Here is a 56091-nt window from a genome sequence, read left to right as displayed (position 1 = left end):
GAGGGCCTGGCGGAGGAGCGGCTGGCCGAGCACGGCTCGGCGATCGCCCTGCGGGCGCTGTACCCCTCGCTCCACCTCAACCTCGCCGCCGACTACGTCAAACTCCAGCGGCCCGACGCCGCGCGGGTCCACCTGGACCGGGCCCGCGCCGCCTCGGACCACCTGGACGACGACGGCTACGGGAACGGGGTGCGGGCCGCGATCGAGCGCCTGGAGCTACGGCTCCGGGGGGAGTGACCGGGGGGGAGTCAGGGGACGGGCCGCAGCGCCTTAGCGGCCGTACGTGCCGTGGCAGATCCTGGACTGGTCGCTGCCGGGCGCCCAGCCGCCGTACCGCTCGCCGAGCTCGCAGACGTCCGCCCGGGACACCGGCGGGTCCTTCGGGAGCTCGCCCAGTTCCGGCAGGCGCGGAAGGGTTGGGCGGGTCACCGGGGCGGGCCGTTCACGCTGTGGCGGTACGGCCTCCGGGCGCGGCGCCGCCGGACGGGCCGGGGCCGCCCTCCGGTGCGGCTCGGCCGGAGGCGCCGCGCGGGGCGGAGCGGACGACGGGGGAGCGGGCAGCGCCGCTTCGAGGGCTTCGAGGGCCGGGCCCTCGACGATCAGCGGGGCCACGTCCCGGCCGGGGCTCACGGTCTCCGCGGCGGGGGCGGGCCCGGGCGCCGTCGGCGGGGTGTCCACCGAGACGCAGCCCGCGAGGGCGGCCACGGCCGCTCCGACCAGGATCTTCGCTGTGGTTCGGGTTCCATGCACCCGCGTCACTCTGCTGGCCCGGCGTGGATCTTCGCGCCGCTACCGGCGGGGAATGCCCCGTAGGGGTGAGCCGGGGATGGGGCCTTGACCCGGGGCCGGGCCTTGGCCCGAGGGCGGGCCTCGACCCGAGGGCGGGGCCGACCTTGACCGGAGAAGTGCGGCGACCGGTCCCCTCGATCCCGTCGACCCCCCTCGGACCGGTCGGTGGCGGGCCCGTCGTGGGCCCGCCGTTCCGTCCGTGGCCGGCCGGGGGCCGTCAGTAGCCGGTCGCGCCGTCGACCCGCTCCCGGATGAGGTCCGCGTGGCCGTTGTGGCGGGCGTACTCCTCGATCATGTGGAGGTAGATCCAGCGGAGGTTGTACGTCTTCCCGCCGCGGTGCTTACCGACGCCGATGTCGTCGAGGCCGTGGCCGGCGGCCAGCGCGTTCGCGTGGGCGATCTCCGCCTGCCAGGTGGCGTACGCCTCCTCGTAGGTGTCCTCGTCCGTGACGTGGATGTCCCGGTCGTTGTCCTCGTCGGTCGCGTAGATCCAGGCCGCCTTCTCGCCGGCCAGGACGTTGCGGAACCAGCCGCGCTCGACCTCGGCCATGTGCCGGACGAGCCCCAGCAGGTTGAGGTCCGAGGGCGCGGCGGAGAGGGTGCGCAGCTGGGCGTCGTCCAGCCCCTCGCACTTCCTCGCCAGGGTCGCACGGTGCCAGTCGAGCCACTGCTCGAGCGCCTCGCGCTCGCCGGAGGTGGTGGAGGGGTCGACGCGGGGGATGGATTCAGTACGTTCGGTGGTCATGCGCGGCATCGTGCCCCATGGTCATCCGCGGCGCCACCGTATTCCGGGCGGGCCGGGCCGTCACCGGCTCCCGAGCATGCCCCGCAGCAACTCCTCGAAGCCGGTCCGCAGTTCGGCGCGGCTCGGTACGGCCGCGTGGAAGGAGCCGGCGGCGCAGGAGAACATCAGCCCCTCGCACCAGGCGACGAGGGAGAGCGCGTGCCGCTCGGGCTCCGGTGATCCGGCCGCCGTCGTCATCGCGACCAGCGGGTCGCGGAAGGCGGAACCGGCGGCGTCGAAGAAGGTGCGGAGTTCGGGGCGGCGGGTTGCCTCCAGGGCCAGTTCGTAGCGCGAGACGAGCAGTGCGCGGTGGTCGGTGAGGTAGCGGTGCAGGGCGAGGGAGAGGGCGTCCGCGAGGGCTGCGGTGCGGAGGCGCGGGTCGGCTTGGTCGGTGGCGGCCTCGGTGTCGGCGGTGGCCTTGGCCTCCGAGTCGGCGGTGGCCCCGGCCCCGGCACCGGTGGCGGCGCCGGCGGTGGCCTCGCCCTCGCCCTCGTCGTCGGTGGTCGGGCCGGTCCGGGCGCCCGGCAGTTCGTCCGGGGCCAGCACCCGCGCCTCCAGCTGGACCTGGCGCCGTACGGCCGTCTCCAGGAGGGCCTGACGGGTGCGGGCGTGGTTCGACGTCGACCCCTGCGGCAGCCCCGCCCGCTCGTCCACCGCGCGATGCGTCAGGCCCCGCATGCCGCGCTCCACGAGGAGGTCGAGGGCCGCGTCGCCGATCCGGTCCGCCCGTGAGGCAGGGGAGTGGGGGGAGTCCGGGGAGCCGGGGGCACGGGAGGCGGCGGCCGAGGCGGCCAAGGCGGTCGGTGGGGTCGATGCGGTCATGGGGACAACCTACTACCCAACCGACTACAGCTGTAGTACCGTCGCTCACGTCGGACGCACTACACCTGTAGTTACCTGATCCGGGGAGCCAGTCATGGAACAGCACCACGCCGTCGTCGTCGGAGCCGGTATCGGCGGCCTCACCGCCGCCGTCGCCCTCCACCGGAGCGGCCGCCGGGTCACCGTCCTGGAGCGGGCCGCCGACCTCGCCCCCGTCGGCGCGGGCATCGCCCTCGCCCCCAACGCCCAGCGGGCCCTGGACGTGATCGGCCTCGGCGACCGCGTCCGGGACCTCGCCGCCTGGCAGGGCGACGGCGGAATGCGCACCCCCGGGGGCCGTTGGCTCGCCCGCACCGATGCCGGGGCCGCCGCCGCCCGTTTCGGCGGGCCCCTCGTGCTCCTCCACCGGGCGACCCTCGTCGAGATCCTCACCTCCGCCCTCCCCGAGGGAACCGTACGCACCGGCGCGGCCGCCACGCTCGTCGACCCCGGCGACGACCATCGTCCGGCCCGGCTCGGCACTCCCGACGGCGAGATCGAGGCGGAACTCGTCGTCGCCGCCGACGGCGTCCGCTCCGCCACCCGGCACGCCCTCTTCCCCGGGCACCCCGGCCCCCGCTACTCGGGCTGCACCACCTGGCGGGTCGTCGTCCCCGCCCCCGAGCGCCCCTTCGCCCCGCACGAGACCTGGGGCGCCGGACGCCTGTGGGGCACCCAACCCCTCAAGGACGGCCGGATCTACGCCTACGCCATGGCCACCGCCCCCGCCGGCGGGCGCGCCCCCGACGACGAGAAGGCCGAACTCCTGCGGCGCTTCGGCGACTGGCACCATCCCGTCCCCGAGATCCTCGCCGCCGTCGACCCGGGCCAGGTCCTGCGCCACGACGTCCACCACCTGCCCGACCCGCTCCCGGCCTTCCACCGGGGCCGGGTCGCCCTCGTCGGCGACGCCGCGCACGCGATGATGCCCAGCCTCGGTCAGGGCGGCAACCAGGCCATCGAGGACGCCGTCGTCCTCGCCCATCACGCGGGATCCGCGCCCGACTTCGTGCCCGGCCGCGCGCTCGCCGCGTACACCGCCGACCGGCTGCCCCGTACCACCGCCATCGTCCGCAAGGCGGCCAGGACCGGCGCCCTCACCATGCTCTCCGCCCGGCCCGCCGTCGCCCTGCGCGCCACCCTCGTCGGCGCCGTCTCCCGTCTCGGCCCGGGCTTCGTCCTGCGCGGCTTCGACGGCATCGCCGACTGGCGCCCGCCGGTGGCCCCGAACCGGTCCGCGTAAGCTGACCAGCGCGAACGGCCCGACCGCAGGGGGCCGGTGAACACGACAAGGGAGACACCCCGTGAAGGTTGGCTGCATCGGACTCGGCGACATCGCGCAGAAGGCCTACCTCCCGGTCCTCGCCACCCTCCCCGGGATCGAACTCCACCTGCAGACCCGCACCCGCGCCACGCTCGACCGGGTCGCCGACACCCTCCACCTGCCCGCCGCGCAGCGTCACGCCGACCTCGACTCGCTGCTCGCCGCCGGGCTCGACGCGGCCTTCGTCCACGCGTCGACCGCCGCCCACGCCGAGATCGCCGGCCGGCTCCTCGACGCAGGCGTCCCCACGTACGTCGACAAGCCCCTCGCGTACGAGTACGCCGACTCCGAGCGGATCGTGGAGCTGGCCGAGAAGCGCTCCGTCAGCCTCGCCGTCGGCTTCAACCGCCGCCTCGCGCCCAGTTACGCCCAGTGCGCCGAGCACCCGCGCGAACTGATCCTGCTCCAGAAGAACCGCGTCGGGCTGCCCGAGGACCCCCGCACGTTCGTCCTCGACGACTTCATCCACGTCGTCGACACCCTGCGGTTCCTGCTCCCCGGCGATATCGAGCACGTCGACGTCCGCGCCCGGATCCGCGAGGGCCTCATGCACCACGTCGTGCTCCAGCTCTCGGGCGACGGATTCACCGCCATCGGCATGATGAACCGGATGAACGGCTCCACCGAGGAGATCCTCGAAGTCTCCGGCCAGGACACCAAGCGCCAGGTCCTCAACCTCTCCGACGTCGTCGACCACAAGGGCCAGCCGACCCTGCGCCGACGGGGCGACTGGGTGCCGGTGGCCCGGCAGCGCGGGATCGAGCAGGCCGTACTCGGCTTCCTCGACGCCGTACGCGACGGGCGGGTGCTCAGCGCGCGGGACGCCCTGCTGACCCACGAGCTGTGCGAGCGGGTCGTGCGCGAGGCGCTGACCCAGGCCTCCTGAGCGCCCCGGCGCCTTCGGCGGCGCACACCGCGCCGACCACGGCGAGCGCCCCGTACAGCGGCCAGTCGCCCCAGCGGACGTAGCCCGTCGTGGACGCCGAGAGCGGCAGCTCGCGGACGGCGACGGCGCTCGCGTCGGTGCCGAGCACGGGGCCGATCCGGCGGCCGTCGGGGCCGTACACCACGCTCACCCCGGTGAGCGTCGCGTGGACGACGGGCCGCCCCGTCTCCGCCGCCCGCAGCGCCGCGAGGGAGGCGTGCTGGGCGGGCGCCCAGCTCTCCTGGAACGTGCTGGTCGATGACTGGACGACCAGCAGCCCGGCGCCGCCCCGGACCAGATGCCGACTCATGTCGGGGAAGGCGGACTCGAAGCAGATCAGCGGGCCGACGAGCGGCGGCCCGGCGGGACCGCTGCCGGATCCGGCCTCCGGGGAGGGCAGGGTCATGACCACCGGTGAGGTACCCCGCCGCCGGTCCTCGTCGGCCGCCTTGCCGAACGACGTCACCCACCCCAGCACCCCGCGCGCCGGGACGTACTCGCCGAACGGCACGAGCCGCATCTTGTCGTAGCGCTGATCCGTGAGCCCCGCAGGACCGACCAGGACGGCGCTCTTGAAGATCCCCGGACGGTCGGCGCGGCGAGCGTCCACGTTCACCAGGACCGGGGCGTCGACCGCGCGGGCCAGGGCGGTGAGCCGGGCGGCGAGTTCGGGACGGCCCGCCGGATCGGCGCCCACTCCGCTCTCGCCCCAGACCACCAGGTCGACATGGCGTCCGACGAGCGTCCGGGTCAGTTCCTCGGCGCGGGCGAGCCGCCGCTCGGCCCCGTCCGGTCCGCCGAACACCCCGGGCTGTACGAGGGCCACCCGCACCGAGCCGTTCTCGCGCGGCGCCCCGACGCCCCAGGCGGCGGTGCCCGCGACGAGCGCGCAGGCCGCGAGACCGGCGAGCCCGGCGGCCCGCAGCCCCGGCGCGGCCACCAGCAGCACCACGGCCGTGTTCGCCGCCACCACGAGCAGGCTCACCAGCCAGACCCCGCCCACCGAGGCGAGCCGCAGCGCCGCCGGAACCTCCCACTGGCTCGCCCCCAGCAGCCCCCAGGGCCCGCCCAGGCCCTCCCAGGAGCGCACCAGTTCGATCATCAGCCAGCCCGAGGGCACCGCGAGCAGCGCGGCACCGGCCCGCAGCGGTGACGGCGCCCCGCCGAGCAGCGACCGGACGAGCCACCCCCAGGGCAGCCACAGCAGGCCGAGCAGCACCGCCAGCGGCAGGAGGAAGACGTGCAGGCTGGGCAGCAGCCAGTGGTGCACCGCGAGCACGAATCCGGTGCCGCCCAGCCAGCCGTCGAGCGCGGCCCGGCGCGCCCCCGGGGCCGTACGCAGCAGGAGCAGCCAGGGCACGAGCGTCAGGTAGGCCCACCACCAGAGGCCGGGGGCGGGGAAGGCGAGCGCCGGGAGCGCGCCGCAGCCGAGGGCGAGGAGGGAGCGGCCGAGGGCGTGCCGCCGGGCGGTGCTCCGGGCCGTACGGGAGCCGGGGCCCGGGGTGCCGTCCCGGTCCCGCTCCCCCCGCCGGTGGGTGAACGGATGGCGCATGGCAGTCTCCGCCCTTTGCCTACAGTGTCGGGCGTGCCGGTACCCGGCGCGCCCGGGCCCGGCGGTGGCCGTGCGGCGGCCGGGCCGGGACCCGGCGCTCAGTTGTGCCGGCGCCAGCGTTCGTCGACGACGACCGAGCGAAGCCGCCAGCCGTCGGCGGTCCGCAGGGCGGAGAACGCGTAACGGCCCCCGCAGATGAAGTCCTCGCCGGAGGAGAAGCGCATCGGGTTGACGTAGTCGGCGCGGATGTCCGCCGCGTCGCCGGTCTCCTGGTAGCCGGCCGGTTCCCGGAAGACGACCCGTCGGTTCACGATGAGGTGCTGGCGTACGGGGAAGAGCGTCATCGTCTCGGCGAGCCAGTCGGCCACGTCGGGCGCCGGGCCCTCGATGCCGCCCGAACCCCGGTAGTCGGCGCGGCCGTCCCGGGTGAACAGCGCCCGGTAGGCAGGCCAGTCGGCGTCGTCCACGGCCGCCGCGTACCCGGTGATCAGGTCGTCGACGGCGAGTCGGTCCATCACGGTCGCGAGGTCCACGCGCTGCGTCATCGGATCAGTGTCGGGCAGCCCGACGCCGGGGCCAAGGGGCGTGCGGGCCGAGTTCCGGGGCCCGGTCATAATGTCGGACATGCGCGTGAACTTCGACCCCGAACTGACCGACGGCACCTCCTTCTACCGGTTGCTCACCGCGACCGTCGTGCCGAGGCCGATCGCCTGGGTCTCCACCTCATCGGCCGACGGCACGGACAACCTTGCCCCGCACTCCTTCTTCACCATCGCCTCGGTCGTGCCGCCCGTCGTCCAGTTCACGTCGGTCGGCCGCAAGGACTCCCTGCGTAACGTGGAGGAGACCGGGGAGTTCGTGGTCAACCTCGCCCCCGAGGGGCTCTTCGAGCAGATCAACGCGACGGCGACGGACTTCCCGCGCGGGGTCAGTGAGTTCGACGCCTGCGGCGTCGAGCGCGAGCCGAGCCTGCGGGTGAAGCCGCCGCGCGTGGCCGGTTCCCCGGTGGCGCTGGAGTGCGAGCTGCACAGCACCCTGCGGATCGGCGATTCGACGGTCGTCTTCGGCCGGGTCGTGCACGCGGCGGTCGACGAGTCGGTCCTCGTCGACGGTCACCCCGAGATGACCCTGATGCGTCCGCTGACCAGGCTCGGCAAGAACGAGTGGGGCACCCTGGGCGGCATCCGGGAGATCGCCCGCGTGCCCTACCAGGGCTAGGGGACCGACGGATGAGCCCCCGGCGCCGGTCGGCGTCAGGGGCTCAGCGGTCCGTTGGGGTGTCTCCGGTCAGCCGGCGGACTCGCCCGCGTGCGGGCTCAGGACGTCCGTGCCGACCAGGATGAAGAGCAGGATGCCGAGCAGGATGCGGTAGATCACGAACGGCATGAACGACTTCGTGGTGATGAACTTCATGAACCAGGCGATCACCGCGTAACCGACGGCGAAGGCGATGACCGTGGCGAAGATCGTCGGGCCCCAGGAGACGTGGCCCTCGCCCGCGTCCTTCAGTTCGTACGCGCCCGAGGCGAGGACCGCCGGGATCGCGAGGAGGAACGAGTAACGGGCGGCGGCCTCGCGGGTGTAGCCCATGAGGAGGCCGCCGGAGATCGTCGCGCCCGAGCGGGAGACGCCCGGGATCAGGGCCATCGCCTGGCAGACGCCGAAGATGAGGCCGTCCTTCACGCCGAGGTCCTTGAGCGTCTTGCGCTCGCGGATCGCGCGGTGGCGGCCGCCGATCTCGTCGCGGGCGGCGAGCCGGTCCGCGACGCCGAGGACGACGCCCATGACGATCAGCGTGGTGGCGATGAGCCGCAGGTCGCGGAAGGGGCCCTCGATCTGGTCCTTGAGCGTGATGCCGAGGACACCGATCGGGATCGAGCCGACGATCACCAGCCAGCCCATCTGGGCGTCGTGGTCGGAGCGCATCGACTTGTCGGTGAGGGAGCGGAACCAGGCCGAGACGATCCGGGCGATGTCCTTGCGGAAGTAGATCAGTACCGCGGTCTCCGTGCCGATCTGGGTGATGGCGGTGAAGGCCGCACCCGGGTCGTGCCAGCCGGCGAACGCCGCGGTGAGGCGGAGGTGCGCGCTGGAGGAGATGGGAAGGAACTCCGTCAGCCCCTGGACGAGTCCGAGGATGAACGATTCGAACCAACTCATGGGGCTAGGGCCGTCCCGTTATGTACGCGTGCGGTCAGAAGGTCGTGCGCAGCGTACCGTCCCCAGGTGAAGGGCCCGCCCTCAGGCTTCCTGAGGGCCTGTCGTCGTCCAGCCGGGTGCCCGGACGTGGGCGCGGAGGCTCTCGCGGTCGGCCTCGTCCCCGCAGTGGGCGCAGACGACCCGGGGGCTGAGGACCTCGCCGCAGCGGTGTTCGAGGACGATCGGGCGGTCGTCGGCGTTGAGGTGGCGGTCCCCCCAGGCCATCAAGGTCACCAGGACCGGCTGGAGTTCCTCGCCGGCGGCCGTGGCCTGGTACTCGTAGCGCGGCGGTCGCTCGCTGTACCGCACCTTCTCCAGGATCCCGGCCTCGACGAGCCGCTTGAGCCGGGCCGTGAGGATGTCGCGGGGCGCGCCCGTGTTGCGGGCGATCCGGTCGAAGCGGCGCACGCCGAGGGAGATCTCGCGGAGCACGAGCAGCGAGTACTTCTCGCCCACGAGCGCGAGGGTGTCGGCGATCGAGCAGGGGCGGGGGGCGGCCTTCATGGGTCAAGCGTAGGACAGGACCCGACGGGATGGTTTGAAAATCAAACTCAGTGGGTTATGTTACTCGTGAGTGTTGGTCCACTTATCCAACTCAGGAGCCTGTCATGCGCGACGCCGTCATCGTCGAAGCCGTCCGGACCCCGATAGGAAAGGGCAAGGCGGGCGGAGCCCTCTCCCACGTCCACCCCGTCGCCCTCCTCTCCCACACCCTGCGCGCCCTGATCGAACGCAGCGGCATCGACCCCGCCCTCGTCGACGACGTCATCGGCGGCACCGTCGACCAGGTCGGCGAGCAGGCCATGAACACCACGCGGTACGCCTGGCTCGGCGCCGGGTTCCCCGAGTCCGTGCCCGCCACCACCGTCGACCGGCAGTGCGGCTCCTCCCAGCAGGCCGTCCACTTCGCCGCCCAGGGCGTGCTCTCCGGGGCGTACGACATCGCCGTCGCCTGCGGCGTCGAGTCCATGAGCCGGGTCCCCATGTGGTCGAACGTGCCGCCCGGCGCCGACCCCTTCGGCCCCGGCGTCGCCGCGCGCTACCCCGAGGGGCTCGTCCCACAGGGCATCAGCGCCGAACTCATCGCCGCGAAGTGGTCGATCGACCGCGCCGCCATGGACGCCTTCGCTACCGCCTCGCACACCAAGGCCGCCCGCGCCTGGGCCGCCGGACTCTTCGACGCCGAGGTCGCCCCGTACGAGGAGGTCCGGCGCGACGAGTCGGTGCGCCCGGCGACCACCGAGGAGGTCCTCGCCGGTCTCCGGCCCTCCTTCGAGGACCCCGGCTTCGCCGAGCGCTTCCCGCAGATCGACTGGTCCGTCACCGCCGGCAACAGCAGCCCCATCAACGACGGCGCCTCCGCCGTGCTCGTGATGGCCGCCGACACCGCCCGCAGCCTCGGCCTGCGGCCGCTCGCCCGGCTGCACAGCTTCGCCGTCACCGGCTCCGACCCGCTGCTCATGCTCACGGGCGTCATCCCCGCCACCGAGAAGGTGCTGCGCCGGTCGGGCCTGTCGCTCGCCGACATCGACCTCTTCGAGATCAACGAGGCCTTCGCGAGCGTCGTCCTCGCCTGGCAGCAGGAGACCGGCGCCGACCCCGCCAAGGTCAACGTCCACGGGGGCGCCATCGCCCTCGGCCACCCCCTCGGGGCCAGCGGCACGCGCCTCACCACGACCCTCGTCCACGCCCTGCGGGCCAGGGGCGCCCGCTACGGTCTCCAGGCGATGTGCGAGGCCGGCGGTCTCGCCAACGCGATGGTCGTCGAAGCCCTCTGACCCGGCCGCGGCGGAGTCAACGCCCCGCGCCGACCGCCGTCTCGGGCTCCAACTCGGACTCCGGCTCCGGTGCCGTGACCGGCGCCGGGGCCCGCAGGCCGTGCCGCTTGCGCCAGGCGACCACGGCGGCCGCCAGGCCCGAGAGCACGATGAACCCCGCCGAGAAGAGGAAGGCGGGCGAGCCCGGTTCGCCCGCCTGCGCGCCCGCCACGACGTAGGCCGCCGTGTTGGGCACCGAGCCGAGCCCCGTCGCCACGAGGAACGGCACATAGCCCATGCGGGAGACCGCGGCGCAGTAGTTGGCCGCCGCGAACGGCACCCCCGGGAACAGCCGGATCGCCAGCATCGAGCGGAACCCGTGCCGGCTGAGCTGCCCGTCCGCCGCCGTGAGCCAGCGGCCCCGCACCATCGGCCGCAGCGCGTCCTGGCCGAGGAGCCGGCCCAGGGTGAAGGCGATCCCGGCGCCCAGCACCGTCCCGGCGATTGCTGCCGTCAGACCGGCGGCCGAGCCGAACAGCGCGCCCGCCGCCAGGTTGAGCACCGGCCGGGGCACGAACGCCGCCGTGCACACCCCGTACGCGAGACCGAAGAGCAGCACCGCCCCGGCGCCGCTCGTCTGCGGCGGCCAGCCCGAGGCGAGCAGCCGCTGCGGCTCGTACAGCACGACGAGGGCCGCCGCCGAGAGCAGCAGCAGCGCGAGCATCGAGAGCCGGGAGCGGGGCGACAGGAGGGCCCGGGAGCAGCGGACGGCGAGGGAGCCCGGCGGCCGGGGCACGGGAGCGAGCATTCGGGGAGAGTAACGGACGCCTCCGTATGATCGCCGTAATGTGCGTCATGTCCGCCCGCACCGCCCGCTGGAGCAGGCGGGACGCGTCCGTCCGCACCGGCCCCCGGAGCGCGGGGAAGGGGAGAGCCCGATGACCGCCACGAAGCCCGCCGCCGCCCCGGAGCCCGGCCCCACCTCGGAGCCCGCCGCCGCCACGAAGCCCGCCGCCTCGAAGTCCGGCCCCGCCACGGCGCCCGACCCCGCCACGAAGCCCGCCGCCACGGCGCCCGACGTCCCCCGCAGTGCCCTCGCCGACACCGTGCTCGATCGGCTCACCACCGTCTATCCCGCCGCCGGAAACCCCTTCCGGGCGCAGGAGATGGTCGCGTACATGAAGGGCGCCGCCCCCTTCCTCGGTGTGCGCACCCCCGAGCGCCGCGCCCTGTCCCGTACCGTCCTCGAAGGGCTCCCGCGCCCCGACGAGGCGGACTGCACCGCCGTCGCGCTGCGCTGCTTCGCCCTGCCCGAGCGCGAGTACCACTACTTCGCCGTCGACTACCTGCGCCGGCACGTGAAGCGCTGCTCCTCCGGATTCCTGCCGGTCGCCCGCCACCTCGTCACCACCGACTCCTGGTGGGACACCGTCGACCACCTCGCCGCGCACGTCGTCGGCGGCCTGGTCGCCGCCGACCCCGCGCTCGCCGCCCGCATGGACGAGTGGATCGAGGACGAGGACCTGTGGGTGGCCAGGACGGCCATCCTCCACCAGCTCCGCTTCAAGGAGTCCACCGACGCCGACCGGCTCTTCGCGTACTGCCTGCGCCGCGCCGCCGACACCGACTTCTTCCTCCGCAAGGCCATCGGCTGGGGCCTGCGCGAGTACGGCAAGACCGCCCCGGCCGAGGTCCGCGCCTTCGTCGCCGCTCACGGCGGCGCGCTCTCCCCCCTCTCCGTCCGCGAGGCCCTCAAGCACCTCGGAGAGCCCGGCACAATGGGGACGTGAACGAGCACATCCCCGTCCTCCGCGAGGTCGACCAGGGCACCGCGCGCCTCATGCCCGACGTGGACCGGGAGCGGGCCTGGCTCCTGACGGTCGACGGCGCACCCCAGTCGTACGTCGACCTCGACGACCCGGCGTACCTGGAGTTCGAGTACGCGCGCCGGCTCGCCCATGTCGTCGACGGCGCCGCCGACGAGGGCGAACCGCTCGACGTCCTGCACCTGGGCGGCGGGGCGCTCTCGCTGCCCCGGTACGTCGCCGCCACCCGGCCCGGCTCGCGCCAGGACGTGGTCGAGGCCGACCTGGGGCTGCTCGCGCTCGTCGCGGAACACCTGCCGCTGCCCGAGGGCTCCGGGGTCACCGTGCACGGCGCGGACGCCCGCCGCTGGCTGGAGGAGGCTCCCGACGCCTCGGCCGACCTCGTCGTCGGCGACGTCTTCGGCGGCTCGCGCGTGCCCGCCCACCTCACGTCCGTGGAGTACGCGCGCGAGGTGCGGCGCGTGCTGCGGCCCGAAGGCCTCTACGCCGCCAACCTGGCCGACGGCACGCCCTTCGCCTTCCTCCGCTCCCAGCTGGCCACCTTCGCCACCGTCTTCCCGGAGCTGGCGCTGGTCGCCGAGCCGGCGATGCTGCGCGGCCGCCGCTTCGGGAACGCGGTCCTGGTCGCCTCGGGCCGGGAGATCGACACCGCCCATCTGGCCCGCCGGGCCGCGGCGGACGCGTTCCCCGCGCGCGTGGAGCACGGACAGACGCTGGCGCGGTTCACCGGCGCCGCGGAACCGGTCCTCGACGCCGGGGCCGTCCCGTCACCCGTTCCGCCGGACGGCGCCTTCGGCATCGGCTGAGGGGGCGGCGGCGCCGAGGGCGGTGGCGGGGGCGGACCCGGGGTCCCCGCCCGCGACCTCCTTCGTGTGCGGACGCCGCGTCAGGTTCCGTACGTCCGGCACCAGCAGGACCAGGGCGGTGACGAGCACCATCAGCGCCGCCGCGCCCCACAGCGCCTCGCTCCGGCCGAACGCGGTCTCCGCGGGGCCCGCGAGGGCCGTCGTCAGCGGCAGCAGGGCGGTCGAGCCGAACCAGTCGTAGGCCGAGACCCGGGACAGCTTCTCCTCCGGGATCTCCTGGTGCATGGCCGTCATCCACGAGACGCCGAAGACCTCGATGGCGACACCGCTGACGAACATCGCCGCCGTGAGCCCCACCGCGTCGAGCGGTACGGCGAGCGCCGCCGACGGCAGCGCGATCGGGAAGACGCAGAGCGTGCCGACGAACAGCATCCGGCGCGGCTTCCACCGGGTCATCAGGACGGCGCCCGCGACCGTTCCCACGCCGTACGCGGCGAGCGCGATGCCCCAGGGGCGCGCGCCGCCCAGTTCGGCCCGGGCGACCAGCGGCCCGTACACCGACTCGACGGCGCCGATCAGACCGACCACCACGGAGAACTGGGCGACGATCGACCACAGCCACGGCCGGCCGACGAACTCCTGCCAGCCTTCCTTCAGATCGGCGAGCAGACCGCCGCCCGGCCCGCGCTCGGGGATGCCGCTCACGTCCAGGAAGGCGCGCAGCCCGCCCGCGACGGCGAAGGCCACGGCGTCGATCAGCAGGACCCAGCCGGGCCCGACGAAGGCGACGAGGGCGCCGCCGAGCGCCGCGCCGCCGATGGAGGCGCCGTGCATCGCCATCCGGTACACGGCGAAGGCGCGGCTCGCCTGCTCGCCGGTGACGCTGGACATCAGCATGCCCTCGGCCGCCGGGTTGAAGAAGGCCTGGCCGGTGCCGCAGAGCGCGGTGAGCACCATCATCTGCCAGATCTGGGCCGTACCGGCGAGGACGAGGGCGGCGAAGACGGCCTGCGAGACGCAGTTGAGGACGTTGGCGGCGACCATCACCCGGTGCCGGGGCACCCGGTCGGCGACGGCGCCGCCGATGAGCAGGAAGAGGACGAGCGGCAGGAAGCGCGCCATCGCCACGAGCCCCACGTCGCCGGCGTCACCGCCGGACTCGAACACCGCCCAGGTGGTGGCGATGAGCGCACCGTGCGTGCCGAGGTTGGTCACGATGGTGGCGGCGGTGAGCAGCAGGTAGTTGCGCCCGGCCCACTCGGGGCGGCGGGAGCCGAGCGGTGGGCGCGAGGGGGGCGCGGCGGGATTGTTCACCCCGGGACTATCCCTGGCGGGCCGCCAGGATGCCAACCCGATATCCGGAGGAGTCCGTCCGGGGGGCCGGACCGGGCCGGAACGCCGCACGGGGCCCGGGCCGGATCGGCCCGGACCCCGTGCGGCGCGGAGCGTCGGGTCAGCTCGCCGACGTCAGGCGGACCGTCGAGAGGATCTGGCGGATGGTGGTGTCCGGCAGCTCGTCCTTGACGCCGTCGGCCCCGTAGAGCACCCAGGTGGTGAAGTCGCCCTTGGCGTTCTTGAAGGTGAAGGCGATCGACTTGCCGTCGGACTCGCACTTGTTGCGCTTCTTGACGCCCGGCGCCGTGGCGGTCGAGACGTGGCCGGTGAGACCGGACTTGGTCTTGTACGGCTCGGGCTTGCTGATCTTGATGGTGCTCTGCGGCATGTGCTGGGCGTAGCCGCCCCACACCCACGTACCGGCCTCGCTGCGGGAGGCGTCCGCGGTGTTCTTGGCGCCCTGGCCGCCCTTGGTGCCGGCGGTGCTCAGGCCCCAGGTCTCGTTGGTGCCGTTCTTGTCGGTGTCGTACGTGCACCACTCGCCCTTGAGCCGGGTGGGGCCCGACATGGTCACGAGGGGGCTGCCGTCGCCCTTCTTCTCGTCCTCGAAGTAGGTGATGAGACCCGGCTTCAGGACCTCCCACTCCGGCGGGACGTCGAAGAGCGTGCCGTACTTCGGGTTGTAGACGACCTTCCAGCCGGGGATGGTCGGCTGCTGGGCGGCGCCGTCGCGCGGGTTGTCGAGCCCGGACGTGCTCGGCTCGGGGGACGGGACCGTCGACGGGTCGGTCGACGGCGCCGACGACACGGGCGCGGAGGGCTTCTTGTCGTCGGCCTTCGGGGTGGTGTCGTCGTCCTTGCCGAGCACCAGGAAGCCGGTGACACCGGCGGCGACGACCACGGCGGTCGCGGCGACGATCGCGATGAGCGTCGTCTTCTTCTTCCCGCCGTCGGGGCCGCCGGGCTGACCCGGGCCGGGCACCGCGTACTGCTGCGGAACGGTCGGCTGCTGGTACGGGTTCGGCTGGCCGTAGCCGGGCTGCTGGCCGTACCCCTGCTGCGGGTAGCCGGGCGGCGTGGGCGGCTGCTGGCCGTATCCCGGCTGTGTGGGCGGCTGTTGCGGGTAGCCGGGCTGTGTCGGCGGCTGCTGCGGGTACCCGGGCTGGGCAGGCGGCTGCTGATACGGGTTCGGCTGCTGGTACCCCGACTGCTGGTAGGGGTTCTGACTCTGGTCCTGCGGGTTCTGCTCGCCCCCGGGCGGCTGCTGTCCTGGCCACATGGCCAGTAACCATAGAGGTGCGCGGGCGCCGCGACCACGCCCGCCCCCGCACGGCGCGCGCCCCGGGGGATGGCCAAGGCTGCTACTCGTGGGTAACATCACGGTCCATGAGCGCAGACCAGATGTCCGTCGGCGAGATGCTCGCCGCCACGGTCCCCATGGCCGGAACCCTGAACCTCGAGTTCCTGGAGACCACCGCCGAGCGCGCCGTCGTGCGCCTGCCGGACCAGCCCGCCTACCACAACCACGTCGGCGGCCCGCACGCCGGAGCGATGTTCACCCTCGCCGAGTCCGCCAGCGGCGCCATCGTGCTCGCCGCCTTCGGCGACCAGCTGAGCCGCGCCGTGCCGCTCGCCGTCAAGGCCGAGATCGGCTACAAGAAGCTCGCCATGGGCGCCGTCACGGCCACCGCCACCCTCGGCCGCCCGGCCGCCGAGGTCGTCGCCGAGCTCGACGCCGGCCAGCGGCCCGAGTTCCCGGTCCGCATCGACATCACCCGTGAGGACGGCGCCGTGACCGGCGAGATGACCGTCGTCTGGACCCTGCGCCCCAACGCCGCCTGACCAGCGGCGTCGCGCAGCGCCCCCGCACCCCCTCAGGGGCGCGGGGGCGCGCCCGTTCCCGGCGGGGACGGCGTCCGCCGGTCCGGACCGACCGGGGTAGGCTGCCTCGGCGTGCCCCGTCGCGGTGCGCGCCGGCGCCACGGCCCCCGACCACGGGCCCGGGCGCGGCACGGCAGTCGAAACGGGAGGAAGCCGCGGTGCACGTCCAGGAGTGGCTGGAGACGATCCCCGCGATCGCCGTCTACGTCCTCGTGGGGGTGGTGATCGGGCTGGAGAGCCTGGGCATCCCGCTCCCCGGGGAGATCGTGCTCGTGAGCTCGGCGCTGCTCGCCTCGCAGCACGGCGACATCAATCCGTACGTGCTCGGCGCCTGCGCCACCGCCGGCGCGATCATCGGCGACTCGATCGGCTACGCCATCGGCCGCAAGGGCGGACGGCCGCTGCTCGCCTGGCTGGGCAGGAAGTTCCCCAAGCACTTCAGCGAGGCGAACATCGGGCTCGCCGAGCGCTCCTTCCAGAAGTGGGGCATGTGGGCGGTCTTCTTCGGCCGCTTCATCGCCCTGCTCCGCATCTTCGCCGGGCCGCTCGCGGGCGTGCTCCACATGCCGTACTGGAAGTTCCTCATCGCCAACGTCTTCGGCGGCATCCTGTGGGCCGGCGGTACGACGGCCGTCATCTACTCGGTCGGGATCGTCGCCGAGGCCTGGCTCAAGCGCTTCTCGTGGCTCGGCCTCGTCCTCGCCGTGCTCATCGGCGTCGCCTCGATGCTGATCATCAAGAACCGCGCCAAGAAGGCCGCCGCGGAGCGCCCCGCGGCCACCGACCCGGAGCCCGCCGCGATCGCGGACTGACGTCGGGCCGTACGCGTACGGAGAGGAGGGCGGCACCCGTCACGGGCGCCGCCCTCCTCCGCGTACGGGGGTACGCGTGTGCGCGCGTACGTCCGGGCTCAGTCCTCGAAGGCCTCGGCGTGGCCCTTGGCGAGCAGCAGGTACATCTCGGCGTTGAGCTGGATGCCCGCCTTCTCCTCCTCCGTCAGCGGGCGGCGCACCTTCGCCGGGACGCCCGCGACGAGCGAGCCCGGCGGGATCTCCATCCCCTGCGGTACCAGCGCCTGCGCGGCGACCAGGGAACCGGCGCCGATCCGCGCGCCGTTGAGGATCGTCGCGCCCATGCCGACCAGCACGTCGTCCTCGATGACGCAGCCGTGCACGGTCGCGTTGTGGCCGACGGTCACCCGGTCTCCGATCGAGACGGGGAAGCCGGGGTCGACGTGGACCGTGCAGTTGTCCTGGACGTTGGAGTCCTCGCCGACCGTGATGGGGCCGCAGTCCGCCCGCAGCACCGCGTGGTACCAGATGCTGGCGCGGGCGCTCAGGGTCACCTCGCCGAGCACCACGGAGGTCGGGGCGGTGAAAGCGGTCGGGTCGATCGACGGCTCCTTGCCGCCCACGCCCTTGATCAACGCCTCTGTCATCGTTCGCTCCTGATCGTCAGCCGTCGTGTCACGCCCGGGGTCGCCCCCGGCCGCAGCCTATGCCGTGCTCATGACGGACATCACAGCGCACCGCACTGATCAGGCACGACGGCGCCGACTACGGTGTCCGGGTGCCCAGGAACAGAAACACGTTCTCCTCCCTCGCCGCCTGGCGGCGCAGGGTCCTCGCCCGCGCGGTGCAGGGCGGCTGGCGCTGGGCACAGGAGGCCGGCTCCGTCACCGCCGAGCAGCCGGGGAGGCTGCGCTTCCGCCGGCTCGGCGCGGGCACCCGGCTGGCGTTCCCCCAGGGCACGGTCTTCGGCGAGCGGTGGATCGAGATCGGCGAGTGCTGCATCGTCGCCGAGCAGGTCACGCTGACGGCCGGGATGCTGCCGGGCCTCGACCTCGGCGAGGACACGGTCCTCACGCTCGGCGACGGGGTGGTCCTCGGCCGGGGCAGCCATGTGATCGCCGACGCGAAGGTGACGATCGGCTCCGACACGTACTGCGGCCCGTACGTCTACATCACCTCGACCAACCACAGTTACGACGACCCGGACGAGCCGGTCGGCCGCCAGTGGCCCCGCTCGGCGCCGGTCGCCATCGGCCCCGGCTGCTGGCTGGGCACGGGCGCGGTGATCCTGCCCGGCGCCCGCCTGGGACGGAACGTGGTCGTCGCGGCGGGCGCGGTGGTGCGGGGTGAGGTGCCGGACCACTCGGTGGTCGCCGGCGCCCCGGCCAGGGTCGTGCGCAGCTGGGACCCGGACAAGGGCTGGCAGCCTCCGCTGCGCACCCCGCCGCCGGTCCCGATCCCGGCCCACGTGACGTCGGAACAGCTCGCGGCGCTCGCCAAGTGGGAGGTCGAGCAGGCGCGCTAGCGTCTGCCCGCGGCAATCGCGGCGGCAGGTGCTAGCCCGTCGCGAGCAGGACCGTGCCCACCAGGGCGAGGCCCGCGCCCGCCGCCTGGATCGCGCGGAGGCGTTCCTTGAGGACGCCGTAGGCGGCGAGGGCGGTGACCACCGGGTAGAGGCTGGCCAGGACGGCGGCGACGGTGACCGGGCCCTGCTGGGCGGCGATCGCGTACGTGCCGTTCGCCGCGACGTCGGCGAGGCCGACGAAGGCGAGGGCCGGGAGGGCCGCGCGGATCACCCGGGGGCCGCCCTCGGGGAGGGCCGTGCCGCCGCGCTTCACCGAGGCGAACAGGGCGGCGCCGCCGACCAGGACATTGGTGACCCGCTGGACGAACAGGGCGAGGAACAGTCCGGTGACCGTCGTCGAGGCCTCGGCGATCAGCGCCATCACCGAGCCGAAGCCGAAGGCCGCGACCAGCGTGAGCAGGACCGCCTGGCGCTGGACGGGCGCTCCGCGCAGCTCCGGCCCGCCGGCCAGGACCACGCCCAGGATCGCCACGCCGATGCCGGCGAACTGGACGAGTCCGGGCCGGTCGCCGACGAGGAGGCCGACCGAGACGGGGACGACGACGCCGAGCGAGCCGAGCGGCGAGACCACGCCCATGGGGCCGAGAGCGAGCGCCTTGTAGAAGGCGAGCATCGCCGCCGGGCCGACGACGCCGGCCCCGACCGCGTACCAGAGCTGGGGGCCCGCCTCGCTCCAGGCGCCGGTGGTCAGGACGACGGTGCCGAGGACGAGCACCGCGAGGAGCTGGGAGACCACGACGACCGTGAGTGCCGGGATGCGGCGGGTGAGGAGCCCGCCGCCGAAGTCGGCGAGGCCCCACAGAAGGCTGGTGGCCAGGGCGAACAGGGCGGTCATGGGTCCTCGCAGTCGCGGACGGCAGTACAGTGCAGTGAACAATCGGGTGCACCCCACCGTAGTTCAGTTCATTGAACTCTGTCATCCAAAATATTGGACGGAATGTGTCGGACCTCGATCAGCTCACGCAGTCGCTCGCCCGGAACCTCAAGCGCTGGCGCAAGGAGCGGGGACTCACCCTGGACGCCCTCGCCGCACGGGCGGGCGTCAGCCGCGGCATGATCATCCAGATCGAGCAGGCCCGGACGAACCCCAGCGTCGGCACCACCGTGAAGCTCGCCGACGCCCTCGGCGTCTCCATCACGACCCTGCTCGACTACGAACAGGGCCCCCAGGTCCGGATCGTCCCGCCCGACCAGGCCGTCCGCATGTGGTCCACTTCCACCGGCAGCCACACCACCCTCCTCGTCGGCACCGAGGCACGTGGTCCCCTGGAGCTGTGGTCCTGGACCCTCATGCCCGGCGACGGCAGCGCCTCGGACCCGCACCCCGACGGCACGGTCGAGCTGCTGAACGTCACCGCGGGTGTGCTCACCCTGGTCGTCGACGGAGCCGAGCACGTCCTGCCGGCCGGTACCTCCGCCGTCTTCGAGGCCAACTCGGCCCACGCCTACCGCAACGACGGCGACGAGCCCGCAGAGATGACGATGGCCGTCTCCATCCCGCCCGTACGCTGACCGCCCGTCACGCCGGGCCGCCCGTACGCCGACCGACCGCCCGTACGCTGAGACGGGCGGTCACGGCTCCGGCGCCGGTTGTTAGCGTGCGGCCCATGCGTGCACCCATCGGAAACTTCGACCAGGCCCGTCCCGCCGCCGACTGCCTCGACCTGCTGACCGGCCCCGTCGCCGCCGCCGTCCGTGCCTGGACCGGCCCCGTACCGGCCGAGCAGCTGCTGTTCGTCGACACCGACCCGGACCTCGCCGACACCGCCGTCTTCCTGGAGCACTACGGGCCCGCGCTCCTCGACCAGTCCGCGAACTGCGTGGTCGTCGCGGGCAAGCGCGGCGAGACGACGACCCTGGCCGCGTGCGTCGTGAAGTCGGCGACCCGGGTCGACGTCAACGGGGTCGTACGCAAGCACCTCGGCGCCCGCAAGGCCTCGTTCGCCCCGATGGACACCGCGACGGGCGAGACCGGCATGGAGTACGGCGGCATCACCCCCGTCGGCCTCCCCGCCGCCTGGCCGCTGCTCGTCGACGCCGCCGTGGCCGACACCGAGTGGGTCCTGATCGGCAGCGGCCGGCGGCGCGGCAAACTGATCGTCCCGGGCAAGGCCTTCGGCCAACTGCCCGGCGCCGTCGTCCTGGAGGGCCTCGGCGTCCCCGTCGGCTGACGGCCCGCGCGGGCGGGATCAGCTCAGGCGGGATCAGCCCAGGCGGGGGATCTCGATGGCGGGGCAGCGGTCCATGACCATGTCCAGGCCCGCCGCGCGGGTCCGGGCGAAGGCCTCGTCGTCGATCACGTCCAGCTGGAACCAGACGGCCTTCGCGCCGACCGCCACGGCCTCGTCGGCGATCCCGCCCGCCTGCTCGCTGTTGACGAACACGTCGACGACGTCGATCGGGAAGGGGATGTCGGCCAGGGAGGCGTAACCCTGCTCGCCGTGGACGGTCTCCGCCTTCGGGTGGACCGGCACGATCCGCTTCCCGAAGCGCTGGAGGACGGCCGCCACCCCGTACGCCGCCCGGGACCGGTTCGAGGACAGCCCCACGACCGCCCAGGTGTCACCGGTGGACGTGAGGATCCGCCGTACCGTCTCCTCCGCCGAGTACCCGGTCGGCTCCGTGGTCGTGGTGTCTACGCTCATCGCTTGCGCTGCCTCTCCTCGGCGTGGCCCTTCGTCCACGTCAACGGGCCGCCCGGCGCCGTGATTCCCGCCCCCTGCCCCCGCCTTCCCAGGCGCGCCGTTCGGCCTCCCGCGGGGCCTCCACCAGGGACGGCAGGCCCGGGCCGAAGGTCATCACCGGCCGCGCCGGATCCCACGACCGCCAGCCCGGGTCGCCCGTCCCGGCGAAGGACACCCAGGCCGCGTGCATCGCCGCCGCCAGCTCGCGCGGCGCGTCGGGACCCGTCAGGGCCCGGCTCTCCGGAAGGTCCAGGGTGTCGAAGACGAAGCCGAGTTCGAGCGCGTGGCAGGCGCCCAGACCGAGCACGGGGGAGCGCCAGCCGAACTCGTACAGGTAGGTCCCCGCACCGCCGCCGGCGCGCAGTCTGGCGTCCGCGAGGTCGTTCAGCGGGACCCGCAGCAGCTTGTCCGTGGCCAGCGCGCCCAGGACCTCGCCCGGCTTCTCCCGCCGACGGCCCGCCCGGTACACCCGGGCCGTGCGGGACGGCACCTTCGTCTTCCACAGCAGCAGCCGCTGGAGCACCGGACCCACCCGGTCGGCGGTCCCGCCCGGCACGAACCACAGCCGGTACTCCTCGGTGGTCGTGCCCATCAGCAGGTCCACCTCGGCCGAGGCGCCGTCCGCGAGCGCCTCCGCCGGGTCGCGGGGCACCACCTCGCCGTCCACGGCGATCTGGAAGGAGTGCCCACCGGTCAGCGGCGAGCCCTTGCCGGTGACCGCCGTCTGCGCCGCGAGGAGCTCCTCCCGGTCCACGCGCGCGAAAGCCTCGGCCGTGGCGGGCACCTTCAGCCGGGCCGCCACCGCCTGCGTGGTCCGGCGGGCCGTGGCGGGCGGCTGGGCCAGCGGCGCGCCGCTCTGCACCACGGCGCGCCGGAACAGCCCCTTCGCGAGCGGCGAGGCGAGCAGCGCGGCGATCGAGATCGCGCCCGCCGACTCACCGAACACGGTCACCCGCTCCGGGTCCCCGCCGAAGGCCGCGATGTTGTCCCGTACCCAGGTCAGCGCGGCGATCTGGTCGCGCAGGCCGAGGTTGGCGGGGGCGTCGGGGAAGACCCCGAAGCCCTCGATGCCGAGCCGGTAGTTGACGGAGACGAGGACGACGCCGTCCCGGGCGAACGCGGTGCCGTCGTAGACCGGCACCGCCGAGGAGCCGCGGATCAGCGAACCGCCGTGGATCCAGACCATGACCGGCCGACCGCCGCGCTCCGTCGCGGACCGCGGCCCGGCGCCCCATGGCGCCCACACGTTCAGGTTCAGGCAGTCGTCGCCCGGGATCTCGGGATCGGGGAGGAGCGCGTCGAGCGGCGGGGCGTACGGCCGCTTCGGCGCCGTCGGACCGAACGCCGTGGCCTCCCGCACCCCGTCCCACGGCTCGACCGCCTCCGGCGCGCGGAACCGCAGCGCGCCCACCGGGGGCCGCGCGTAGGGCACACCCAGGAAGGCCGCCACGCCGTCCCGGGAGGAGCCGCGCAGGGCTCCGCACCCGATCAGTACCTCGGGTCCTCGCTCCGCCATCGTCGCCACCCTTCCTCCGGTACGCCGCCGGCTCAGGCCCGCGCCACGAGCGCGCGCTTCAGGACCTTGCCGGTGGGCCCGAGCGGCAGCTCGTCCACGAAGCGCACGATCCGCGGGTACTTGTGGCGGCCCAGCCGCTCCCGCGACCAGTCGACCAGCTCCTCCTCGGAGAGCGGAGCCGCGCCCTCCCTGCGTACCACCACCGCGCACACCTCCTCGCCCTTCGAGTCGTCGGGGACGCCGATCACCGCGACCTCCGAGACCGAGGGATGCCGCACCAGCACCTCCTCGACCTCGCGCGGATAGATGTTGAAGCCGCCCCGGATGACCAGGTCCTTCTTCCGGTCCACGATCCTCAGGAAGCCGTCCTCGTCCCGTACTCCGAGGTCACCCGTGCGGAACCAGCCGTCCACGACCGCCGCCGCCGTCGCCCCCGGGTCGTCGAGGTAGCCGGCGAAGACGTTGTGCCCGCGGACCACGACCTCCCCGGTCTCGCCGTCCCCGAGCAGCCGGATCTCGCCGTCCACGGCCGCGTCCGCGATGCCCACCTCGACCCCCCAGACGGGGTGCCCGACCGTGCCGGGCCTGCGGCCGATGTGCGGCTGGTTGAAGGTCGCGACCGGCGAGGTCTCCGTCAGCCCGTAGCCCTCGAGGACCTGGGTGCGGAAGGTGTCCTCGAAGCGTTCGAGGACCGCGACCGGCAGCGCCGCGCCGCCCGACACGGCGGCGCGCAGGGCGGCCGGGCGGACGTCGGAGACCGCCGCAGCCTCCACCAGGGCGTGGTACATCGTGGGCACGCCCATGAAGACCGTCACGCCCTCGTCGGCGAGCACCGTCAGGGCCGCGGGCCCGCTGAACCGGGGCATCAGCACGAGGGTCGCGCCCTGTCGCAGCGTCCCGTTCATGGCGCAGGTCTGGCCGTAGCTGTGGAAGAGCGGCAGACAGCCGAGGACCACGTCGCCGGCGCCGAGGCCGAGCAGGTCCTGCGAGGTCACCGAGGCGTTCATGACGATGTTGAGGTGGGTGAGCAGCGCCCCCTTCGGGCGGCCGGTCGTCCCGCTCGTGTAGAGGATCACCGCCGTGTCCGAGGGCGCGGCGGGTCGGGCCGAGGCCAGCGGCTCCGGCGCGGTGGGCGCGCCCTGGAAGGCGCGCACGCCGGCGGCCCGCGCCGCCTCGTCGGCGACCGCCCACAGCGGCCCGCCGCTGACGATGCCGACCGCGCCGCTGTGCTCCAGGACGTACCGCACCTCGTCGGCGACGAGCAGCGCGTGCACGGGCACCACGGTCGCGCCCGCCGCGAGGGCCCCGTAGTAGACCTTGAGGAACTCGATCGTGTTCGGCAGCAGGACGGCGAGCCGGTCGCCCGGCTTCACCCCCGCGTCCCGCAGCCCGGCGGCACAGCGCAGCGCCTCCGTCCACAGCTCCGCGTAGGTGAGCCGGGTGCCGCCCTCGACGACCGCGATTCGGTCGGGGAAGTGGCGGGCGGACTCGCCGAGGACGCCGGCGACGCTCAAAGACATGGCACGCTCCAGGGACGCGGAGTCAACAGCTCTGTTGACGATCGGTGACACGGCACAGAATCCGCCGCGAACCGGGCCGGGCGCCATGTGCGACTGCCCACCATGTGGCCCGCCGAACTGGGCAGCGGCCCCGCCGGACGGGCCGACCCGTGGCAATCGCCAAATCCCGGCGCTACGGTGCCAGCCATGACGCACAGCTCGGACGCACCCGGCGAGCCCCCGAGGGCCCGCTCCGGCGCGGGCCGCCTCCCCGGCACCGGCCGTCCCGCGGGCTCCGGGGGCCCGGGTGCCGGTGTCCCCGGTGCCGGTGCCGGTGTCCCGGGTTCCGGTGTCCCGGGCGGAGCCCGTACCTCACACGGCGGCTCCGGCGGAGCCCGTACGCCGCACTCCGGCGGCTCCGGCGCCGCCCACACCCCGCTCAGCGGCTCCGGCGCGCTCCGCCGCGCCCTCGCCACGGCGATGCTCGCCGACATCGACCGGCTCACCGACCGCGCCGTCGACGACATCCGCGCCCACTCCGGCACGTACGCCTCCGGCGCCCCCGTCACCCGCGAGGACCTCTGGGAGATCTGCCGCGACAACCTGCTGCGCGCCCTGGAGGACTTCGGCGGCCTCGCCGCGACCGGCGGCGACTTCGAGTGGGCGGCCCGGGAGACCGGCCGCCGCCGCGCCGAGCAGGGGGTGCCGCTGGACACCGTGCTCCAGGCCTACCGGCGCGGCGGGCGGGTCCTGTGGCAGGTCATGGCCGAGCACCTGCGGGTCCGGGCGGGCCGGGAGTCCGACAGCCGGGACATCGAGCTCGACATGGCGAGCGGGGTCTGGGAGACCATCGACCGCTACTCGGTTGCCATGGCCGACGCGTACCGGATCGCCCAGCTGGAGCTCCAGAGCCGCCAGGACACCCGGCGGGTCGCCCTCTTCGAGGCCCTGCTCGACGGCCGGGCCGACGACCCCGCCGTCGCCTCGGCCGCCGCGGCCGCGCTCGGCGTCCCGCCGGTCGACCGGTACGTCGTCGTGGTCGCCGCCCAGGACCCGGCGGCCCCGCCGCACCTCTCGCCCGTCCTGGAGACCCAGGGCATGTGGTCGTACTGGCGGCCCCGCTCCGGCCGGTACGCGGGCATCGTCCGGCTGCCCCGCAGGGACGGTCCCGCCGGGCGGGCGGCGGCCCGGGCGGGCGGCGGCACCGACCGGGCCGTCCGCGCGCTCCTCGCGGCCCTGCGCGAGCGGACCGGGGCCACCGCGGGGGTTTCCCCGGAGTTCGAGCGGCTGTCGCAGGCCGGACGCGCCCTGCGGCTCGCCGAGCAGACCCTGCGCACCCTCACCGTGGGCAGCGGTGAGGTCGCCGTCTTCGACGACCGCCTCGCCCAGGTGCTGCTCAGCGGGCGCACCGACATCGCCGAGCGGATCGTCACCGTCCACCTCGGCCCGGTGCTGGCGACCGGCGGTGAACGGGCCGCGCTCCTCACCACCCTCCGAGCCTGGCTCGACCACGGGTGTTCGGCCTCCCGGGCCGCCGACCAGCTCTACTGCCACCGCAACACCGTCCTCAACCGCATCGGCCGCATCGCCGAGCTCACCGGCCGCTCCAGCGAGTCCGGCGAGGCGCGCCTCGGCTGGGCCCTGGCCCTGCGCGCCCTGCCGTACGCCGGACTCGCCACCGCACCCGAACCCGCCACGGGGGACCGGCAGGCGGACGCCCCCTAGGGGGTGTCAGGAGGCGGTCCGAGGCGGAACGTAGGCTGGCCGGATGCAGGAGCAGTACCGCACCGTGGCCCGCGAGGGCGTGCACGAGTCCGAGATCAACCGCTCGCGCTTCCTCTGCGCGCTCGCGCCCGTCGCCGACGAGCGGGAGGCGCAGGAGTTCGTCGCACGCGTCCGCAAGGAGCACCCGACCGCCAGCCACAACTGCTTCTCCTACGTCCTCGGCGCCGACGCCTCCGTCCAGAAGGCCAGCGACGACGGCGAACCCGGCGGCACGGCCGGCGTCCCCATGCTCCAGATGCTGCTGCGCCGTGAGATGCGGTACGTCGTCGCCGTCGTCACCCGCTACTACGGCGGCGTGAAGCTCGGCGCGGGCGGGCTCATCCGCGCGTACGGCGGCGTCGTGGGCGAGGCGCTCGACGCGCTCGGCACGGTGACCCGGCAGCGTTTCCGGCTCGCCACCGTCACGGTCGACCACCAGCGAGCGGGCAAGCTGGAGAACGATCTGCGGGCCACCGGGCGCGCCGTCCGTGACGTGCGCTACGCCGACGCCGTCACCATCGAGATCGGCCTCCCGGACGGGGACGTGCCCGCCTTCCGCGCCTGGCTCGCCGACGTCACCGCGGGCACCGCCTCGTTCGAACCGGGCGGAGAGGCGTACGGGGACGTCTGACGCCTCCCGGCCGGACGGGCGACCCCTGGGGGGCCTCCGGGTCGGTCCACCGCTCCGGGGCCTTCGGCTCGGGTGATCCCTACGGGGCCTCCGCTCGGGCGGCCCCTCCGAGGCCTCCGGCCGTCCCTCCCGTACGGCCCCGACCACACCTCCCGGCGGGATAGCGTGGTGGGCGCACACGAACGGGAACCAGCGGCGAGGAGCGGCGCACATGCGGGGTGGGACGGCATCGTGAGGCTCCTGCACACCTCGGACTGGCATCTCGGCCGCTCGTTCCACCGGGTCGGCCTGCTCGACGCCCAGGCCGCCTTCCTCGACCACCTCGTGGCCACCGTCGACGAGCACGACGTCGACGCCGTCCTCGTCGCCGGGGACGTCTACGACCGTGCCGTGCCCCCGCTGCCCGCCGTCGAGCTGTTCGACAGCGCCCTGCACCGGCTCGCCGACGCGGGCGTGCCCACGGTGATGATCTCCGGCAACCACGACTCGGCCCGGCGCCTGGGCGTCGGCGCCGGACTCATGGAGAGGGCCGGTATCCATCTCCGTACCGACCCCGCCGGCATCGGCACCCCCGTCGTCCTCCGCGACACCCACGGCGACGTCGCCCTCTACGGACTGCCCTACCTCGAACCGGCCCTCGTCCGGGAGCGGCTCGGCGCCGAGAAGGCCGGCCACGAGGCCGTGCTCACCGCCGCCATGCACCAGGTCCGCGCCGACCTCGCCGGCCGGCCCGCGGGCACCCGCTCCGTCGTCCTCGCCCACGCGTTCGTCGCGGGCGGCGCGCCCAGCGACAGCGAGCGGGACATCACCGTCGGCGGTGTCGCCGCCGTCCCCACCGGGGTCTTCGACGGCGTCGACTACGTGGCGCTCGGGCACCTGCACGGCAGCCAGACCCTCACCCCGAGCGTGCGCTACTCCGGCTCCCCGCTCGCGTACTCCTTCTCCGAGGCCGACCACCGCAAGACGATGTGGCTCGTCGACCTCGGCCCGGCCGGCCCCGACGGGGCGGTCACCGGCGCCGAACGGATCGACTGCCCCGTACCGCGCCCCCTCGCCCGGATCAGGGGACGCCTCGACGACCTCCTCGCCGACCCCGCGCTCGACCGCCACGAGCAGTCCTGGATCGAGGCCACCCTCACCGATCCCGTGCGCCCCGCCGATCCGATGGCCCGGCTCGCCGAACGCTTCCCGCACACCCTGAACCTGGTCTTCGACCCCGAGCGCACCGCCGACGACCCCGGCGCCTCCTACGCCCGGCGGCTCAGGGACCGCACCGACCAGCAGATCGCGGAGGACTTCGTGGCCCATGTGCGCGGTGGCGCCGCTCTCGACGGGGCCGAGCGGACCGTCCTGTACGGCGCCTTCGACGACGTACGGGTCGACACGGCCGAGCGCGAGGTGGGCCGGTGAGGCTGCACCGCCTGGAGATCACCGCGTTCGGCCCCTTCGGCACCACGCAGACCGTCGACTTCGACGCCCTGTCCTCCGCCGGGCTGTTCCTGCTGCACGGGCCGACCGGCGCCGGGAAGACCTCCGTCCTCGACGCCGTCTGCTTCGCCCTGTACGGGAGCGTGCCCGGCGTCCGTCAGACCCCCGGCGGCTCCCTGCGCAGCGACCACGCCCCCGTCGGCACCTCCACCGAGGTGCTGCTCGAACTGACGGTGGGGGACCGGCGCCTGGAGATCACCCGGCGCCCCGCCCAGCAGCGCCCCAAGAAACGCGGCGGCGGATTCACCACCGAGAAGGCCCAGACCTGGCTGCGCGAGTACGACCCGGCCACGCGCGCGTGGAACGGCCTCAGCCGCTCCCACCAGGAGATCGGCGAGGAGATCACCCAGCTGCTCGGCATGAGCCGCGAACAGTTCTGCCAGGTGGTCCTCCTCCCGCAGGGCGACTTCGCCCGCTTCCTGCGCGCGGACGCCGAAGCCCGCGGCAAGCTCCTCGGCCGGCTCTTCGACACCCGCCGCTTCGCCGCCGTCGAGGAGCGCCTCGCCGAACTGCGGCGCGGCGCGCAGCAGCAGGTCGAGGAGGGCGACGAGCGGCTCCTCGCCCTCGCCCACCGGATGGGCCAGGCCGCCCGTGGCCTCGGGGCCGCCGACAGTTCCGTCGAGGGCAGGCCCGGTGAACCCGGGCTCGCCGACGCGGTCCTCAGCTGGGCCGCCGTCGCCCGCACCGAGGCCCGCGAGGCCCTCGACATCGCCCGCGTGCGGCTCGACACGGCCGAGGCCCGTCAGCGCGCCGCGCGCGCCGCGCTCGAAGCCGAGAACGACCTCGCCGCCCGCCAGGCCCGACACGCCGACGCCCTGCTCCGTAAGGAGCGGCTCACCGCCCACGCCCCCGAGCGCGACCGCCTCCAGGCCGCCCTCGACCTCAGCCTCAAGGCCGACCGGGTGGCGCCCGCCCTCGGTCTGCGTGAGGACGCCGAGCGCGCGTACCGCGCGGCGCGCACCGCCCGGGAACGCGCCCGCGCGCTGCTCGCCCCCGAACTCGCCGACGCCGGGGCCGAGCAGCTCGCCGCCCTCGGAGACCGGCTCCGCGAAGAGCTGGGCGGCCTGGAGGCGGCCCGCAGGGCCGAACGCCGCGCCGCCGCCGTCGCCGGGGAACGGACCGCCCTCGCCCGCGAGGCGCGCGCCGACGACGACGTGCTGCGCGACGCGGCCAACTGGCTGGCCGGCTGGGAACCGCGCCGCGCCGCGCTCACCGAGCACGTCGAGGCCGCCCGGGACGCCGCCGCGCGTGCCGAGCACCTCGCCGGCCGTCTCGACCCCGCCCGCCGACGGCTCGCCGCCGCGCGTCGCCGCGACGCCCTCGCCGAGGGCGCCCGGGTGGCCGAGGCGCGACTCGCCGACGCCCGCGAGCGCCGGAACACCGCCCACGAGAACTGGCTGGACGTCAAGTCCCGCCGCCTCGAGGGCATCGCCGCCGAACTCGCCGTCACCCTCGGCCCCGGCGACCCCTGTCAGGTCTGCGGCTCCACCGACCACCCGGCCCCCGCCCGCACCACCGTCGACCACGTCGACCGGGCCACCGAGGACGCCGCCTACGCGGCCTACACCCGCGCCGAGGAGACCCGGACCACCGCCGAACGCGAACTGGCCGTCACCCGCGAGTCCCTGGCCGCGGCGCGCGACGAGGCCCTGGACGGCGCCCCGGCCGGTGCACCCGAGCCGACCGTCGCCGAACTGGCCCTCGACGTCGACGCGTTGACCCGCCGGCACGCCGAAGCGCACGCCCTGGCCGGACAGACCCACGGCGCCCGGGAGGCCCTCGCGCGTGCCGAACGGGAACACGAGGAGCGGGTCGCCGCGCAGCGCGAGGCCGAACGGCGGGTCGCCGCCCGCACCTCGCGGCGCGAGGCCCTGGACCGCGAACAGGCCACCCTCGACGAGGAACTCGCCCGGGGGCGCGGCGCGTTCGCCAGCGTGGCCGAACATGCCGACCGCCTGGAACGCCGGATCGCGCTCCTGGCCGACGCCACCGGAGCCGTACGCGCCGCCGAACTCGCCGCCCAGCACCTCAAGGAGGCCGACGACCGGCTCTCCGACGCCGCCTACCGGGCCGGCTTCACCACCCCGGCCGAGGCCTCCGCCGCGCTCCTGCGCGAGGCCGAACGCCGGGACCACCAGCAGCGCGTGGACGCCTGGCAGGCCGAGGCGGCCGCCGTCGCGGACCGGCTCGCCGAGCCCGGCACCGCGGCCGCCGCCGCCCTCCCGCCCGCCGATCCCCACGCCGCGGCCGCCGTCCACGCCGCGGCCGAACGCGCCCTGCGCGAGGCGGACTCCGTCCTGGCCGCCGCCCGCGAGCGGGCCACCGGACTGGACGGGCTCTCCCGGCAGGCCGCGGCCGAGGTCCGCCGCCTCGGCCCGCTGCGCGAGGAGTACGACCGGGTGGCCCGCCTCGCCGCCCTCACGGCGGGCACCTCCACCGAGAACGAGCGCCGGATGCGCCTGGAGTCGTACGTCCTCGCCGCCCGGCTCGAACAGGTCGCGGCCGCCGCGACCGCCCGCCTCCAGCGGATGTCCTCCGGCCGTTACACCCTCGTGCACTCCGACGCCCGCTCCGGCGGCAAGCGGGCCGGCCTCGGCCTGCACGTCGTCGACGCCTGGACCGGCAACGAGCGCGACACCGCCACCCTCTCCGGCGGCGAGACCTTCTTCGCGTCGCTCGCCCTCGCCCTCGGCCTCGCCGACGTCGTCACCGACGAGGCGGGCGGCGTCCGCCTCGACACCCTCTTCATCGACGAGGGCTTCGGCAGCCTCGACGAGCAGACGCTCGACGAGGTCCTCGACGTCCTCGACTCGCTCCGCGAGCGGGACCGCAGCGTCGGCATCGTCAGCCACGTCGGTGACCTGCGCCGCCGGATCCCGGCCCAGCTGGAGGTCGTCAAGGCACGGCAGGGCTCGGCGGTCCGGCTCCGCACCGGCGGGGAGGCCCTCGGCGGCTGAGACCCGCCGGCGTCCGCCTCAGCGGCTGAGGGAGCGCCGGGGCAGCGGCGAGGAGTAGACGACGCTGGTGGTCACCGCGCCGAGCGTGGCGATCTTCCCGGAGATCTCCTCCAGGTGCCGCATCGAGCGGGCCGCGACCTTGAGGACGAAGCAGTCGTCACCGGTGACGTGGTGCGCCTCCAGGACCTCGGGCGTGGTGTCGAGCAGGTCGTGGAACGGCTTGTAGTTGCCGTGCGGGTAGCGGAGCCGTACGAAGGCGAGGATGGGCAGACCGAGCCGGTCCTGGTCGACGATCGCCGTGTACCCGGAGATCACCCCGGCCTCCTCCAGGCGCCGCACCCGCTCGGTCACCGCGGACGGCGACATCGACACCGTACGGGCGAGCTCGGCGAAGCTGGCGCGGCCCTCGGACTGGAGGGCTTCGAGGATGCGCCAGTCGGTGGCGTCAGGGGTGTACTCGCTGGTCATACCGCACAGATTGCAGGGGATTCCCCGGCCGATCAAGAGAGGGGCCGGGGAATCTCGGCGCCCGGTCCTCAGAGCCGCGAGAGTTCCTCGACCAGGTCGTCGAGGCCCAGCGGGCCCTGCGAGAGCGCCGCCATGTGCCAGGCCTTCGCGTCGAACGCGTCGCCGTGCGCCGCCCGCGCGTTGGCACGGCCGAGCAGCCAGGCGCGCTCGCCCAGCTTGTAGCCGATGGCCTGGCCCGGCATCGACAGGTAGCGGGTCATCTCGCTCTCCACGAAGGACGCCGGGCGGCTGCTGTGCCGCTGGAAGAACTCCTGGGCGAGCTCCGGAGTCCACCGCTCGCCCGGGTGGAACGGCGAGTCGGCCGGGATCTCCAGACCCAGGTGCATGCCGATGTCCACGATCACCCGGCACGCGCGCATCATCTGGCCGTCGAGGTAGCCGAGGCGCCGCTCCGCGTCGGGCAGGAAACCCAACTCGTCCATCAGGCGCTCCGCGTAGAGCGCCCAGCCCTCCATGTTGGCGCTGACCTTGCCGATGGTCGCCTGGTAGCGGGAGAGCCGGTCGGCGACGTGCACCCACTGGGCGATCTGCAGGTGATGGCCGGGGACCCCCTCGTGGTACCAGGTCGACACCAGGTCGTAGACGGGGAAGCGGGTCGTCCCGTCGACCGGCAGCCAGGTCCGGCCGGGCCGCGAGAAGTCCTCGGACGGGCCGGTGTAGTACGGCGCGGCGGCGCCGCCCGGCGGGGCGATCCGGGACTCCACCCGCCGTACCCGGTCGGCGAGTTCGAAGTGGGTGCCGTCGAGGGCCTCGATGGCCTCGTCCATGAGCCGCTGGAGCCAGTCCCGCACCTCGTCCACGCCCTCGATGTGGGTGCCGTGCTCGTCGAGGTGGGCGAGCGCCTCCCAGGGGCCGGCGCCCGGCAGGATCCGCTCGGCCTCCGCGCGCATCTCCCCGAGCAGCCGGTGGTACTCGGTCCAGCCGTACGCGTACGCCTGGTCGAGGTCCAGGTCGGTGCCGTTGAAGTAGCGGGTCCAGCGCTGGTAGCGCTCGCGGCCGACCGTGTTCGGGGCGTCGGCGACGGCCGGCGCGTACACGTCCCGCATCCAGTCCCGCAGCGCCGCGACGGCCTCGGTGGCGCCCCGGCCCGCCTTCGCGAGCTCGGCGCGCAGGTCCTCGGGCAGACTGTCGGGGCCCGCGGCGGCGAACTCCTCGAACCAGCCAGGCTTCCCGCCGTCCCCGCCCGCCCACTCGGTGAGCTGCTCGACGAAGGTGGCGGTGGGCCGGGGCCCGCCGAGGAGCCCCCGGTCGAGGCCCAGCGCGAGCGAGGCGCGGTAGCCCTCCAGGGCGCCGGGGACCGCGCGCAGCCGGGACGCGACCGCCGCCCAGTCCTCCTCGGTCTCCGTCGGCATCACGGTGAAGACGATGCGGACGCTGTGCGCGGGCGAGCGCATGTTGCTGACCGCGCAGAGGCCCTCCTCGGCCTCGTACACGGCGAGTTCGGCCGTGAGACGCTCCCGGAGCAGCCGGGCGCACCGCCGCTCGGCCTCGCCGTCCGCACCCGGGGCGCGCTCGGCCTCGTCGAGCCGGGCGAGCGTGCGGCGGGCGAGCTCGGCCACCGCCCGCTGGCCGGCGGGCGAGAAGTCGGGCAGCTGTCCGGCGCTCTCCTTGACTCCCAGGTACGTACCGGTGATCGGGTCGAGGGCGATGAGTGCGTCGACGTGTTCGTCGGCGACCTGGCGGGGCAGCGGGCAGCTGGAAGTCTCTGGCATGGGGGCCATCCTGGCGTCTCCGGCGGGCCCGCGTCACCCTCGTCCGAGCTCAGTCGGCTGACAAGGAGGGGCTCGCGGACGGCGGCAGGAGCGGGCCGCACTCCCACTGCTGGAAGATCAGCCGGGTCTCGACGCGGGCCACCTCGCGGCGCGAGGTGAACTCGTCGAGCACGAGTCGTTGCAGGTCGGCGGGGTCCGCCACGGCCACGTGCACCAGGTAGTCGTCAGGTCCCGTGAGATGGAACAGGGCCCGGGACTCCGGCAGGGCCCGGATGCGGTCGACGAACGGACCGATCAGTTCCCGCCGGTGGGGGCGGACCTGGACCAGAAGGAGCGCTTCAAGCCCCCGGCCGAGTTTGGCCGGATCCAGTCGTAGCTGGTGTCCGAGGATCACTCCGGTGCGGCGCAGCCGCGCCACCCGGTCGAGGCAGGTGGACGGAGCCACCCCGACCTCGGCGGCGAGTTCGCGGTAGGTGGTCCGGGCGTCGTTCTGCAAGAGGCGAAGAATGTGCAGATCGACCGCGTCCAGTACGACAGAATCGGCCATCCGGCGAACGTAGCACGGCGATTTCCCGCTACTTCCCGGTATCCGTTCACAGTGCCGCCATGGACGCCATGGACTACGGCCCCTCGGCCACCCCGAGGGCCCTCGCCACCGAAGCCGTGCACGCCGGCCGCGAAGACCTCGCCACGCTCGGTCTGCACGCCCCGCCGATCGACCTGTCCACCACCTACCCCTCGTACGACGCCCGGGCGGAGGCCGCCCGGATCGACGAGTTCGCCACCACCGGCGCCCGGCTCGACGGCCCGCCGGTCTACGCCCGGCTCGACAACCCCACCGTCGCCCGCTTCGAGGAGGCCCTCGCCCGCCTGGAGGGCACCGAGGCCGCCGTCGCGTTCGCCAGCGGCATGGCCGCGCTCACCGCCGTCCTCCTCGCCCGCGCGAGCCAGGGCCTGCGCCATGTCGTCGCCGTCCGGCCGCTCTACGGCTGCAGCGACCACCTCCTCGACGCCGGTCTGCTGGGCACCGAGGTGACCTGGACCGACCCGGCGGGGATAGCCGGGGCGATCCGCCCGGACACCGGCCTCGTCATGGTGGAGTCGCCGGCCAACCCGACCCTCGCCGAGGCGGACCTGCGCGCCCTCGCCCACTCCTGCGGCTCCGTGCCGCTCCTGGTCGACAACACCTTCGCCACCCCGGTGCTCCAGCGCCCCGTCGAGCAGGGTGCGCGCATCGTGCTGCACAGCGCGACCAAGTACCTGGGCGGGCACGGCGACGTCATGGGCGGCGTCGTGGCCTGCGACGAGGAGTTCGCCCGTACCCTGCGCCAGGTGCGCTTCGCCACCGGCGGCGTACTGCACCCGCTCGCCGGCTACCTGCTGCTGCGCGGTCTCGCCACCCTGCCTGTACGCGTCCGGGCGGCGTCCGGTACGGCGGCGGAACTCGTCCGGCGGCTCGCCACCGACCCGCGGATCGCCCGGGTCCACTACCCCCGGATCGGCGGCGCGATGATCGCCTTCGAGGTGTACGGCGATCCGCACGACGTCATCGCCGGCGTCCGGCTGATCACCCCGGCCGTCAGCCTCGGCAGCGTCGACACCCTCATCCAGCACCCGGCCTCCATCAGCCACCGCATCGTGGCCGAGGGCGACCGGCGCTCGGCGGGCGTCAGCGACCGGCTGCTGCGCATGTCGGTCGGCCTCGAGGACGTCGAGGACCTGTGGCGCGATCTGACCCAGGCGCTCAGCGCTCCGCCCGCCGGACCCCTTCGGATCGCTGCTCCTGCCGCGGCCGGTCGGCCGGTCGGGGTGCCGAGGCCAGCCGGGCGGTGATCACCAGGGTGCCCTCCTCGATCTGGTAGTCGAGGGGCAGCCGGAGCGCCCGCATCGCGGCCACCATCCCGGTGTTGGACGACTGCGTCACGGCGTACACGCTCGCGCAGCCGGCCTCCTCGGCCATCGCCACCAGCCGGCCGAGGAGTTCGGAGCCGATGCCCCGCCGCTGCCAGTCGTCCTCGACGAGCAGCGCGACCTCCGTCTCGTCGCCGTCCCAGAGCAGATGGCCGAGGGCGACGAGCCGGCCCGAGGCCGTCTGTACGGCGAGGGTGCGGCCGAAGCGGGGGCTCAGCAGATGGTCGAGGTAGCGGTCCGCGTCGCCGACCGGGCCGTGGTACCGCAGGCTCAGGGTGCGGGCGGAGCAGCGGTCGTGCATGGCGCGCGCGGCGACCAGGTCGCGCTGGTCGGCGCGGCGGACGGTGATCTCGTTGCCCTCGGGCAGGGTCAGCACGTCCTGGCTGCGCGGGACGCGCGGGCCGAGCCGCGCGTCGAGCTCCACGAGGGCGCGGGCGCGGGCGAACTCGGTCGGGGTGAACGGGAGGTAGGGCCGCTCCACGATGAGCGTGCCGCCGTTGGGGTCGCGCAGCCGCATCACGGTCTCCTCGAGGACGCCCTCGACCGGGGCGTGCTCGCCCGTGGGGCGACCGGTGAGCGAGACGGCGGGCACCGAGTGCAGGGTGCAGCGGCCGAGGAGCTGGCGCAGCGCGAGCGGCAGTTCGGCCGCGTCGAGGGCGGTCCGGGTGGCCAGGCCCAGGACCCGGGTGGGGGTGTCCACCAGGTCGTGGGCGTCCGCCCGCTCGGTCCAGGTGTCCCGGCCGCCGGCCGCCGCCGTCTCCCGGGCGAGGGCCTGGGCGGAGAGGTCGGCGGGGGCACGCAGCAGGAACTCGTCGACCGTGCCGTCGGCGAGCGGGTGGGTCTGGAGGGTGAGGATGTCCACGCCCAGGCGGGCCAGGACCGTGCAGAGCGCGGCCAGGCTGCCCGGCGTGTCCGCGACGGTGGTGCGCATCCGCCACAGCGCGGTCTCGACGGGCACCTCCGGCTTCCCCTCGTCCTCCGCGGCCGCGTCGGACGCCGCGTCAGGCGCGGAGGCCACGGCGGACGGGGAGGTCACGTCGGGGTGCCCGCCGGTGTGACCGGCGGGCGGGGCATGGCTCGCATGACTGTGCCTCCGTGCCCACCAGGTGTGGAAGGCGGCGGTGGCGACCAGCGCGATCGCCGAGAACACCAGCAGGTAGGGGCCGTCGGGTCCCTTGGCGATGGTCTTGGCGATCGTGTCGGCCACCACCACGGCGGTGAACAGGGCGGCGAGCTCGATCAGGTCGCGCCGCCAGTGGTGCGGTCGGCGGGCGCTCTTCGAAGACGTCACATCGGTCATGACCTCACTGTGACCCAGTGGTGTTGCGTGATCACGAACGTTTTGTGACTGACGGGTTAAGCGCCCATCTGGCGGCTTAAAGAACGATTCAGGCCGTTTCTGCCAGAGGCTGACCGGCCCCCTGACGGAGTGCGCCCAGCAGCCGCTTCGCCTGCACGAGGAACTGCGAGGAACCCCGCGCCGAGGCCACCCCCGCGAGACCGGCCACCTCGTCGCCGGCCCCGCACCGCTCCACGCAGTCCGCCGCCACCGCGAGCACCTCGCCCAGCCCCCGCACCGGCTTCTCCGCCCCGAGCAGCTCGGGCAGCGCCGGGGCGAGGACCGCCCAGACCGTGCCGTACGCCCCCGTGGCGGCCGCCGTCCGCAGCGCGTCCGCCAGCCGGTTCGGCTTCACCGAGCCCTCCGCGACCAGCCACGCCAGCTCCGTACCGAGCCGCCGCGCGTCCAGGTCGCCCCGGGACGCGAGCACGAGCAGCGCGTCCACCGCCCGCAGCCGGTCGTCGGCGTCCTGACAGCCCAGACCGGCCGCCAGTGCCAGCGGAAGGGCCCGGCCGACCGGACCGGCCGCCTCGGCGAGCGCGGTGAGCGGCTCCGTCACCCCGCGCTGGTCCGCGTCGGCCCCGGAGGCCAGCGAGGGAAGGACGCACGCCGCCACGAACTCACGGTCCACCGGCAGCGCCGCGACCCAGTGCGCCCGCGTCTCCAGCCAGTGGTAGCAGCGACGGGGAGTCGCCCCCAGCTCACCGCCCAGCCAGCGGAAGGCCGCCGGGAACTCCTTGCGCACCACGGGGCGGTCCTCTATCTCCACGACGATCCGCTCCGCCAGCCACCACTTCCCCGAGGTCCGGTCCTTCCCCCGGGGCAGGAACCGCACCTTCGTCGCCAGGGGCTCCGCCGTCCGCAGCCAGGCCGCGAGCCGTCCTCCCGCCCGGGTCCCGAGCGCCTCCGCCTCCTCGGCGCACCGGCCGGCCGAGGAGTCCCCGCGCCCGACCCGCAGCAGCGCCTGGGCGAAGTCCGCCGGGGCCGGCTCGACGCCCGCGTCCCGGTAGGCGCGCAGCCGCTCCACCAGCACCACCGGGTCGATCTCGCCGGTGTGCACCGTCGGTGCGGCGAGCAGGAACGGCAGCGCGTCCGAGCCGATCAGGGCGGCCGCCTCCCACAGTCGCGCGTCGAGGATTCCCGACAACGCCTCGTGGTGACAGGACTTCCGGCCGGTCCCCTTCCCCCGCCCGGAATCGACGCGCCACCCCGGCAGCACGCCCAGCAGCCCCGCGAGCACCACCTCCGCCCCGTGGGTGTAGTGACTGAAGTAGTGCCGGTTCTCCCAGTGCTCCGTCGGAAACGCCTCGCGCACCGCCGCCTCAAGACCCGCCCGGTCCTGCCGCGCCACACGCACCAGACCGTCCAGCGTCCGCTCGAACGCCGCCGGGTCCTGGTACAGGCCCCTCGTCAGCAGCTCCTCCACCAGCGCCTCGACCGTCGTCGCCGGCGGAGCCACCGGCTCCCGCTCCGGGACCGGGGGCAGGACCTCCTCGTACGGGGCCCAGGCCTCCGCCTCCAGCGCCTCCCCGAACAGCGCGGCGGCGGCCGCCCGGTGCACCGGACTCAGCAGACCCGCCTGCCCGGCGAGCTCGTCGCGTACGGAGGCGTCCACCGCCGCCACATGACGGGCCACCAGCTTCAGCGCCCGCTCCTGGATCGTGGTGTCCTCGTGCCCGAAGGCCTCCGCCACCGCCGGCAACAGCTCGCCCGCCGCGCCGGGCTCCCGCGCCAGCACCTTGCCGACCAGCGTCAACTGCGCCCGCACCAGCTTCTTCTCGGTACGGAACAGCACCCCGCCCGTCATCTCCGCCAGCGCCGCCGTCGACAGCGCCCCCTCGGCGGCCAGCCCCGCGAGGACCTCCTGCGCGTACCCGGCGACCGGCGACGGGGCGTCGGCCGCCATCCCGGTCCAGTCGGGAACCCGCCCCCGGCGCTCCTCCGCGCTCGGCTCCACCAGACGCAGCACCTCCAGCGGGAACCGCAGGTCCCGGGGACGCCCGCCGCGCAGCAGCCTGGAGACGCACAGGTCGACGACCTGGGCCCGGTCGAGCACCCCCTCGGCGACGAGCCCCGCGAGCGCGGTCGGCCAGTGCGTCGGCGCCTCGGGACCCACCGACCAGGTCAGCCGGTCCGGCGTCTCCGCCATCGCGAGGGCGTGCGGCACCAGCACCGTCGTCTGCGGGTCCTCCCGGAGCCGCTCCTGAAGACGCGCGTCGGTGATCTCCCGGGTCCAGGCCAGGACATAGCCGTCGGTGGCGGGCACCGCGCACCCGGAGCGCTCCACGAGCCCCCGGATCAGTCCGTAGCTGCTCTCCGCGACGGCCGGCCGCTGGGCGAGGCGGAGCGCCACGTCCGCCATCCACGCCGCGTCCCGGTCGCCCAGCACCGAGAGGACCAGGCCGCCGTCCTCCGAGCGCCAGCTCAGCAGATCGCGTCCGCCGAGCCAGGTCGCCGCCGCGGCCGCACCGGTCTGACAGCCGGCACCCGCCACGTACAGGGCGCGTCGGACGGCGGTGGCCTCGTTCCACCGCTTCCAGTCCCAGGAACGGACCTCGGAGCGCACGGCCTTCAGCTGTGCGAGGGCGCTCTTCCGCTCGGCGGCTGTCAGCGGCTCGAAGAGCTTCGGCACCTGATGGGCGCGGCCCGCCCGCACCGCCGCGACCAGACGCTCGACCGGCGTACCCGCCGTGCCGTCCTCGCGGTCCGCGTCGCCCACCGTGCCGCTCGCCGTGTCGTTCCCCGTCGTGCCCGCCACCGTGCTCCTCACCTTGATCATCATGCTGTCCATCACCCTGTTCACCAGGCTCTTCCGCACCCCGGTCGCCCCGGTCGCCCCGGTCACCACGCCGTCCGCCCGCGCCGCCCCGTCCGCCGTCATCGCGCCGCTCCGGCCGCACTCGCGCCCTCGGCCCCGGCACCCGGCCCGACGCCGGACGGCGCCCGGAGCGCGTCCCCGGCCGTCGCGCCCCGCCGGACCATCCGGACCGCGAGCGCGTGCTTGCACGGGCCCCGACGGCCCCGGTAGTCCGCCCACCACTGGCAGGTGCAGCTCAGCACCCCGGCCGACTCCCGCACCCGGTAACGCCGATCGCCCGAGGCCACCGTCGCCAGCTCACCGTCGAGCGCCACCGCGCCCTCCGCGACCAGCCGCCGGGCACTCACCAGACGGGGGTTGTGCCGCTCGGCCCGGTCCGCGTCGTACGGCAGCTCCCGGTGGAAGTAGGCCGCGTCCGCCACGTCGTACCCCACCCGGCCCGCCGTGCCCAGCCGGGTCAGTGCCGCCCGCACCCGGTCCACGGAGAGCCCCGCCTGCGCCGCGAGATCGGCCAGATCGATCCGCGGCTCCCAGGCCAGCAGCACCGCGACCAGCTCGGCGTCCTGCGCCGCCTCCTCCGTCGCCAGCGCCTCCAGGACCCCGCCCTCTCCGGAGAACCCCCGCGCCGGATCGGGCGACAGCGTCAACGTCAGCCGCATGCCCGGCAGCGTCACCTCCCAGGCGCTCGCCGTCGCCACGGCCCCGTCCGGCACCGGCCCGTACACCCGCAGCCCCGTCGCGTGCCGCAGCACCCGCTCCAGGGCGACCAGCCGGTCCGGCCCCGGCAGGCACACCGCGCCCGCGCCCGGCCGGGTCGTCGGCCGCAGGGTCCGGCCCGACGGGGTGACCCACAGCGGACCGCGCCCGCGTGCCTGGGTGCGCGGCAAGGAGCGCAGGAAGCGCACCGCCTCCGCCCCGCTCAGCTCGGCCCGCAGATCGAACCGGGCCGAGGCGACCTGGGCCTCGGCGAAGCCCCGCAGCCAGCGGTCCGGCAGCGGGACCTTCTTCTCCACGACCGCCCCCGCGAGCGTGCTGACCGCCATCTCCTCGGGACCCACCCGCAGATGCAGCGGATCGTCCCCCGCCATCCGCGACAGGGCCTCCCGCAGCGGGTTGTTGACGTCGACGTTGGTGGTGCCGTGCCCCGTCTCCGCACCGCCGAGGCCCTCGTCCAGCACGTCCAGGCGCGCGTACACCCCGCCGCAGCCGGAGAACGACTCGAAGCGCAGCCGGTCCCCGTTCCCCGTCACCACCGGGTCCAGCGAACCCGGCCGTATCCGCTGGTGGTAGCGGGCCGCCGCCACGTCGGCGACCGCCAGCAGACCACGGGCGGCGACCTGCGGCGAGGCCAGGAAGCCGGAGAAGAAGCGGGGATGGGCCTCGGCCCCCCGGGGCGTGAGGCCCCCCGCCGTCTCCAGACCGAGCAGCCGGCCGGAGCCCGTGGACTCCAGCGCGGACGGGCGGACATAGGCGAGTGCCTGTACGGATCGCGTCATGAGAACGACCGTAGGACCCGCCACTGACAACGGCCCGGGACCGCGCCCCGCACCGCCTCCGACCAGGAGTTACTGCCCGACGCGACCCGGCTTCAGCACCTTGCTGAACAACACCGTGCCGCCCTCGGCGCGCAGTCGCACCGTCAGTTCCCCGCTGTGGCCGTCGATGTCGACCTCCCCGAAGTACTGCGGGCTCTCCATCGGCGACAGGTTCGCCCGCTCCGGCGCCCGCACGAACACCCGCTCCGGGCCGAACGTCGCGTCGAGGGCGTTCGCCGGGAAGCCGCCGGCTGCCAGCGGCCCCGATACGAACTCCCAGAAGGGCGCGAAGTCCTGGAAGGCCGCCCGCTCCGGCGCGTAGTGCTGCGCCGAGGTGTAGTGGACGTCGGCCGTCAGCCACAGCGTGCCGGTGATCCGCCGGTGCTTGACGAACCGCAGCAGCTCCGCGATCTGGAGCTCGCGCCCCAGCGGGGCGCCCGGATCGCCCTGCGCGACGGCCTCGAAGTTCGCGGCGCCGTCCGGTACCACGAGACCGAGCGGCATGTCCGCCGCGAGCACCTTCCACACGGCGGTGGAGGCGGCCAGCTCCCGCTTGAGCCAGGCCAGTTGCCCGGCGCCCAGGATGCCGGTGGTGTCGTCGGCCTGTCGGCCGGGGGAGTTGGCGTTCCGGAACGAGCGCATGTCCAGCACGAACACGTCGAGCAGCGGCCCGTACCGCACCACCCGGTGCATCCGGCCCCCGCGCCCGCCCCCGCGCGCGTGGAGGGTCGACACCGGCGTGTACTCGCCGAAGGCGCGCAGCGCGCGCGAGGCCAGCACGTCCACGTCCTTCTCCGTGTAGCGGGCGTCGTCCAGGATCTGGCCCGGGTACCAGTTGTTGCGCACCTCGTGGTCGTCCCATTGCACCACCGTGGGCACCTGCGCGTTGAACGCCCGGACGTTGTGGTCGAGGAGGTTGTAACGGAAGTTGCCGCGGTACTCGTCGAGCGTCTCCGCGACCTTGGACTTCTCCGGCGTCGTGACGTTCCGCCAGATCCGCCCGTCGGGCAGCGTCACGCTCGGCTGGAGCGGCCCGTCGGCGTAGATCGAGTCGCCGCTGCACAGGAAGAAGTCCGGGTCCAGCCGGCGCATCTCCTCGTACGCGCGGAAGCCGCCGATGTCCGGGTTGATGCCCCAGCCCTGCCCCGCGATGTCCCCCGACCAGAGGAAACGGACCCCGTCGCGGCGACGCTCGGGGGCCGTACGGAAGGTGCCGACGACCGGCTCGCCCGTGCGGCGCGGATCGTCCGGGTCGGCGAGGGTGACCCGGTAGTGGATCTGCTCGCCCGCGGGCAGACCCCGCAGCGGCGTCGTGCCGGTGAAGTCCGTGCCCGCGCCGATCAGCGGCCCGTGGTGCCGGCGTACCCGCCGGAACGACTCGGTCGCCGAAGTCTCGACGACCATGCGCGCCGGCCGGTCCGAGCGCACCCACAGCAGACCGGAGGACGCCGTGACGTCACCCGTCTGCACACCCCACTCGGCGCGGGGCCGGCCCGACAGCGCGAACGCCGGGGCCGCGAGACCGGTGCCCCCGAGGGTGAGCGCCGCCGAAGCGGCCAGCGAGCCGCGCAGCACGCTGCGCCGGGCGGGGGAGGGGGAACTGCCGGGTACGGACCGGGACATGGGAAGGACCTCCGAGGGGTGTCCGGGCGGGGGCGGTGCGTCGCCCCATGCCTAACGGCCGGGAGCGGCGCCCACACGAACCCCGCGTGAACAGATCACCCGCCGCCGTTGCCGTCGCTTCCGCCGACCGCCGCCGCCAGCCGGCGTATCCCGGCCGTCAGCGCCGACGGCGCCAGATGCGCGTAGCCGATCACGAGCCGTACGTCCCCGTCCGCGGGCCGCGCCGTGCCGTACTCCTCCAGGGGGCGCAGCGCGACCCCGGCCCCCGCCGCCCGCGCCAGGAACCGTTCCGGCGGGCCGAAATCCTTCGGTACGCGCGCGATGACGTGGAGTCCGGCAGCGATCCCGCTCACCCCCGTCCCCGGCAGGTGCTCCGCGAGCGCGGCGAGGAGGACGTCCCGCCGCTCCCGGTAGGCCCGCTGGCAGCGGCGCAACTGCCGGTCGTACCCGCCCCGCGTCACGAACTCCGCGAGCACCGCCTGGTCGAGTACCGGATTGCCGAGGTCCATCGTCCGCTTGCGCTCGACGACCTCATCCAGCAGCGCCCCGGGCACCAGCATCCAGCCCAGCCGCAGACCCGGCGCCAGGGACTTGCTGACCGAACCCGCGTAGACGACCCGCTCCGGGTCCAGGCCCTGGAGGGCGCCCACCGGCGCCCGGTCGTACCGGAAGTCCCCGTCGTAGTCGTCCTCCAGGACGTAACCGTCGACGGCCCGCACCCGGTCGAGGAGCGCCGCCCGGCGCTCCGCCGACCAGCTGATCCCGGACGGGAACTGGTGCGAGGGCGTCACCACCACCGCGCGCACCCCGGAGGCGGCGAGCGGCTCCGGCCGCAGCCCCTCCTCGTCCAGCGGCAGCCACACGGTCCCCAGACCGGTCGAGGCGAACAGCCGCGCGTGCTCGGGGCTGCCCGGGTCCTCGACGCCGACCGTGTCGAACCCCCGCGCCCGCAGGACGAATCCGAGCAGCGACGACGCCTGCGCCACCCCCGAGCACACCACGAGCCGCTCCGGTTCGGCCACGACCCCCCGCCGCCGGGTCAGCATCGCGGCCAGCGCCGCGCGCAGCTCGGGCAGCCCGCGCGGGTCCGGGTACCCCAGCTCCGGATGCGGCAGCCGCGCGAGGACGGCCCGGTGCGCCGCCGACCACGCGGCCCGCGGGAAGAGCGACAGATCGGGAGTCCCCGGCCGAAAATCCACCACCGTCCCGCCCGTCGGCCGACGGGCGCCGACCCGCCCGCGCGAGGCGGCGGCCCCTCCGACGCCGTGGACGTCCCCCCGCGCGCGTGCGGCCGTCCCGCCGCCGCGACCATCCACGGCGTCACCACGCCCGCGTGCGGCGGCCGTACCTCCGCCCCGGGCACCGTCAACTTCCCCACGCGCGGGCGCGGCCGCCCCGCCCCCGCGACCATCCGCGGCGTCCCCCCGCCCGCGTGAGGCCCCACCCCCGCCGTCGCGGTCGTCACCGCCGTCCGCGAACCGTCCCCTCACCGCGTCGCCCACCCAGGTGCCCGCGCCCCGGTCGCTCCGTAGGTATCCCTCGGCGGTGAGCTGCTCGTACGCCTCCGTGACCAGGCCACGGGAGACCCCGAGGTCCGCCGCGAGCGCGCGTGTGGACGGCATCCGGGTACCGGCCGCCAGCCGTCCCGAGCGCACCCCCTCGCGCAGTGCCTCCTGGAGCGCCCGGCCGCGCCGCCGCGCCGGGGCACCGACGGCAGGCAGGAGCAGCTCCCAGGCCGCCTGTCCGTGGCTGCTCATTCCCCGTGACCCTTCTCCCCGTCCCGCGCCGGGTTCCCCGATCCGCCCGGCCGGTGCCCATGATGCCGAGGCACCCCCGCCGGCGGCTACGCGGACCTCCGTGGGGCCCGTCTGACCGGCGCCGTACTCACCGGCGCCCGGACCGGGGGAACCCGCGGCCTGCCGCCCACGGCGTCCCCGGACCGAGCCCCGACCGCTACCCCCGCACCTCGACCGTGAGGTGCGCCGACAGGGACCGGAGGAAGTCCGGTGCGTCGAAGAGGGCGCCGGCCGAGGCGACGCCCGTCGTCCGGGTGCGGCCGGTGAGCACGCGGTGGACCGCCTCCACCGCGAGCGGGGCGCTGACGGCGTAGATGTCCCGGCCGGTCGCGACGGCGCGTCGCTCCGCGCCGCCGGAGCGGACGACGACGTCCACCAGGAAGGTCTGCGCGGACCGGCCGCGCTCGTCGACGGCGGTCGGTGCCGGGGCGTCCGGGGCCGACAGGTCCTGGGCCGCGTCCACGGCCATGTACGTGCGGACCTCGGGCACGTCCAGATGGCTCGGTACGGTCACGACGTCGGCCATCGTGAACTCGCCGATGACCGGCCGGGTGCCCATCGGCTCGGGGAACGGCCACGGGACGACCGCGAAGGCGTCGTCGTGGTACTCCAGCCGGCCGCCGGTGTAGCGGACGTGGCGCCCGCCCCGCCGCTCCCGGGAGACCTTGCCCGCGGCGAGGGTCCCGGCCGTGGGGTGCCAGCTGCTCAGCCCGTACGCGACGTGCGCCTCGTCGGCCTTCGTCCAGTCGCCCATCGCGGTGGTGGCCAGCAGGTCGCCGAGCCCGCCGTAGAAGGCCATCGCGGGGAGGATGACCGTCCCGGCGGCGCGGGCGCGGTCCGCGAACCGTTCGAAGGTGTCGGCGTTGGCCTCGATCTCGGCCGCCACGTCGACGTACGGGATCCCGGCGCGCAGCGCCGCCCCGATGACGGGCGCGCCGGTCACCGCGAACGGCCCGGCGCAGTTGATCACGGCGGCGGCGCCGGCCAGGGCCCGGTCGAGCGAGGCCGGGTCGTCGACCGACGCGGGGCGGACGTCGAGCCCCGGGAAGGTCTCGGCGAGGGTCCGCAGCTTGTCCGCGTCGCGACCTGAGGCGACCGGGACGAATCCGCGGTCGAGCAGCTCCGCCACCACGAACCGTCCGGTGTGTCCGTAGCCGCCGAACACCGCGACCGTGAGCCCCGTCTCCATGACTTCTCCCTGCTCTCGTACCGGTCCGTCGGACCGGTCTCCCGTGCTGATCTCCGGTGACGATCCTGGCGCCGCGGGGCCTCCCGCACGAGTGTCCGGAACGACATCATGCGTACAATTACGGACGTGAACTCCGTCGCGCTGGCCGTCACCGAGGGGATGCGCCACTTCGAACTGTCCGTGGCCTCCGAGGTCTTCGGCCCCGCCCCGGCCGCCGTGACCGGCCCCTGGTACGACCTCGTCCTCTGCGGCCCCGAGGTGGTGCGGGTCGGCCGCTTCCTCGTCGAACCGGACGGCGGATTCGACCTGTTGGCCCGCGCCGATACGGTGATCGTGCCCGCCCTCGCCGACGCCGACGAGGCCCCGCCCGCCGAGCTGGTCGACGCGGTGCGCGCGGCCCACGAGGCGGGCGCGCGGGTCGCCTCGCTCTGCACGGGCGCGTTCGTGCTCGCCGCCGCCGGCCTCCTCGACGGCAGACGCGCGACCACCCACTGGGCCCACACCGAGGAACTGGCCGCCCGCCACCCCCGGGTGGAGGTCGACCCGGACGTGCTCTACGTGGACGACGGCCGGGTGCTGACCTCCGCGGGCAAGGCCGCCGCGATGGACCTGTGCCTGCACATGGTCCGCCTCGACCACGGCTCGGCGGTCGCCAACACCGTGGCCCGCGGCCTCGTCGTACCGCCGCACCGCGCGGGCGGCCAGGCCCAGTTCGTCACCACGCCGGTGCCCGCCCGGGACGACCACCCGCTCGGCGACCTGCTCCCGTGGGTGATGGAAAGGCTCGACCAGCCCCTGACCGTGGAGGACCTGGCCCGCCGGGCGCGGATGAGCTCGCGCAACCTGGGCCGCCACTTCAGGTCGCTGACCGGGACGACCCCGCTGCAATGGCTCCTGACCCAGCGGATCCGGCACGCTCAGGAGCTGTTGGAGGCCACCGACGACAGCGTCGAGGGCATCGCGACGGCCACCGGCATGGGCACCGCCACGACCCTGCGCCGGCACTTCAACCGCACCGTGGGCGTCCCCCCGGACGCCTACCGCCGCACCTTCCGGGCCCGCGCCCGCGCCGCCCCGGGCGAGCCGAAGTGGTCCCCGATGGCGTGAGCGAAGTGGACCTCCACAGGGGCCGCGCGACTTCCTAGCGTCGGAGTCATGAACGCGAACGCCCTGCGCGGGGTCCTGCTCGTGACCCTCGCCTACGCCCTCGTCGGTGCCTCCTTCACCGCGAACAGCCTGCTCGGCTCCTACCCGTACGCCGGTGGCCAGGCGCTGCGCTACGGCGCCGCCTGTCTGCTGCTCCTCCCGCTGCTCGGCCGCGGCGGGCTCGCCCCGCTGCGGACCCTGACCGCCCGTCACTGGGTGCGGCTCGCCGCCCTCGCGGGCGTCGGCATGGTCGGCTTCAACCTCGCGGTCCTCGCCGCCGAGCGGACCGCGGAGCCCGCCGTGCCCGGCGTCCTGGTCGGCTGCGCCCCGGTCGTCGTCGCCGTCCTCGTCCCGCTGACCGAGGGCCGCAGGCCCGCTCCCGCCGTGCTGTACGGGGCGCTGCTCGTCGCCGCGGGCGCCTTCACCGTGCAGGGCTGGGGGCGTACGGACCTGGCCGGCATCGGCTGGTCGGCGGCGGCCCTCGCGGGCGAGGTGGGCTTCACGGTGCTGGCCGTCCCGGTGCTGCGGCTGCTCGGGCCGAAGCTGCTCACGGCCGCCGTCTGCGGGGTGGGTGCGGCCGAGGCGGCGCTCGTGGGCCTGGTGGTGGACGGCGCGGGGGTCGTCCGAATGCCGACGGCGGTGGAGACCGGCGCGCTGATCTGGCAGGCGGCCCTGGCCACGGTCGTCGGCTTCGTCCTGTTCTACATGGGCGTCCAGCGGGTGGGCATGGAGCGGGCCACCCTCTTCACCGGGGCGATCCCGGTCGCCGCCGCGCTGAGCGCCGTCCTCGTCGCGGACGCCGCCTTCGGCCTCCCGCAGGCGGCCGGCAGCCTGCTCGTGGGGGCCGGCGCCGCGGTGGGCACCGGCCTCTTCGCCCGGCGGAGCCGTCCGGGGTCAGTCCCGGCTGCCGTCCAGGACGACGCGCGCGACGAGAGCCGGGTCGTCGCTCATGGGCACGTGGCCGCAGCCGGGGAGCCGCACGAGCCGGGCGCCGGGGATGGTGTGCTTGGCGCGGACGCCCTGCCGGGGGAGCAGCAGCCGGTCGCGGGTGCCCCAGGCCACGGTGACCGGCACGTCGGAGACGTCGTCGCGGAACCGTACGTTCCCGCCGGCGGCCAGGGTCTGCCGGAAGCCGGTGGCGCCGCGCAGCGCGAGCGTCTCGGCGTGGACGGCCTCGGGTGAACGGCGCCCGGGGCGCGCGTAGATGCTGCTGGTGAGCACGGCGCGCCCGGCGGGCGTACGGGAGAGCAGGCCGATCACCGGCAGGGGCATCGACCGGGCCGCGCCCCGCATCGCGCGCAGCGTCGTGAAGGCGTACCTCCGCTCGCCCTCGGACCAGAAGCCGGCGGGGGAGAGGGCGGTGACCGAGCGCACCGCCTTTTCCAGGCCGAGCTGGAGGGCGAGCAGTCCGCCGAGCGAGTTCCCCGCGACGTGCGGGCGTTCGACGCCGAGGGCCTCGCAGAAGGCGCCGAGCACGCTCCCGACGGTGGACAGGTCGTACGGGCAGCCGTCGGGCAGCTCGTCGGAGGCGCCGAAGCCGGGCAGGTCGACGGCGATCACGTCCCGCTCGGTGGCGAGGATGTCGAGGACGGGCTCCCAGGCCTGCCAGTGGTGCCCGATGCCGTGCAGGAGCAGCAGCGGTTCGCCCGCGCCCCGGCGTTCGTACGTGAGGGACGCGGTGCGGGCGCCCGCCGGGGTGTCGATGGTGAGCGCGATCCGTTCGGGCATGCGGACTCCCTGTCCTGAAGCTGCCTCAGTTGTCCCTGCCCCGTGAGCATTACCGACCGGTAGTGTGGAGTTCAAGACCCTTTCCGGAACTGGACAGGGTGACCCGCGTCGGCTGGGATGGACGGGTGCCCACCGACATTCCGACCGACACCCTGACCGACCGTTTCGAGGAACACCGGCCGATGCTGCTCGGCGTCGCCTACCGGATGCTCGGCCGCGCCGCCGACGCCGAGGACGTCGTCCAGGAGGCCTGGCTGCGCTGGACCGCCGAGGACCGCTCCGAGGTCCGCGAGCCGCGCGCCTTCCTCGTACGGATCACCACCCGGCTCGCCCTGGACCGGCTCCGCCAGGCCCAGGCGCGCCGCGAGTCCTACGTGGGCCCGTGGCTGCCCGAACCCGTCGTCACCGACTTCGGCCCGACCACCCCCGACACGGTCGAGCGTGCCCTGCTCGCCGACTCCGTCTCGCTCGCGGTCCTCGTCGTCCTCGAATCACTCTCCCCGCTGGAGCGGGCCGTCTTCGTGCTGCGCGAGGCCTTCGGCTTCCCGTACGGCGAGATCGCCACCGTCCTGGACCGCTCCGAGGCCGCCGTCCGCCAGCTCGCCGGGCGCGCCCGCCGTCACGTCGACGAGGGCAAGCCGCGCTACGACGTCGATCCGACCGAGCGGCGCGACCTCACCGAGCGGTTCCTGACCGCCGCCGCCGGCGGTGACCTCGGCGGACTGCTCGCGCTGCTCGCCCCGGACGCGCGTCTGGTCGGCGACAGCGGCGGCAAGGCCAAGACGCCGCGCGTGATCATCAAGAGCGCGGACAAGGTGGGCCGCTTCCTGGCCGCCACCTCGTTCCAGGCGGAGGAGCGGTTCGAACTGCGCTTCCTCGAGATCAACGGCGGCCCGGCCGTCCTGGCCCTCGACGGCGGAGTGCCCGACACGCTCATCCAGATCGAGGTGCTCGACGGACGCGTCCAGTGCGTCTACATCATCCGCAACCCCGACAAGCTCCGCGGACTCGCCGGACTCTGACCCTCCGCAGCGCCCCGCACGAAGAAACGGCCTGATCACGCCGTTCGGCCGGAACACACCCCGCCTCCCGCCCGGGAGGCGGGGTGTTGTGCTGCGCGGGGCTCACGAAGGTGCGAACGTCCTGTGAACGATCTAGGTCAGAGGGTCACATTCGGGGGCGTTCGGCGGAGGATTGGTCTTGACCAAGGGGGTGGCTCGCCTTATGGTCGCAGAGTTAGTGCAGGAACCTTTAATAAACAAGGGCGCGGAAAAACGCCGCGGGACACGGCGAATTGCGGAGGATCAGGGTGGGGACCACGCAGCTGGCATCGGTACCGGAACCGAAGTACCAGCACCTCAAGACAGTGATCGGCGAAGCGCTCGACTCGGACTTCGCGGTCGGAGAGATCCTGCCCAACGAGCGCGAGCTCGCGGCACGCTTCGGCGTCGCCCGCGCCACGCTCCGCCAGGCCCTGGAGCAGCTGGAGCTGGAAGGACGCCTGCAGCGCCGCCGCGGCGTCGGCACCACCGTCGCCCCGCCGCGCGTCGGCGTCGACGTCTCCACCACCCAGCACGCCTGGCCGGGTGTCGGCGACGAGGCCTGGCAGTCGCTCGACTCCGCCACCGACGTGGCCCCGGCCGCCGTCGCGCGCGTCCTGGAGAGCGGCGCCGAGGAGCGGGTCCACATCGTCCGCCGCCTCCGCGTCAGCCAGGGCCAGCCCGTCGCGGCCGAGCTGCTGTACGTGCCCGCCGGCTCCGTCCCCGGCCTCAGTGCCATCGACGCGCCCGCAGGACCCGCCCGCGCCCGCGCCGTGCTGCGCGAGCTCCAGCACCTCGCCCTCGACGGCCAGGACCGCGCCGTGGAGCTGGGCTCCGCCCGCGCCGACGACGCCAAGGAGCTCGACCGGCTGCCCGGCTCGCCCGTCCTCGTCGTGACGACCCGCTACCTCTCCGGAGGGCGTACCGCCGCCGTCTCCGTGGCCACCTACCGCGCCGACACCTGCCGCCTCACCTTCGGCGACTCGGTCGACCTGGTCATGGCCTCGTAACCCGCACCATCCGCACCCGCCGGCCCGTCGCACACCCCTCGGGGCGCTAGCGGCGGGCCGTCACCGTGCCGTCGACCGCGAACAGCTGCTCCTCGACGTGGTCCAGGGCGAGCCGCAGCGCGCCCGTCCCCACCGCCGCCTCGCCGAGCAGCGACAGCACCACACGCGGCGGCCGCAGGCAGAACCGGGCAAGCTCCTCCCGGAGCGGCTGCAGGACGCCGTCCAGACCCGCCGCCCACCCGCCGACGACCACCAGCTCCGGGTCGATCGCGAGGACCAGCGCCGCCACGTCGTGCACCAGCCGCTGGATGAACCGCTCCACCGCCGCCTCCGCCCGCGCGTCGCCCTTGCGGGCCAGCGCGAACACCTCGGCGACCGCCTGCTCGTCCAGCGGGTGCAGCGGCTCGTCCGTGGTCGACAGCAGATGCTCGGGAGTCACCCCACGGCCGAGCAGGTGCAGGGCGCCGATCTCCCCGGCCGCCCCGCCGAAGCCCCGGTGCAGCCGGCCGCCGATCAGCGAACCCGCGCCCGGGCTCAGCCCGGCGAGCACGAAGACGATGTCGTCGGAGTCCGTCGCGGCACCCTTCCAGTGCTCGGCGACGGCCGCCGCGTTCGCGTCGTTCTCCACGATCACCGGGCACTTGAAGGAGCGCCGCAGCCGCTCACCCAGCGCGAGGCCGGTCCAGCCCGGCAGGGCCGTACCGAGGCGGACGGTGCCGTCGGCCTCCACGATGCCCGGGGTGCCGACGCCGACCGCCCGCAGATTGGACCGGGCGACCCCGGCCCTGCGCAGCACGTCGGCCACGACCGTACGGACCCGGTCCAGGCGCTCGTCCTCGCTCGCCGTCTCCGACACCTCGCGCGAGCCGGCCCCGATGATCCGCCCGTCCAGACCGGAGAGCAGCGCGGCCACACGGTGCGGCCCGATCTCGATCCCCAGCAGATGACCCGCCTCGGCGCGGAAGCGGAACCTCCGGGCCGGGCGCCCCTGGCGCCGGGCCTCGCCCTCCTCCGGGGCCGCCTCGACGACGAGACCGCCCTCCATGAGGCCTTCGACGACGCCCTCGACCGTGGGCCGGGAGAGGCCCGTGATCCGGGTGAGATCCGTGAGCGTGGGCGCGTCCGCGCCCCGCAGTGCATGGAGTACCACCGCGGAGTTGATCCGCCGCAGCAGAGACGGATCCCCGCCGGTCAGCCGCCCCACAGTGTGTCCTCCCAGCTCGTGCGCCTCTTTCGGCGGATGGTACTCAATGGGCCCGGTCGCGGCGAGTGCCGCCCCCGGCACGCAGCGGAGTGCGCCCGCGGCCCGGCACCCCCGCGGACGGTCCGCCCGTTCCTGACGCGCCGCCAACTGTCAGTGGCGGGCGCTTTACTGGGCTCATGACCACGGCAGCGCACCTGGCGGCGATCGACTTAGCGAGGTCCCGGGGATTCGACGGCGGACCCGACTTCCACCTGCTGGAACTCGCCACGAGCGAGGAGTTCTGGGAGGACGACGGCACCCGCCGCCCGATCGTCGAGGAGCAGTACGAAGCGGAACGGGACGGACTCACCGCCCTGCTCACCGGGCGCTGGGGCGCGCCCACCGAGCTCGACCTCTGGCCCGTCCTGGAGCGGAGCATGGCGGGCGAGTCGATACCCGAGCCCTGGTCCACGCTCAGCTCTCACACCCCGGACCTGCGCCTGTGGCGGGTCGACGGGCGGTGGATCGGCCTCGGCGTCTCCCAGTGGGACAAGGAGCTGCCGTTCCAGCTGCTCGCCGTCGTCACGACGATCGACCCGCCGCGCTGAGAGGGACCCGGCGTCCTCACACCTCGGGGACCTGAGCGGCCTCCCGCAGCCGGGCGTACTCCTCGGCCATCGTCGCCGCCGTCCAGTGCGCGTTCAGCCCGCTCGGGTTGGGCAGCGCCCAGACCCGGGTGGATCCGATGACGCGCTCCTGCGGCCCGATCGCGGCCCTCGGCTCGCCGAACGCCGTGCGGTACGCGGTGACACCGACGACCGCGAGCCAGCGCGGCTTCAGCAGCTCCACCTTCCCGACCAGGATCCGGCCGCCCTCCCGGTACTCCTCGGCGGTCAGCTCGTCGGCCCGCGCGGTCGGCCGCGCCACGACGTTCGTGATCCCGAGCCCGTACGTCAGGAGCTCCTCCTGCTCGTCCGGCCGCAGCAGCCTCGGGGTGAAGCCGGACAGGTGGAGCACCGGCCAGAAGCGGTTGCCGGGGCGGGCGAAATGATGGCCGGTCGCCGCCGTCATGAGGCCCGGGTTGATCCCGCAGAACAGTACCGAGAGGCCGCCCGCCACCACGTCGGGAACGACGCGGTCACGGGCGGCCTCCAGCTGCTCCTTGGTGAACCGGGGGCTCCCGGTCAGAGGATCGCCCCGGGGGCGTAGGCGGCGGCCTCCGGGTGCTGCTTGAGGATCTCCTCGATGCGGGAGACCACCGAGGCGACCTGGTCGGCGGCGGCGCCGGTGAAGGACAGCTTGTCCGCCATCAGCTCGTCGAGCTGCGCCCGGTCCAGCGGGATGCGCTCGTCGGCGGCCAGCTTGTCGAGGAGCTCGTTCTGCACGGTGCCCTGCTCGCGCATGGCGAGGGCGGAGGCCACGGCGTTCTCCTTGATGGCCTCGTGGGCGACCTCGCGGCCGACCCCGGCGCGCACCGCGCCCATGAGGACCTTGGTGGTCGCCAGGAACGGCAGGTAGCGGTCGAGCTCGCGGGCGACGACGGCCGGGAAGGCGCCGAACTCGTCGAGCACGGTGAGGAAGGTCTCCAGGAGACCGTCCAGCGCGAAGAACGCGTCGGGCAGGGCGACCCGGCGGACCACGGAGCAGGACACGTCGCCCTCGTTCCACTGGTCGCCGGCCAGCTCGCCGGTCATCGACGCGTAGCCGCGCAGGATGACCATGAGGCCGTTGACGCGCTCGCAGGAGCGGGTGTTCATCTTGTGCGGCATCGCCGAGGAGCCGACCTGGCCGGGCTTGAAGCCCTCGGTGACCAGCTCGTGCCCCGCCATCAGGCGGATCGTCTTGGCGATCGACGACGGCGCGGCGGCCAGCTGCACCAGCGAGGTGACGACGTCGTAGTCGAGCGAGCGGGGGTAGACCTGCCCGACCGAGGTGAAGGCGTGCGCGAAGCCGAGGTGACCGGCGATCCGCCGCTCCAGGTCGGCCAGCTTGCCGGCGTCGCCGCCGAGCAGGTCCAGCATGTCCTGGGCGGTGCCGACCGGGCCCTTGATGCCGCGCAGCGGGTAGCGGCCGAGCAGCTCCTCCAGGCGGGCGTAGGCCACGAGCAGCTCGTCGGCGGCCGTCGCGAAGCGCTTGCCGAGGGTGGTCGCCTGGGCGGCGACGTTGTGCGAGCGGCCGGCCATGACCAGCTCGGCGTACTCGGCGGACAGCTTGCCGAGGCGGCCGAGGACGGCGACCGTACGGTCCCGCATCAGCTCGAGGGAGAGCCGGATCTGCAGCTGCTCGACGTTCTCGGTGAGGTCGCGCGAGGTCATGCCCTTGTGGACGTGCTCGTGACCGGCGAGGGCGTTGAACTCCTCGATCCGGGCCTTCACGTCGTGCCGGGTGACCTTCTCGCGCTCGGCGATGGAGCCGAGGTCGACCTGGTCGAGCACGCGCTCGTAGTCGGCGAGGGCGGCGTCCGGAACCTCGATCCCGAGGTCCTTCTGCGCACGCAGCACGGCGAGCCAGAGCTGACGCTCCAGCTTGACCTTCTGCTCGGGGGACCAGAGGACGGCGAGCTCCGCGGAGGCGTAGCGGCCGGCCAGAACGTTGGGGATGCGGGGCTTCGCAGTCACAGCAGTCACGTGGACAGAGTTTACTGGCGATTTCTGCAGGCCAGCGCCAGGGTCCCATGTGGAGCTTGCTACGAGACGCAGCTCACGGCCGCCGCTCCCACACCGTGTCCCCGGCGGTCTACGGCTCCGTCGTCGGCTCGTACGGCAGCAGCTCGGGGCGCTTGGGCGGGCGGCCGTCGCCCGAGGAGCGGCCGGTCAGGCGCCGCCCGATCCACGGTCCGAGGTGCTCCCTGGCGAACCGGGCGTCAGCCGCCCGGCGGCTCGCCCAGCCCGGGCGCGGGGTGGGGTCCAGGGGCGTGCGCCAGTCCGCCTCGGGCGCCAGGCCGAGCGTCTGCCACACGGCCTCGGCGACCCGCCGGTGCCCGTCGGCGGTGAGGTGGAGCCGGTCCACGTCCCACATCCGGGGGTCGGCGAGCGACGGGGCGCCGTACAGGTCGACGACCAGGGCTCCGTGCCGGGCGGCGAGCTCGTCGACGTGGGCGAAGAGCTCCTCCATCCGGGGGCGGAAGCGTTCGAGGACGGGCCCGTTCCGGCCGGGGCTGCGCATCAGGACGAGCTGCCCGCAGGAGGGCGCGAGGGTCTCGACGGCCTCGGTGAGCAGTCCGCGCACCCTCCCCATGTCGACCTTGGGCCGCAGGGTGTCGTTGAGCCCGCCGACGAGCGTCACGACGTCCGCCTTCATGGCGGCGGCGGTCTCGACCTGCTCCTCGACGATCTGGCCGATCAGTTTGCCGCGTACGGCGAGGTTGGCGTACCGGAAGCCGGGGGTCCGGGCGGCGAGGCGGTCCGCGAGGATGTCGGCCCAGCCCCGGTAGGAGCCGTCGGGCCGCAGGTCCGACATCCCTTCGGTGAAGCTGTCGCCGAGGGCGACGAAACTGTTGTACGTGGCATTGATCTCCATGGCGGAGAGATCATACCGCGCGGTATGCGCGGCGTGCCCGCCGGAAGGGCCCCCGGAATCCCGGGGGCCCTCCACGCGCGGATCGCTTCGCTACGGCGCCGCCGGGCGGCCCACCAGCTCCCGCAGGACGTCCTCCATCGTGACGAGCCCGGCCGGCTTGCCGTCCTCGTCGAGCACCGCCGCCAGATGCGTCCGGCTGCGGCGCATCGCCGTCAGGACGTCGTCCAGCGGCGTCGCCGCGCGGACCCGGGCGATCGGCCGCAGCGCGGACACCGGGAACGGCTCGTCGCGCGGGGAGACGTCCAGGGCGTCCTTGACGTGCAGATAGCCCAGGATCCGGCGCTCCTCGTCGACCACCGGGAAACGCGAGTAACCCGTCCGCGCCGACAGCGCCTCCAGCTCCTCGGCCGTCGTGCCGATCCGCGCGTACACCACCTTCTCCGCCGGCATCACGACGTCCCGTACGGGACGGCGGCCCAGCTCGAGGGCGTCGTGCAGCCGCTCGGCGGCCCGGTCGTCCAGGAGTCCGGCGTCGCCCGCGTCGGTCACCATCCGGGCCAGCTCGTCGTCCGAGAAGGTCGCCGCGACCTCGTCCTTGGTCTCCACCCGCAACAGCTTGAGCAGCGCGTTGGCGAAGGCGTTGATCGCGAAGATCACCGGCCGCAGCGCCCGGGCGAGCGTCACCAGCGGCGGGCCGAGCAGCAGGGCCGTGCGCGTCGGCTCGGCGAGCGCGATGTTCTTCGGCACCATCTCGCCGAGCAGCATGTGGAGATAGGTGGCCACGGACAGCGCGATCACGAACGAGATCGGGTGCACCAGGCCGTGCGGCACGCCGACCGCGTCGAACACCGGCTCCAGCAGGTGCGCGATGGCCGGCTCGGCGACGATGCCCAGCACCAGGGTGCAGAGCGTGATGCCGAGCTGCGCGGCGGCGAGGAGCGCGGAGACGTGCTCCAGGCCCCAGATGACGCTGCGTGCCCGCCGGTTCCCGGCCTCGGCCTGCGGTTCGATCTGACTGCGGCGGACCGAGATCAGGGCGAACTCGGCGCCGACGAAGAAG

General features: G+C 74.5%; 51 protein-coding genes (2 of these 51 running past the window's edge). 21 read left to right on the top strand and 30 right to left on the bottom strand.

All coding sequences use genetic code 11. The features are described from left to right. Positions 1-237 carry the 3' portion of a tetratricopeptide repeat protein gene (locus DEJ43_RS04405; protein ID WP_015032108.1) on the top strand. Its footprint begins 237 nt before the window's first position, so 237 of the gene's 474 nt are visible here — the last part of the coding sequence; the start codon falls outside the window, past its left edge; the stop codon is at positions 235-237. Positions 238-270: 33 nt separating this feature from the next. Here DEJ43_RS04405 and DEJ43_RS04400 read toward each other — a convergent pair whose 3' ends face one another. The 3 genes from DEJ43_RS04400 to DEJ43_RS04390 all read right to left on the bottom strand — a co-directional run bounded on the left by DEJ43_RS04400 (position 271) and on the right by DEJ43_RS04390 (position 2395). After that, positions 271-750, bottom strand: a complete 480-nt coding sequence (locus DEJ43_RS04400; RefSeq protein ID WP_233447922.1) for a hypothetical protein — start codon at positions 748-750, stop codon at positions 271-273. A 256-nt stretch (positions 751-1006) separates the two neighbouring features. Beyond that, complete coding sequence (locus DEJ43_RS04395; RefSeq protein ID WP_041662094.1) at positions 1007-1534, bottom strand: DinB family protein; 528 nt, start codon at positions 1532-1534, stop codon at positions 1007-1009. 60 nt (positions 1535-1594) lie between these two features. Next, positions 1595-2395, bottom strand: a complete 801-nt coding sequence (locus tag DEJ43_RS04390; RefSeq protein WP_015032105.1) for a TetR/AcrR family transcriptional regulator — start codon at positions 2393-2395, stop codon at positions 1595-1597. A gap of 94 nt (positions 2396-2489) precedes the next feature. On the opposite strand from DEJ43_RS04390, the gene DEJ43_RS04385 reads away from it, so the two are divergent. Next, the gene (locus DEJ43_RS04385) at positions 2490-3677 is read left to right on the top strand and encodes an FAD-dependent monooxygenase (protein WP_015032104.1); all 1188 of its coding nucleotides are present in this window, start codon (positions 2490-2492) and stop codon (positions 3675-3677) included. Positions 3678-3738: 61 nt separating this feature from the next. Further along, a complete protein-coding gene (locus tag DEJ43_RS04380) occupies positions 3739-4644 on the top strand; it encodes a Gfo/Idh/MocA family protein (RefSeq protein WP_015032103.1) in 906 nt (301 codons plus the stop codon). Here DEJ43_RS04380 and lnt read toward each other — a convergent pair. Together lnt and DEJ43_RS04370 are read right to left on the bottom strand one after the other, a co-directional pair. Continuing rightward, positions 4568-6235, bottom strand: coding sequence for an apolipoprotein N-acyltransferase (lnt, locus tag DEJ43_RS04375; protein ID WP_015032102.1), 1668 nt, complete (start codon positions 6233-6235; stop codon positions 4568-4570). The two genes, DEJ43_RS04380 and lnt, sit on opposite strands and share 77 nt — an antisense overlap. Before the next feature lie 98 nt (positions 6236-6333). Then, positions 6334-6780 (bottom strand): nuclear transport factor 2 family protein, encoded by a 447-nt coding sequence (locus DEJ43_RS04370; protein WP_041663632.1) that lies wholly within the window; start codon positions 6778-6780, stop codon positions 6334-6336. 79 nt (positions 6781-6859) lie between these two features. Between DEJ43_RS04370 and DEJ43_RS04365 the strand changes: the two genes are divergently transcribed. Beyond that, complete coding sequence (locus DEJ43_RS04365) at positions 6860-7453, top strand: flavin reductase family protein (protein ID WP_041663630.1); 594 nt, start codon at positions 6860-6862, stop codon at positions 7451-7453. Between the two features lie 69 nt (positions 7454-7522). On the opposite strand, the gene DEJ43_RS04360 is transcribed toward DEJ43_RS04365, so the two are convergent. After that, positions 7523-8395 carry an undecaprenyl-diphosphate phosphatase gene (locus DEJ43_RS04360; protein WP_015032099.1) on the bottom strand — a complete coding sequence of 291 codons (873 nt, stop codon included), beginning with the start codon at positions 8393-8395 and terminating at the stop codon, positions 7523-7525. A gap of 81 nt (positions 8396-8476) precedes the next feature. Then, the gene (locus DEJ43_RS04355; RefSeq protein ID WP_015032098.1) at positions 8477-8938 is read right to left on the bottom strand and encodes a winged helix-turn-helix transcriptional regulator; all 462 of its coding nucleotides are present in this window, start codon (positions 8936-8938) and stop codon (positions 8477-8479) included. Between the two features lie 104 nt (positions 8939-9042). Here DEJ43_RS04355 and DEJ43_RS04350 point away from each other — a divergent pair, with 104 nt between their 5' ends. Then, positions 9043-10212, top strand: a complete 1170-nt coding sequence (locus DEJ43_RS04350; RefSeq protein ID WP_015032097.1) for a thiolase family protein — start codon at positions 9043-9045, stop codon at positions 10210-10212. 16 nt (positions 10213-10228) lie between these two features. On the opposite strand, the gene DEJ43_RS04345 is transcribed toward DEJ43_RS04350, so the two are convergent. Further along, positions 10229-10999 carry a TVP38/TMEM64 family protein gene (locus DEJ43_RS04345; protein WP_015032096.1) on the bottom strand — a complete coding sequence of 257 codons (771 nt, stop codon included), beginning with the start codon at positions 10997-10999 and terminating at the stop codon, positions 10229-10231. A 130-nt stretch (positions 11000-11129) separates the two neighbouring features. On the opposite strand from DEJ43_RS04345, the gene DEJ43_RS04340 reads away from it, so the two are divergent. Both DEJ43_RS04340 and DEJ43_RS04335 read left to right on the top strand, forming a co-directional pair. Then, positions 11130-11981, top strand: coding sequence for a DNA alkylation repair protein (locus tag DEJ43_RS04340; protein WP_015032095.1), 852 nt, complete (start codon positions 11130-11132; stop codon positions 11979-11981). Beyond that, positions 11978-12823, top strand: a complete 846-nt coding sequence (locus DEJ43_RS04335) for a spermidine synthase (protein WP_015032094.1) — start codon at positions 11978-11980, stop codon at positions 12821-12823. Before DEJ43_RS04340 ends, DEJ43_RS04335 begins: the two co-directional genes overlap by 4 nt. Here the strand turns inward: DEJ43_RS04335 and DEJ43_RS04330 are convergent. Beyond that, a complete protein-coding gene (locus DEJ43_RS04330) occupies positions 12785-14137 on the bottom strand; it encodes an MFS transporter (RefSeq protein ID WP_015032093.1) in 1353 nt (450 codons plus the stop codon). The two genes, DEJ43_RS04335 and DEJ43_RS04330, sit on opposite strands and share 39 nt — an antisense overlap. A 139-nt stretch (positions 14138-14276) precedes the next feature. Further along, positions 14277-15437 (bottom strand): DUF8017 domain-containing protein, encoded by a 1161-nt coding sequence (locus DEJ43_RS04325; protein WP_015032092.1) that lies wholly within the window; start codon positions 15435-15437, stop codon positions 14277-14279. A 107-nt stretch (positions 15438-15544) separates the two neighbouring features. Between DEJ43_RS04325 and DEJ43_RS04320 the strand changes: the two genes are divergently transcribed. Both DEJ43_RS04320 and DEJ43_RS04315 read left to right on the top strand, forming a co-directional pair. Next, positions 15545-16000, top strand: a complete 456-nt coding sequence (locus DEJ43_RS04320) for a DUF4442 domain-containing protein (RefSeq protein WP_015032091.1) — start codon at positions 15545-15547, stop codon at positions 15998-16000. A gap of 197 nt (positions 16001-16197) precedes the next feature. Next, the gene (locus DEJ43_RS04315; RefSeq protein WP_015032090.1) at positions 16198-16851 is read left to right on the top strand and encodes a DedA family protein; all 654 of its coding nucleotides are present in this window, start codon (positions 16198-16200) and stop codon (positions 16849-16851) included. A 98-nt stretch (positions 16852-16949) separates the two neighbouring features. Here the strand turns inward: DEJ43_RS04315 and DEJ43_RS04310 are convergent, their stop codons facing one another. Then, on the bottom strand, positions 16950-17477 hold the full coding sequence (locus tag DEJ43_RS04310; RefSeq protein WP_015032089.1) for a gamma carbonic anhydrase family protein: 528 nt from the start codon (positions 17475-17477) through the stop codon (positions 16950-16952). Between the two features lie 131 nt (positions 17478-17608). Between DEJ43_RS04310 and DEJ43_RS04305 the strand changes: the two genes are divergently transcribed. Further along, positions 17609-18355 carry an acyltransferase gene (locus DEJ43_RS04305; RefSeq protein WP_015032088.1) on the top strand — a complete coding sequence of 249 codons (747 nt, stop codon included), beginning with the start codon at positions 17609-17611 and terminating at the stop codon, positions 18353-18355. 31 nt (positions 18356-18386) lie between these two features. Here the strand turns inward: DEJ43_RS04305 and DEJ43_RS04300 are convergent, their stop codons facing one another. Further along, positions 18387-19250, bottom strand: coding sequence for a DMT family transporter (locus DEJ43_RS04300; RefSeq protein ID WP_015032087.1), 864 nt, complete (start codon positions 19248-19250; stop codon positions 18387-18389). 104 nt (positions 19251-19354) lie between these two features. Here DEJ43_RS04300 and DEJ43_RS04295 point away from each other — a divergent pair, with 104 nt between their 5' ends. Together DEJ43_RS04295 and DEJ43_RS04290 are read left to right on the top strand one after the other, a co-directional pair. Next, the gene (locus tag DEJ43_RS04295; protein WP_015032086.1) at positions 19355-19927 is read left to right on the top strand and encodes a helix-turn-helix domain-containing protein; all 573 of its coding nucleotides are present in this window, start codon (positions 19355-19357) and stop codon (positions 19925-19927) included. Between the two features lie 95 nt (positions 19928-20022). Continuing rightward, positions 20023-20586: a YbaK/EbsC family protein gene (locus DEJ43_RS04290; RefSeq protein ID WP_041662090.1), complete on the top strand. Its 564-nt coding sequence runs from the start codon at positions 20023-20025 to the stop codon at positions 20584-20586. 33 nt (positions 20587-20619) lie between these two features. On the opposite strand, the gene DEJ43_RS04285 is transcribed toward DEJ43_RS04290, so the two are convergent. The 3 genes from DEJ43_RS04285 to DEJ43_RS04275 are packed head-to-tail and all read right to left on the bottom strand — an operon-like array spanning position 20620 to position 24135. Continuing rightward, the gene (locus DEJ43_RS04285; RefSeq protein WP_051025836.1) at positions 20620-21060 is read right to left on the bottom strand and encodes a CoA-binding protein; all 441 of its coding nucleotides are present in this window, start codon (positions 21058-21060) and stop codon (positions 20620-20622) included. Positions 21061-21100: 40 nt separating this feature from the next. After that, positions 21101-22615: a carboxylesterase/lipase family protein gene (locus DEJ43_RS04280; RefSeq protein ID WP_041662089.1), complete on the bottom strand. Its 1515-nt coding sequence runs from the start codon at positions 22613-22615 to the stop codon at positions 21101-21103. Between the two features lie 32 nt (positions 22616-22647). Then, positions 22648-24135, bottom strand: a complete 1488-nt coding sequence (locus DEJ43_RS04275; RefSeq protein ID WP_015032082.1) for a long-chain-fatty-acid--CoA ligase — start codon at positions 24133-24135, stop codon at positions 22648-22650. A 186-nt stretch (positions 24136-24321) separates the two neighbouring features. Between DEJ43_RS04275 and DEJ43_RS04270 the strand changes: the two genes are divergently transcribed. The 4 genes from DEJ43_RS04270 (at position 24322) to DEJ43_RS04255 (ending at position 30954) form a co-directional block, all read left to right on the top strand. Then, positions 24322-25839, top strand: coding sequence for a PucR family transcriptional regulator (locus tag DEJ43_RS04270; RefSeq protein ID WP_233447921.1), 1518 nt, complete (start codon positions 24322-24324; stop codon positions 25837-25839). A 43-nt stretch (positions 25840-25882) separates the two neighbouring features. Next, entirely contained in the window at positions 25883-26509 is a 627-nt protein-coding gene (locus tag DEJ43_RS04265) for a YigZ family protein (protein WP_015032080.1), read from the top strand. A gap of 231 nt (positions 26510-26740) precedes the next feature. Then, entirely contained in the window at positions 26741-27919 is a 1179-nt protein-coding gene (locus DEJ43_RS04260; RefSeq protein ID WP_015032079.1) for an exonuclease SbcCD subunit D, read from the top strand. Continuing rightward, positions 27916-30954 (top strand): AAA family ATPase, encoded by a 3039-nt coding sequence (locus tag DEJ43_RS04255; protein ID WP_015032078.1) that lies wholly within the window; start codon positions 27916-27918, stop codon positions 30952-30954. The genes DEJ43_RS04260 and DEJ43_RS04255 overlap by 4 nt, the downstream gene beginning before the upstream one ends. Positions 30955-30972: 18 nt before the next feature. Here the strand turns inward: DEJ43_RS04255 and DEJ43_RS04250 are convergent, their stop codons facing one another. From DEJ43_RS04250 to DEJ43_RS04240, 3 genes are all read right to left on the bottom strand, one after another. Beyond that, positions 30973-31422, bottom strand: a complete 450-nt coding sequence (locus tag DEJ43_RS04250) for an Lrp/AsnC family transcriptional regulator (protein ID WP_041662087.1) — start codon at positions 31420-31422, stop codon at positions 30973-30975. Between the two features lie 68 nt (positions 31423-31490). After that, entirely contained in the window at positions 31491-33194 is a 1704-nt protein-coding gene (locus DEJ43_RS04245; protein WP_181399500.1) for a DUF885 domain-containing protein, read from the bottom strand. A gap of 49 nt (positions 33195-33243) precedes the next feature. Further along, complete coding sequence (locus DEJ43_RS04240) at positions 33244-33741, bottom strand: Lrp/AsnC family transcriptional regulator (protein WP_015032075.1); 498 nt, start codon at positions 33739-33741, stop codon at positions 33244-33246. 59 nt (positions 33742-33800) lie between these two features. Between DEJ43_RS04240 and DEJ43_RS04235 the strand changes: the two genes are divergently transcribed. After that, on the top strand, positions 33801-35027 hold the full coding sequence (locus DEJ43_RS04235; RefSeq protein WP_015032074.1) for a trans-sulfuration enzyme family protein: 1227 nt from the start codon (positions 33801-33803) through the stop codon (positions 35025-35027). Here DEJ43_RS04235 and DEJ43_RS04230 read toward each other — a convergent pair. The 6 genes from DEJ43_RS04230 to DEJ43_RS04200 form a co-directional block, all read right to left on the bottom strand. Further along, on the bottom strand, positions 34939-36405 hold the full coding sequence (locus DEJ43_RS04230) for a GNAT family N-acetyltransferase (protein WP_015032073.1): 1467 nt from the start codon (positions 36403-36405) through the stop codon (positions 34939-34941). The genes DEJ43_RS04235 and DEJ43_RS04230 overlap by 89 nt on opposite strands. 88 nt (positions 36406-36493) lie before the next feature. Further along, positions 36494-39325, bottom strand: a complete 2832-nt coding sequence (locus DEJ43_RS04225) for a DUF7824 domain-containing protein (RefSeq protein ID WP_015032072.1) — start codon at positions 39323-39325, stop codon at positions 36494-36496. Next, entirely contained in the window at positions 39322-40758 is a 1437-nt protein-coding gene (locus tag DEJ43_RS04220; protein WP_078508600.1) for an SWIM zinc finger domain-containing protein, read from the bottom strand. The genes DEJ43_RS04225 and DEJ43_RS04220 overlap by 4 nt, the downstream gene beginning before the upstream one ends. 69 nt (positions 40759-40827) lie before the next feature. Continuing rightward, positions 40828-42420 (bottom strand): alkaline phosphatase D family protein, encoded by a 1593-nt coding sequence (locus DEJ43_RS04215; RefSeq protein WP_015032070.1) that lies wholly within the window; start codon positions 42418-42420, stop codon positions 40828-40830. A 95-nt stretch (positions 42421-42515) separates the two neighbouring features. Beyond that, a complete protein-coding gene (locus DEJ43_RS04210; RefSeq protein WP_015032069.1) occupies positions 42516-44177 on the bottom strand; it encodes an aminotransferase-like domain-containing protein in 1662 nt (553 codons plus the stop codon). A gap of 196 nt (positions 44178-44373) precedes the next feature. Further along, on the bottom strand, positions 44374-45405 hold the full coding sequence (locus tag DEJ43_RS04200; protein WP_015032068.1) for a saccharopine dehydrogenase family protein: 1032 nt from the start codon (positions 45403-45405) through the stop codon (positions 44374-44376). Between the two features lie 108 nt (positions 45406-45513). Between DEJ43_RS04200 and DEJ43_RS04195 the strand changes: the two genes are divergently transcribed. Beyond that, positions 45514-46512, top strand: a complete 999-nt coding sequence (locus DEJ43_RS04195; protein WP_015032067.1) for a helix-turn-helix domain-containing protein — start codon at positions 45514-45516, stop codon at positions 46510-46512. 933 nt (positions 46513-47445) lie between these two features. Here the strand turns inward: DEJ43_RS04195 and DEJ43_RS04185 are convergent. Beyond that, the gene (locus tag DEJ43_RS04185) at positions 47446-48279 is read right to left on the bottom strand and encodes an alpha/beta fold hydrolase (RefSeq protein WP_015032065.1); all 834 of its coding nucleotides are present in this window, start codon (positions 48277-48279) and stop codon (positions 47446-47448) included. Positions 48280-48416: 137 nt separating this feature from the next. Here DEJ43_RS04185 and sigJ point away from each other — a divergent pair, with 137 nt between their 5' ends. Together sigJ and DEJ43_RS04175 are read left to right on the top strand one after the other, a co-directional pair. Then, complete coding sequence (sigJ, locus tag DEJ43_RS04180) at positions 48417-49301, top strand: RNA polymerase sigma factor SigJ (protein WP_041663620.1); 885 nt, start codon at positions 48417-48419, stop codon at positions 49299-49301. Positions 49302-49588: 287 nt separating this feature from the next. Further along, complete coding sequence (locus tag DEJ43_RS04175) at positions 49589-50329, top strand: GntR family transcriptional regulator (protein ID WP_015032063.1); 741 nt, start codon at positions 49589-49591, stop codon at positions 50327-50329. A 46-nt stretch (positions 50330-50375) separates the two neighbouring features. Here DEJ43_RS04175 and DEJ43_RS04170 read toward each other — a convergent pair whose 3' ends face one another. Then, positions 50376-51533: an ROK family transcriptional regulator gene (locus DEJ43_RS04170; RefSeq protein ID WP_015032062.1), complete on the bottom strand. Its 1158-nt coding sequence runs from the start codon at positions 51531-51533 to the stop codon at positions 50376-50378. 176 nt (positions 51534-51709) lie between these two features. Between DEJ43_RS04170 and DEJ43_RS04165 the strand changes: the two genes are divergently transcribed. Further along, a complete protein-coding gene (locus tag DEJ43_RS04165) occupies positions 51710-52120 on the top strand; it encodes a hypothetical protein (protein ID WP_015032061.1) in 411 nt (136 codons plus the stop codon). 16 nt (positions 52121-52136) lie between these two features. On the opposite strand, the gene mug is transcribed toward DEJ43_RS04165, so the two are convergent. The 4 genes from mug to DEJ43_RS04145 form a co-directional block, all read right to left on the bottom strand. Beyond that, positions 52137-52634, bottom strand: a complete 498-nt coding sequence (gene mug, locus DEJ43_RS04160) for a G/U mismatch-specific DNA glycosylase (RefSeq protein ID WP_015032060.1) — start codon at positions 52632-52634, stop codon at positions 52137-52139. Between the two features lie 62 nt (positions 52635-52696). After that, positions 52697-54139, bottom strand: a complete 1443-nt coding sequence (gene purB / locus DEJ43_RS04155; RefSeq protein ID WP_041662084.1) for an adenylosuccinate lyase — start codon at positions 54137-54139, stop codon at positions 52697-52699. Positions 54140-54248: 109 nt separating this feature from the next. Then, positions 54249-55031 carry an SGNH/GDSL hydrolase family protein gene (locus DEJ43_RS04150; RefSeq protein ID WP_041662082.1) on the bottom strand — a complete coding sequence of 261 codons (783 nt, stop codon included), beginning with the start codon at positions 55029-55031 and terminating at the stop codon, positions 54249-54251. Positions 55032-55121: 90 nt separating this feature from the next. Further along, a protein-coding gene (locus tag DEJ43_RS04145; protein WP_015032057.1) for a hemolysin family protein crosses the window boundary here: on the bottom strand, positions 55122-56091 show its 3' portion. 50 nt of this gene lie beyond the right edge of the window; only the last 970 of its 1020 coding nucleotides appear in the window; its start codon lies beyond the right edge, outside the window; it ends in the stop codon at positions 55122-55124.

Source organism: Streptomyces venezuelae ATCC 10712, assembly GCF_008639165.1.
Taxonomy (GTDB): Bacteria; Actinomycetota; Actinomycetes; order Streptomycetales; family Streptomycetaceae; genus Streptomyces; species Streptomyces venezuelae.
The sequence above is the reverse complement of the archived record's forward strand: the minus strand, read 5'-3'. Positions and strand labels throughout refer to the sequence as shown.

Bases quoted from the DNA above. Each gene is read 5' to 3' on its own strand.
- DEJ43_RS04265 (WP_015032080.1), top strand. From the start codon at position 25,883: ATGCAGGAGCAGTACCGCACCGTGGCCCGCGAGGGCGTGCACGAGTCC.
- DEJ43_RS04245 (WP_181399500.1), bottom strand. From the start codon at position 33,194: ATGCCAGAGACTTCCAGCTGCCCGCTGCCCCGCCAGGTCGCCGACGAA.
- DEJ43_RS04310 (WP_015032089.1), bottom strand. From the start codon at position 17,477: ATGACAGAGGCGTTGATCAAGGGCGTGGGCGGCAAGGAGCCGTCGATC.
- DEJ43_RS04210 (WP_015032069.1), bottom strand. From the start codon at position 44,177: ATGAGCAGCCACGGACAGGCGGCCTGGGAGCTGCTCCTGCCTGCCGTC.
- DEJ43_RS04395 (WP_041662094.1), bottom strand. From the start codon at position 1,534: ATGACCACCGAACGTACTGAATCCATCCCCCGCGTCGACCCCTCCACC.
- DEJ43_RS04340 (WP_015032095.1), top strand. From the start codon at position 11,130: ATGACCGCCACGAAGCCCGCCGCCGCCCCGGAGCCCGGCCCCACCTCG.
- DEJ43_RS04385 (WP_015032104.1), top strand. From the start codon at position 2,490: ATGGAACAGCACCACGCCGTCGTCGTCGGAGCCGGTATCGGCGGCCTC.
- DEJ43_RS04250 (WP_041662087.1), bottom strand. From the start codon at position 31,422: ATGACCAGCGAGTACACCCCTGACGCCACCGACTGGCGCATCCTCGAA.
- DEJ43_RS04215 (WP_015032070.1), bottom strand. From the start codon at position 42,420: ATGTCCCGGTCCGTACCCGGCAGTTCCCCCTCCCCCGCCCGGCGCAGC.
- DEJ43_RS04185 (WP_015032065.1), bottom strand. From the start codon at position 48,279: ATGCCCGAACGGATCGCGCTCACCATCGACACCCCGGCGGGCGCCCGC.
- DEJ43_RS04390 (WP_015032105.1), bottom strand. From the start codon at position 2,395: ATGACCGCATCGACCCCACCGACCGCCTTGGCCGCCTCGGCCGCCGCC.
- DEJ43_RS04345 (WP_015032096.1), bottom strand. From the start codon at position 10,999: ATGCTCGCTCCCGTGCCCCGGCCGCCGGGCTCCCTCGCCGTCCGCTGC.
- DEJ43_RS04165 (WP_015032061.1), top strand. From the start codon at position 51,710: ATGACCACGGCAGCGCACCTGGCGGCGATCGACTTAGCGAGGTCCCGG.
- DEJ43_RS04220 (WP_078508600.1), bottom strand. From the start codon at position 40,758: ATGACGCGATCCGTACAGGCACTCGCCTATGTCCGCCCGTCCGCGCTG.
- DEJ43_RS04225 (WP_015032072.1), bottom strand. From the start codon at position 39,325: ATGACGGCGGACGGGGCGGCGCGGGCGGACGGCGTGGTGACCGGGGCG.
- DEJ43_RS04320 (WP_015032091.1), top strand. From the start codon at position 15,545: ATGAGCGCAGACCAGATGTCCGTCGGCGAGATGCTCGCCGCCACGGTC.
- DEJ43_RS04355 (WP_015032098.1), bottom strand. From the start codon at position 8,938: ATGAAGGCCGCCCCCCGCCCCTGCTCGATCGCCGACACCCTCGCGCTC.
- DEJ43_RS04285 (WP_051025836.1), bottom strand. From the start codon at position 21,060: ATGAGCGTAGACACCACGACCACGGAGCCGACCGGGTACTCGGCGGAG.
- DEJ43_RS04370 (WP_041663632.1), bottom strand. From the start codon at position 6,780: ATGACGCAGCGCGTGGACCTCGCGACCGTGATGGACCGACTCGCCGTC.
- DEJ43_RS04275 (WP_015032082.1), bottom strand. From the start codon at position 24,135: ATGTCTTTGAGCGTCGCCGGCGTCCTCGGCGAGTCCGCCCGCCACTTC.
- DEJ43_RS04235 (WP_015032074.1), top strand. From the start codon at position 33,801: ATGGACGCCATGGACTACGGCCCCTCGGCCACCCCGAGGGCCCTCGCC.
- DEJ43_RS04325 (WP_015032092.1), bottom strand. From the start codon at position 15,437: ATGTGGCCAGGACAGCAGCCGCCCGGGGGCGAGCAGAACCCGCAGGAC.
- lnt (WP_015032102.1), bottom strand. From the start codon at position 6,235: ATGCGCCATCCGTTCACCCACCGGCGGGGGGAGCGGGACCGGGACGGC.
- DEJ43_RS04150 (WP_041662082.1), bottom strand. From the start codon at position 55,031: ATGGAGATCAATGCCACGTACAACAGTTTCGTCGCCCTCGGCGACAGC.
- DEJ43_RS04240 (WP_015032075.1), bottom strand. From the start codon at position 33,741: ATGGCCGATTCTGTCGTACTGGACGCGGTCGATCTGCACATTCTTCGC.
- DEJ43_RS04365 (WP_041663630.1), top strand. From the start codon at position 6,860: ATGCGCGTGAACTTCGACCCCGAACTGACCGACGGCACCTCCTTCTAC.
- DEJ43_RS04195 (WP_015032067.1), top strand. From the start codon at position 45,514: ATGCGTACAATTACGGACGTGAACTCCGTCGCGCTGGCCGTCACCGAG.
- DEJ43_RS04230 (WP_015032073.1), bottom strand. From the start codon at position 36,405: ATGACCGATGTGACGTCTTCGAAGAGCGCCCGCCGACCGCACCACTGG.
- DEJ43_RS04290 (WP_041662090.1), top strand. From the start codon at position 20,023: ATGCGTGCACCCATCGGAAACTTCGACCAGGCCCGTCCCGCCGCCGAC.
- DEJ43_RS04200 (WP_015032068.1), bottom strand. From the start codon at position 45,405: ATGGAGACGGGGCTCACGGTCGCGGTGTTCGGCGGCTACGGACACACC.
- DEJ43_RS04270 (WP_233447921.1), top strand. From the start codon at position 24,322: ATGACGCACAGCTCGGACGCACCCGGCGAGCCCCCGAGGGCCCGCTCC.
- DEJ43_RS04300 (WP_015032087.1), bottom strand. From the start codon at position 19,250: ATGACCGCCCTGTTCGCCCTGGCCACCAGCCTTCTGTGGGGCCTCGCC.
- DEJ43_RS04360 (WP_015032099.1), bottom strand. From the start codon at position 8,395: ATGAGTTGGTTCGAATCGTTCATCCTCGGACTCGTCCAGGGGCTGACG.
- DEJ43_RS04350 (WP_015032097.1), top strand. From the start codon at position 9,043: ATGCGCGACGCCGTCATCGTCGAAGCCGTCCGGACCCCGATAGGAAAG.
- DEJ43_RS04280 (WP_041662089.1), bottom strand. From the start codon at position 22,615: ATGGCGGAGCGAGGACCCGAGGTACTGATCGGGTGCGGAGCCCTGCGC.